A 57671-nucleotide genomic window follows, 5' to 3' on the forward strand; every position below is an offset into this window, starting at 1 on the left:
CAATACATTTGCATTGGGGACATGAAATTTTGTAAATTTGGAGGTCTTCAATTAATTCATTATAAAAAGTTTGAGATAAAGGGTTGTTTTCATTCACGAGTAAAGTTATCATAGTTTCCTGTAAAGGGTTGTGTATAGTTTAATTTATGCATAACTAGAAAAGGCGGGAGCGGACTGTGGTAGGTGCGGCTCCTGCTTTTTTTTAGCAGTATACACAACAAGAGCTATAATAATCGAAGAAGGCAAGGAATGGAACAATCTGACAAAAAATGCTTCAGATTAATCTATCCTTGCCTTCATTTATTTTGAAGAAAAAAAGAAATTTTTATTGCAGGTAAAGTTACTTTCAACAAATAGGCAGGGGCGTGAAAACGCCCTTGTTTTATGCACATAATATTGAACAGGATGGTAGATATAGGTATAATTATAAACAGTTGCTACAAAGAAAAAATTTAAGTATTTCTGAATAGATTAACTTTCAGGATAATGAAATAAGCAAATCGGGATTTTAAGAGGTAACTTGTTATGCAAAAAGGGACAATTGATGATTCAATAGGGAGAATCGTTTATTGGAAATCGGATGTATTTGACATGTCCAGATACACCCTATTTTTCCTTCATGGACTGACCGCAAATCATACTATGTTTGAACAGCAGTTTTCCTTTTTTGAGGGGCTGTACAATATCATTGCGTGGGATGCTCCTGCACACGGAGAATCACGACCATACAAGGATTTCACCTATGAAAATGCTGCGAATGGATTAAAGAAAATACTTGATGAAAATAAAATTTCGACAGTCGTGTTAATTGGACAGTCAATGGGTGGGTTCATCGCTCAAGCTTTTATTTGCAGATTTCCGCAAATGGTAAAGGCTTTTGTGTCTATAGACTCTTGTCCGTATGGTGAGTATTATTCAAAATCTGACATTTGGTGGCTTAAGCAGATTGAATGGATGTCCAAGTTGTTTCCGAAAAAACTTCTTAAGTCTTCTATGGCAAAGCAAAACGCCTTGACAGAAAATGGGCGAGAAAACATGGCAAACATGATTGAACCATATAATAAAGCAGAACTTTGCCACCTCATGGGTATTGGATACGCTGGTTTTATGAATGACAACAGAGAGTGCAAAATCTCATGTCCGGTTCTTCTGGTTGTTGGCGAAAAAGATACTACCGGAAAAGTAAGAGCATACAATAGAGAGTGGGCACGGCGTACTGGATATCCATTGGTCTGGATCTCGGGCGCAGCACATAATTCTAATGTGGATAATCCTACTGTAGTGAATAAAAGAATACTGGATTTTATTAAGAAACTGAAATAGACAAATTCGAGTTTGTCGGGCTGAAGTTGGCGTGTTATATCGGAAGATAATCTTACAACAGATAAAGATTTAATGAGCAGAAAGTAAAATCAGAGTATTATTTTTGATCGTGGTTATTAAAGTTGCCACCAGCCGCATACAGTAGCCCTGAGCTTTCTACCGTACGCAGCAGGTAAACAGCAACTCGTCCTAGAAATGCCACAAACACAGCACTTAGGACATTGAAAAAGTTCTCAAAGAGATAATCATTCTGCAGATGCAGATTCGAAACCCCCAGATTTTATCTGGGGGTTTTCTTATATTAATCAAGTAGTTCAGATATGCTACGGCCGTTCTAAATCTTCATCGTTGCCTTGTTCTTAATTATTACGGTATTCACGAGGTGAACAGTGGAACAGTTCCTTAAATGATTTAGAGAAATAACTGTTGTTATCAAATCCACATAACTCATAAATTGTTTGAACTGAGTAAGTGCTGCTTTTAAGCATATATGCCGCATTTTGCAATCTGAAATTCTTAAGATATTTAATTGGTGAAATATTGATAATTGACTTAAAGCACCTAAGAACTTCACTTTTACTAACATTTGCAGCATTAGCCAGGTCATCTAACGTTATATTTTTAGAATAGTTTGAATGGATGTAGTTTAGGATTATCTGTACGCGCTCCTCTAACAGTGGATTTACTGTGTGGGTAAGCATACTTTCTGTTAGATTCATATGATTTAGTACAGCAAAAAAATCAGATAATTCATTTCTAACTGATATCTCGTAATCCTCTGGTTCATGATTTATTATTTCCCATACAGTTTTGATAATATTGTCCAATTTGCTAAAGAATATGGAATCTGACTTCAGTATAAAATCTCTAATACTTGCGCTATGGATGATAGGATGTAAATACTTTTTATAATAAATACTTTCTGTATTGCTGCTTATAACAGAGCTGTCAAATATGACAGATTTAAAAATTGCTGCATTGACGGGGGTATGATTACGCATGGAATGCAAAACATTGGTATTTATGAAAAATAAGTCTCCTTCTGAAAGTATATATTTTCTGTTACCGCATTCTAAAAGAATAACGCCCTTTTCGACATGGCCTATCTCAATTTCAGCGTGCCAGTGCCAGTTGACAAAATCTTCGGTGATATCATCTCTATATATGGCAACTGGAAACTCTACAGTTCCATGGGTTCCAGTTTCATCTATATTGAATGGAGTTGCTTGTTTTGATAATGATATACATGATGAGAGTGCCATAATTATTCCTCTTGAAGATATAGTTATACTATTTGACCATTTTATTCCTTTTATTATATTAATAATACGATATAATTACAATAATTTCTTTCGATTAACAAAAAAGCACTAACAAAAAGAGGAGGCTGTAGATTATGTTTGATAATTTTAAATGGATCAATAAAGGTGAGATAAAAATTGAAGAGAATAAGGTTACAATAAAAGCACCGGCTTTGACAGATTTCTTCTGTGGTGGAAGTACAACAAGTGAAGAAGGAATTCTTCCTGAATCACTTTGTAATGCTCCATATTTCTACACAGATGTTAAGGGCGACTTCGTTCTTAATGTAAAGGTATCTCATGATTTTAAGGAAACTTATGATTCTGCATCTGTAATGGTTATGCAGGATATGGACAACTGGGCTAAATGCTGTTTTGAACTTACTGACTTTGGAACACACGCTGCTGTAAGTGTTGTAACTAAAGATGGTGAATCCGATGATGCTAATGGATGCGATATTGAAGGACAGAATTTTGCATATCTTAGAGTTTGTCGCGTGGGCAGAGCATTTTCTTTTCATTACTCCCTGGATGGAGTGCATTTCCACATGACAAGATATTTCTTAATGAAAGATGCTGAGTCTGTGAAAGTAGGTTTACTTGCTCAGGCACCTACAGGCCAAGGTGGAGACAGAATATACGAGAATCTTTCTATTGAAAGCAAAACGGTAAAAAATATCAGGGCCGGGGAATAAAAATGGAAGTAGAAAAGAATTATAAAAAAACACAGCTTGCATGCTATCTGGGATTTGTAACACAGGCCATCTGCGCTAATTTTGTACCGCTATTGTTTATAACATTTCATAATACATACAATATATCATTTGGAAAGCTGGCCGCTATTTCAACAGTATTCTTTGTTACACAGCTTGTAGTTGATTTTTTATGTGCAGGTATAGTAGATAAACTGGGTTACAGAGTATGCGTAATAGCTGCAGAGATTACATCAGGATTAGGACTTGCAGGACTTGCTGTATTACCTGACTTATTGTCAGTACCATTTTGGGGAATCCTTGTGTGTGTATTTATATATGCTGTTGGAAGTGGATTGACAGAAGTGCTGGTAAGTCCAATTGTAGAAGCATGTCCATTTGAAAATAAGGATACAATGATGAGTCTTCTTCATTCCTTTTATTGCTGGGGATGGGTTGGAGTTGTCTTGGGCTCCACAGCCTTCTTTACGGTTTTTGGTATAGAAAAATGGAGAATAATGGCACTTATATGGTCGGTCATTCCGCTTTATAACATTTTCAATTTTGCAACCTGTCCAATCGAACCACTGGTAGAAGATGGTAAGAGCATGACAATGCCCCAACTGTTGAAAACAAAAGCATTTTGGATTTTTATTATACTCATGATCTGCGCAGGTTCTTCAGAAATAGCGATGGGACAGTGGGCATCCGCCTATGCTGAATCAGCACTACATGTTTCCAAAACAGTTGGAGATTTGGCTGGACCCTGCGGATTTGCAGTGTGCATGGGAATCAGTAGACTTCTTTATGGAAAGTTCGGTGAAAAAGTTGATCTGACAATTTTCATGATGGCATCCGGAGTAATGTGCCTTATGTGTTATCTGGTTGCCGGACTGGCAAATATACCATGGGTTGGATTGATTGGATGTGCATTATGCGGATTTTCTGTAGGTATAATGTGGCCAGGTTCAATTAGTATATCATCACAGATACTTCCAACTGGAGGTACAGCAATGTTTGCACTTCTAGCGCTCGCAGGAGATTTAGGGGGAGCAATGGGCCCTGCTATTATTGGAAGTATATCTGAAAAAGCGGCTAATAATTTGCAGGCAGGAGTATTGGCAGGTATAGGTTTTCCTATCATTTTAGTAATTTCAGTGTTCTATATTCGAAATAAGTATCGATAGATATTCAAATTGGTGGAAGTAATATAGCAGGCAATATCGTCATATTATAAACTTTCGTTGCTAACAGCCTCGCACAGTAGCCCTGAGCTTTCTACCGTACGCAGCAGGTAAACAGCAACTTGAAAGAGAAATGCCTAAAATAAGGCACATTCACTTCATTAATCGTTCTCAAAGAGATAATCATCTGCTATTGCAGATTTCAGTTTTTTGCGTGTTGAAAGTGGACCAGGGGGACGGGGTCCCTAGCTCATTTTGCAAAGGCTTGAATATTGAAGAGTATAAAGGAAATACTTATACTATAAATTATTGATTATAGCGCAAGGCTTATATATACAAATCGAAGGTTGTCGAGATAATTGAAGTCGATTCTTATGTTGATTTTAGTACGGAGGGAAGGAAAAAGATGAAATACCAATACAAAGAAATGCCGGAATCTATGAAGGGGACATACGGAGAATTTGCAAAAAACTTCGGCTTTGATTGGAAAGAGTTTATTATGGGAATCCCGACGCCGATGTTCCTTGTCACAACATATAAATCTAACGGACAGCCCAATGCTACGATGCAGTCATGGGCAGGGTTTACGAGTGCGAATCATGGGTGCGGGTATTACGTGATTCTATGCAGCGTGAATAAGTGTGGACATCTTTACCAAAGCCTAAATGAAAAGAAGGCAGCAGTGCTGAATTTCATGTCTTCTGATTTATACAAAGCCTGCATGAAGACGATACAGAATAATCAGCTCGAGGCAGATGAGATAACTTCATCAGGGCTTACTGTGGAGAAAGCCTCATGGATAGAAGCACCGATGGTCGCTGAATGTTTCATGAACCTTGAGTGCAAGTATTTGTGGGAGAAAGAAATCGTACCGGGTGATGATCATGTTATGATTTGCCTTGAAGTTGTAGGCGGGCATATAGAGAAGGATTATATAGAGGATATGTTCGGAGACAAAGGGATTCTTTACAATGTCCATTATCCTATAAATCCGGAAAATGTGAAAGAAAAAGGCTGCGATTATGTAGCTGCACTTAGGAAAGTAAATCAATCCTACGAATATTGATCATATACAAGGCAGCGCAATGCTAAAGCAGTGACAAATTCCAATTTTGTCTGGATGAAGGCATAGCCTTTTATCTCGCAATATAAATGAGTACGACAATTACGGTTTGTAAAAAAATAGATATAAAGTTGCCACCAGTTGCGTACAGTAGCCCTGAGCTTTCTACCGTACGCAGCAGGTAAACAGCAATTTGCCTTACAAATGCCCAAAACAAGGTATTTAAGGCAGTGAAATAGTTCTCAAAGAGATAATCGTTTCTCTATACGAGATTACAAAGCATTATACAAGAGAGTCATCCGATTGGATGGCTCTTTTTTATGTTTAATAATAGAGAAACATTGATTCTATGGGATTTTCAGTGGGTTTGTAGAGGGGATAAAACTAAATGAGAGGGAGAATTTTTTATATTCTTCCAAACAGTAGGTAGATTTGAAACTAACAAAAAATAACTTAAAATTACTATAACATTTGAAAAGATTTACACATTTTTACACGCGGAAAAATGGGTGTGTAAATTTGGGCATAGTAAACACGATAAATAGCAATAAATTGTTTGCTGTAAATACATATTTGTGAAAAACAATTTATTTTTCCCTTGGCTATAGAGAGGCACGCACTCGCAACGCGCTTCTTAGCACAGTTGAAGATAAGACCGGAAAAGTTTATGATCAATACAAGAATAAGGGCATAGAAACTACGTTTGAAATGAATCCCGGAAATCATTTCAAAGATGCGGATCTGCGTCTTGCAAAGGGAATAGCCTGGATACTAAAATGATCTTAACTATTAAATAATTAACATCAAGAGAAAGACCAAAGAGAGCGGCCATGACAAATACAGAACAGACCACACAAAATATGACCTCAGGAAACAGTATGAAACAGATCATACTGTTCTTTTTGCCATTATTATGGGGAAATCTTTTCCAACAACTATATAGTCTTGTGGATAGCATTATAGTTGGCAAGGGAATCTCGGATCAGGCGCTGGCTGCTGTTGGGGCAACCGGGACACTTAACTTCCTAATACTTGGATTTGTTGTGGGGATGACCAGAGGATTTGGCATAACCTTTGCCCAGAGCTTTGGAAAAAACGATATGGCTATGCTGAATGCATACATCAGAGCAGCCAAGAAGCTCAGTATCACGTTTGGAATAGCCTTTACTGTTGTATGCGTTTCTTTGCTCAATAAGATGCTGATGTTCTTGAACACTCCTGAAGATATCTTTGACGATTCGTATAGATATTTTGCTGTGATATTATTGGGAATTGTAGTGACGGTTATGAATAACCTTGAGATTACAATTCTCCAGTCAATGGGAGATTCCAGAACGCCCCTCACTGCTATGATCTGTTCATCACTCGTGAACATCATGCTTGATATTATTTTCATAATGGCCTTTGGCACAGGAGTTGTCGGAGCAGCAGCGGCAACAGTGGTCTCTCAGTTTGTATCATACCTTTTGTGCCTTAAAAAGCTTAGAACCATCGATTTTATGAGTCTGGGAAAAGACACGTCAGAAATAGCAGATGAAAAGAATATATTGGTTGAACTGATGAAAATAGGACTTCCTGTGGCACTTATGAATTCGGTCACAGCTGCAGGGGCCATGGTATTGCAGTACTTCGTAAATCTTATGGGAAGCGCATATGTGGCAGCCTATTCAGCCTGCATGAAATTTGCATCACTCTTTGAGCAGTTCGGAATGTCCGTAGGTCTTTCCATGATGACCTTTGTGGGGCAAAATAAGGGCGCTGGCAAATATGACAGGATACGCACAGGAGTAAGACAGGGCCTGATGCTCTCTACACTTGTGAATGTGCCTATATCGCTCCTTATGATATTTGTGCCCGGAAGCCTGGCAAGGATGCTGCTGACTGACAACATGATAATCGGTTATTGTACCGATTTCATGCCAATCATGGGAATAAGCTTTTTTGCCCTGGGCTGGCTTTTTGTATACAGATATTCTGTTCAGGGGTTGGGCAATACCTTTATACCAATGCTCTCAGGCGGGCTCGAAGTCATTATGAGACTGATCTTTGGCTTTTTGGTAGGAAGGAACGGATTTAAGGGAATTGCCATTTCTGAAGTATCTGCATGGATAGGCGCTTTTCTGATGCTCATGGTGACATACTATTGTTTAATTGGTAAAAGAACTAAAGCAATAGCATAAAGTAGCAATAAAAAGACTCCCTGGATTTTTTATAAAAATGTAAGAAAGCACCATGGAATAATATTGGATTAACCGATGAGAGAAGATAGATTATGGATAAATCATGGTCAGAAAACAATAAAGAAATACAGAAATTGCTGACGAAGGAAGCAACCTTTAAAGATGCTATTCAGAAGCTTTTGGCTTTCCGTGAGGAAATGTTTGAGCAGATCACACAGATTGTGAGTGGATATCCGGATGAGGCCTTTGCCAAAATGCCGTTTGCGGGTGCAGATGGATATCACAGTAAAACCCTTGCCTATTCTATCTGGCATATTTTCAGGATTGAAGATATAGTTGCCCATGAGATGATAGCAGAGGATAATCAAATTCTTTTTACACATGACTTTCATAATCGCATTGGCGCATCTATTATTACTACGGGTAATGAACTTCAGGGAAACGAGATTGCAGAGTTTTCAGAAAAACTGAATATTAAAGAACTATATCTGTATGTAAAAGCTGTAAAGGAGTCTACGGATCAGATTCTTGGAGATCTGACATACAAGGATTTAAAGCAAAAATTCGGCGGCGATGTAAAGGAAAAACTTATCCGCAGTAAATGTGTCAGTGAGAATGAGAATGCCTTTTGGCTGATTGATTACTGGTGCGGTAAGGATATAAAAGGACTGATTCAGATGCCATTTAGCCGTCACTGGATCATGCATATCGAAGCCATGCGCCGCATCAAGAATAAACTCTGCAAGATAGCACGAAAGGGTGTTGAGCCTATTGCTTATTGTGGTTTTTCCTGTAAGCACTGTTTCCTTTCAGAGTGGTGCGGATCCTGCAGAACGAAGTACAATGTTTGCTCTTTTGCCACCTGTGCTGAGGACAGAATATGTCCGAATGTGAAATGCTGTAAGGAAAAAGATTTGGACGGATGTTATGAGTGTGATGAGCTCGAAAATTGTAATAAAGGATTCTATATCCCATCAAATGACGGAGCAAATGCAGCAAAGGCTCAGGCATTATATATAAGGAAATACGGAAAGAAAGAGTTCTTAAAGGTTCATGACAGACTACATGAGAAGTATGACTTCCAAAAGACACAGGAAGTTTTGGGACAGGATTATAAAGAAGGACTGAGAATTCTGGAGGAAACTTGAAAAAGCCTATAAATATGCTATTATTGAGACTGAAGAAGAAAAAGATTTCTATGAGATGGTAGGAGATTTTTTACTACAAAGAAGGCAAAAAGAAGTTGTTGAAAGGAATCTTTTTTGAGTAGATGAAAAAGTCAGCAGCACACAGTAGCCCTGAGCTTTCTACCGTACGCAGCAGGTAAACAGCAACTCGCCCTAGGAATGCCCAAAACAAGGCACTTAAGACAGTGAAAAAGTTCTCAAAGAGATAATCAATCTGCATTGCAGATTTCAGAAACCCACAACCATTTGGTTGTGGTTTTTTTGTTGTCTAAAATAGTGTAGAATATAAACATGACATATAGATGACATGTTTATACATGTAAGATAATCATAGAAGGTGATCAAATGAAGATAGACAGATTGATTGGCATACTATCAATTCTTTTGCAAAAAGAGATGGCAACAGCTCCTGAGCTGGCTGAGCATTTTGAGGTATCAAGAAGGACAATAAACAGAGATATTGAGACTCTTTGTCAGGCAGGAATACCAATCAAAACGACCCAGGGAGTTGGAGGCGGTATAAGCATCATGGATGGCTACAAGATGGATAGGACTCTTTTGACATCCCGTGACATGCAGATGATCCTGGCGGGACTACGAAGCCTTGATAGTGTTAGTGGAAGCGGATATTATGGGCAGCTTATGGAGAAGCTCCAGGCAGGTTCTTCGGAGTTTATCAGCGGTAGGGATTCTGTCCTTATCGACCTGTCTTCTTGGTACAAGACATCGCTGGCTCCAAAGATATCTACTATTCAGGATGCGATAGAAAACAGGCATCTTTTGACCTTCCACTATTATGCTCAGGCGGGAGAAGGAAAACGAACTATTGAGCCATATTATGTAGTGTTTAAGTGGAGCAGCTGGTATGTCTATGGATGGTGTCAAAAGCGCAAAGATTATCGTCTATTTAAATTAAACCGCATGGATAAAGTGGTTGAAACGGATAATGGATTTGTCTGCAGAAACGCTCCATTACCTGATCTGTCTACAGAAAAGATATTTCCTGGTGGAATCAAGGTAAAAGCGCTGTTTTCAAAGGATGTAAAGTGGCGCCTGGTGGAGGAATTCGGACCAAACTGTTTTACGGAAACAGAGGATGGTAGACTTATGTTTACTGCGGATTACACGGACTCAGATAATTTGATCACATGGATAATGACCTTTGGAAATAAGGCAGAAGTGCTTGAACCGGTAGAAGTCAGGCAGCAGATTTCAAAGATGGTACGGAAAATGACAGCAATTTATAAGGAGGACTAAAGACATGGCATTTGATTACAAGAAGGAGTACAAAGAATTCTACGAGATTTACCTTAGTGATGCAAGGAAAGTGATGCCAGAGAAGCTTAAGACGGTTATAAGACATCCTATTAGAAAGGAGAGCTGAAGATGGAGTATATAAGAGTATCCAAGGATAATCTTGAAGAAGAACACATCTGTTGTGCTATATCAAACAATAAAGATATACAGGTATCATCCAAGAAAGCCTGGCTTGCTGACAGATTTGATGAAGGGCTTGTTTTCTTAAAGAGTGTCGAACGCGGAAAATGCTTTATTGAATATATCCCGGCAGAGTATGCGTGGAATCCGATAAATGCACCGGAATATATGTATATCGATTGTCTGTGGGTTTCTGGTTCCTTAAAGGGACATGGATATTCAAGTGATCTTCTTAATGAGTGCATAAAGGATAGTAAGGAAAAGGGGAAGAAGGGAATTTGCATATTATCTGCTGCTAAGAAAAAGCCATTCCTTTCTGATCCAAAGTTTCTAGCATTCAAAGGCTTTCAAGTTTGTGATGAAGCCGACAATGGAATCCAGCTGTGGTATCTGTCCTTTGAAAAAAAGTGTTGAAAGACCATGCTTCAAGGAATGTGCAAAGCATCCTCGTATCGATGAAAAAGGATACGTGCTTTATTACACGAATCAGTGCCCATTTAATGCCAAGTATGTGCCTGTTTTGGAAGAGACTGCAAAGAACAATGGAATACCGTTTAGAGCGATCAGAATAGAGACCAGAGATCAGGCTCAGAATGCTCCAACACCAATTACCACATATGCACTGTTCTGTGATGGGGATTATGTAACTAATGAGCAAATGAATGATAAGAAGTTTTTAAAACTGGTCAATGCAAAAGCTAAGAGAAAGCCAGGCGATAGTTGATCAGAGGAAGGAGCAGCAAAGTCCAAATCTTAATAGGAATAATCTAAGACCTGAGAGATGAATAACTGATAGTGCAATAGGCAGGGGCGTGAAAACGCCCTTGTTTTATGCACATAATATTGAACAGGATGGTAGATATAGATATAATTACAAACAGTTGCTACAAAAAAAATTTAAGTATTTCTGAATAGATTAACTTTCAGGATAATAAACTAAGACAAATCGGCAGTTTGTTGAGCTCTTTTGCTAGAGAAGAGCTCGATAACTTCCAGTTTGTCGGGATGAACGTTGGAGCATAAAATTGGAATATATTCCAGGTTAAGGAGGATAGATTGAAGAAAGTATTAGTTTTAGGCTGCTCCGGCAGCGGGAAAAGTACATTCTCCATAAAACTTCAGAAGAAGACTAAGCTTCCTTTATATCATCTTGATAATATTTGGTGGAATGCTGACAGGACACATATTTCAAGAGACGAGTTTGATGCGAGTCTTGCTGATGTTGTGAAGCGCGACACTTGGATTATAGATGGTGATTACAGCAGAACATATGAAAACCGTATTAAAGCTTGCGATACCATCTTTTTCCTGGATTATGGAGAAAAAGTTTGCATGGATGGAATTACCGGAAGAGTAGGTCAGGAGCGTCCTGATATGCCATGGGCAGAAAGCGAGCTTGATCCAGAACTTGTAGAACTGGTTCAGAACTACGAGCATAAGAACAAACCAAAGTTGATGGAACTATTTTCCAGATATCCAGATAAGAATGTAATTACATTTTTTAATAGAGAAGAAGCAGAAAAGTGGATTACAGAAGGACAACCAGAGGTGTAAAAAGTGATAAATTTAAATTTAGTAAATGTTCTATGGACAGTCGGAAATATTGTACTGTGGATTGGGATAATAATACTGATTGTAAATTTCATTAAAAAGTTAAAGCTATAACCAAGTAGAAATTTATTAATATAGAATTATATAAAAGGGATGAGAGGTTATGATAATAGAACACATAGCTATGTATGTAAATGACTTAGACGCTGCAAAAGATTTTTTTGTAAAGTATTTAGATGGAAAGCCTAATGATGGATACCACAATTTCTGTAGGAAGCAAGGAGCGTGTAGATGAACTTACAGGGCGCCTTAAAGCTGATGGTTATGATGTTGTAAGTTGACCAAGAGTAACAGGGGACGGCTATTATGAAAGCTGCATTGTTGCAATTGAGGGAAATCAGATAGAATTAACGATTTAGCAGATTAATTAAAAGCCAACATAAGCGCGGTTTTTATTGTTGAAAATACTGTAAGAATCTTTACATATTATTTGTTTGGAGTATTTACACTTAATTCATTGAAACAAACAGTAATCCTTATTCCGTTCATGATTATTGGATTGTTTGCTGGAATGGAGAGTTCAAAAGTCTTGGATGAAAGTGTTGTAAAAAAGATTGTTATAGTTCTTTTGGTAATATCAGGGTTATTTTTAGTTGGAATGAATTTATAGTGTTAAAAGACAGCGGCAACGTTAAACTTGCCATGTTTTTTTGTAGAAGTGGCAACTTGACACTATGAAATCTATCTAAAAAAGGTAGTTGTGGCATAACGCATAAACTGTATTTAAGAATTATTAGTGTATTACGGTAAAAACTTATAGATAAGCTTGTTTTTCCGTAGTGATTTACTAGTATTGCAGGCATCTGGTGTGTATGATTTGATATATGATATTCATTTCATGAAAAGATGTGCATTATAAGACTGAGATAATACACACTATGCGTTTTTTTTGCAAGGCGTCTACGGAAAAAATGTGGAGAACTCATGATATTGCCGTAAACAAGGGTGAATTACCATTGTAAACCTCTAAAATGAATAAAGAACTTGATAGAATCCAAGTTTGTAGGGGACTTTTGTATGAATAAAGATATTCCAGAGATGCTTATTCGGGCACAGGAACTCCAAAAGGGCGGAGACTATACTTATTCCCGTAAACTGTATAAAGAATTCTTTGAATGCAATGATACGCACCCTCTACGCTTTAAGGCTTTGTTTGAAGTAGCTGATAATTATTATCATGCTAAGGATTATAAATCAGCGATGCATGGGTATGAAGATTTCTTGGAATATTGCTCAGTTCAAGAGGATGTTACAGAGCAAGAATCGGGATGGATTGATGCATATACTAAGTTGGCTAATAGTCGGTTGGAAATGATTGAGCAAGCAAAGAACAAAGGAAAATCAGTTATTATAGAATGTTCACCCGAACAATTTGTGACTAGGCATATAGCGATGTCTTTCGGATTTAAATATCAAGGTGAACAAGATGAATGCAGCATTTATAAATTGCAGGTTATAAAGTAAATTGGGTATGCAAATTAATTGGAGGGGAAATTGAACATAGTAAATGATGACTAATAAAGAAATATTTAAAGAAATAGTTGAAATTATGCGAGAAGATTCCGCAACCTGTAAAGATTACGGAACGGGTAATTCTCAGGAATATGAAAGCCAGATATCTGATGACATGGATCGAAAGGATTTTTTACATCTGGTACAGGAATATCTGGCTACTTTTGGTGTAGAAGGACATCTTTTATTTACAGATTTCAGTCTTGAAAAAATTGGTTTTTCAGTGATGAGGCAGGACGATGTACTATACGTGATAAAGGCAAATAAAGATACAGGGCTTGTCTCGGAAGATAAAATAGTTGCAATCGATGGTTTTTCAATAAAAGAATTATTTCAAAGAGAAAAAACATTTTTTATGGGGGAAACAGCGGAGCGTGAAGGGAAAATTTGGTCTGCAGTGCTAAAGTTTTACAACGTTTTAACTGTTATTCATCCAGATGATTCAAAAGAAGATATTTCTATTATTCATAATACAAAGGGGACAGAGACGGAATGTTATTCTTTTGAAGAATATGATGATACGCTTTATCTAAGATTTGCAGATTTTGCTGATTTGGACGCGATAAATCAGTTATTTAGCAAATGTAAGTACCTTCTGGAAAAATGTAAAAAACTTATTGTGGATGTCCGTGGAAATGGTGGAGGTGCAGATTCTGCATTTGTACCGCTCCTGGAGTATTGTTTTCCAGAAGGAGAATTCGTTACAGATTATTATAAGCCAGAATATCCTATTGAAATTAATTATTCTGTTAGAAATTGTAAAGATCGAATCGAGAATCTAAAAAAATATTTGGTTGGGGATATACCAGAAGAAATGACAGCAATGCTAAATACAATGATTGCCAATAACACTGAAAATATGGGCAAAGGATTTCTTGATGACGATGACGAATTTGCAAGTGGAATTATAGGGAAAAAAGGTCCTGAAAAGGTATTGATTATTACGGATGAAAGCTGTGGTTCTTCTGGGGATGCATTCGCAGAGGTTATGTCATGTTCTCCTAAAGTGACTTTAGTTGGAAGACCTACTATGGGAATTACAGATTTTTCAAATTGTAATGTGGTTTCCTTTGATGATTTTAGATTTGTTTATCCGACGTCTAGAGACAAAAGAATTGATTATGGCAAAGGGCTTGCGCATAAAGGGGTACCTGTAGATTATTATATCCCATGGTCTCCTGAGCATATAGGTAAGGATGTGGAGTTAGATTATTGCTTGAATTATTAATAATTTGAAATCAAAGTGCCTGACCACATTCAATAATCGGAATCGTGGATATGGAACAGAGGGATTAAAACTTCTATGTGATGCTGCCAAAGACAACGGGATATTATATTTCCGTTTATAGCGTTACACATGGGATGATTAAGATGCAGTTGGGAGATTTAATGAAAAGAATTTTTAAAATTATAGGATTTATTATTTGCGGAATTATCTGTGTGGCATTAATTGCATTATTAGTATCTGGTATTAGGACAAAGCTGATTCAGAATGATTATTCATCAGTCTATACAAATCCTAAGTACCAGAATCCTGTAAAAATTGAAAACATCGATGTGATTACACAGCATGTGTCGTGTGGCTATGCTGTTATTGAGATGTTCTCTACATGGGATGGAAAAAACATAACAGAAGACAGTCTGTATGATGAATATGGAACCATAGTTACTTCTACAGGAAACAAATTCTGCGAGGAGATGAATAAGCAGTTCCCTGAATATGACACAGAGATTCATAAGTATCAGAAGAATACTGAGTTCATTGACATTATGTATGATACTCTGTCTTCAGGAAAGCCAGTTCCATTTGAGTGGGCAGCTTTGTATGGGGACGAGTGGACATTGCACTACTCATTAATCATTGGAGCAGATATTCCAAATGATAAAATTACCGTGGCAAATCCTTACGGTTACTATGAGGAACTTACATTAGAGGAATTATTGGATAGAACCAGCTTTAAGGCCTATGAGAATATGCCACTTTTCATGAAAATGGGCTTTGCAATTGGCATGTTTGAAAAGAATACTCTTTTTTCAATTAAATAACTTCACGATTCATTGAAAGGTACTATATTTTTTCACTCTGCTTGTGATACGGTTAAAGCAGGACAAGGATAACCTGATTGTGAAAGGAGTTTTGCCATGAAAAGGAATATTCGATTAGTTCTGTTAGGAGAATTACTATTATTTGTTGCCGTATTTGCACTAAATATTATAGGTGGGAACTGGGGCGCCAGTGCCATATTATGGTTTATTGATCTACCATCTTTTCTTCTAATTGCGTTAGTTCTTATACCAGGTCTTTTGATAATGGGAGAGTGGAAGAACTTTACAAAGGCTTTTTCTGTGGGATTAAAGCCTTATAGCTTACTAGAATTGAAAAATATTATTGGGGCTGTGGAAGCTGCTCAGAAATTAACAGTTTTTGCAGCATTGTTTGCTATTATCATATCCGGAGTTTTACTTCTTGGAAAGCTGGATGATTTATCTACCATAGGAGCTAATCTTGCAATATGTTTTCTGTCGGGGTTGTATGCGGTGATTCTTGAATTTTTCCTTTTGCCACTGAAGCTTAATGCTGAGCACAAGATGAATGAGGAAATGGATTTTGGAGAATAATATCAATATCTCTAAAGAGCAATATCTTGCAGTAGCCCAGAAATTTGGACTAACAAAGCGTGAACTGGAATTGGGCTTTATGAAGGTATCAGGATTTTCAAATCGTAGAATTGCTTATATGTTAGGTATTTCAGAGCAGACAGTGAAAAATCATTTTACTCATATTTACGAGAAGGCATGGGTTCCAGGTAGAAAAGAATTTATAGAATTATTTATTCCCAATTAACAAAGGAGATTATATTGCCCCAGAAAGCCGTGTCAGCGGCGGAAAAAAGCATGGAAAAAATCAGGTTGTGGCCGAAATTAGTTAATGTTAAAATTATTGGAATGCAGTTCTAAATGTATTTGGAATTATATCTATGTAACAGTATTTTCACAGAAAATCTGTTTATATACATTGTGTAAAATGCTATTATGTAAAATAGAAGGTAAACATCTAGTATTTTCAATGGGAAAAGTATTGTAGGAGGGGTCTTATGAAATTTTTTGTATGTGAAGTATGCGGTAATTTTGTAGGCATGATCAAAGAGTCTGGCGCTCCAATGACATGCTGCGGGCAGAAAATGAAGGAGCTTGTACCTGGTACATCTGATGGTGCGGTTGAAAAGCATGTGCCTGTTTTTACCGTAGATGGAAACAAGGTAACAGTTACTGTTGGTTCGGTAGAGCATCCTATGGCTCCAGAGCATTACATCGAGTGGATTGCACTTGAGACAAAGAAAGGTGCTCAGAGAAAGGTTCTTAATCCTGGTGATAAGCCTTGTGCTGAGTTTGCTCTTACAGATGATGATGCAGTAGTTGCTGTATATGCATACTGTAACCTTCATGGCCTTTGGAAGGCAGAATAGTTTGAATTTTACCTCAGAGACATCAATTGGTGTTTCTGAGGTTTTTTGTTACCATCTTCACTTTAACATACTAAAGTGCTACTATTAGTCTATACTATTGGCAACATGTTTTAGGAGGCAGTTATGTACGAGAAGATTTCAAGACTATTAATGTATGGCGATTTAACTGAGAATAGTATTCTTTATAAATTAGGCAGGGCTATTGACTCAGTTGAATCTAGTGACTATAACAAGCGAGAGATTACCCGCGAGATTAATGCGATTTCAAAGGAACTCCTTATGCTTGCTACTGATTATGGCTTTGATGACAATCTTTGGCATAACTATATAGCCTTTTATATTATTACAAATGAGAATCCATTTTCTTTGGTCACAGAGAAAACTGATGTTAAGCCAGGTTCTGTGAATCATTTGGTGGAAAATGATTTTAAAATTCTAAAGGAACTATTTGATTACGATTTTTCTGCCCTGGAAAAAGAACTTGGAATTCAGAGCTTTTCTGTATTTACCAATTACAGCGCTGTACAGAAGAATCAGCAGATGTATAACCGAAATGTCAGCGAGAAGGTTAGAAATCTTTCAAAGGCTCTAGAAAATGCCAAGGATGAAAAGGAATTCTTTAACGTAATTACGGATTTCTATAAGGCCTATGGCGTGGGAATGTTCGGTCTTAACAAGGCATTTAGATTAGAAGAAATTGGAAATAATGATATAAAATTTGTTCCTATCAACAACATGGATGAAGTAGTTTTGGATGATTTGATTGGCTACGAGTATCAAAAGCAGCAGCTTATCGCAAATACGGAGAGCTTTGTTCAAGGAAAGAAGGCTAATAATGTACTGCTTTTCGGAGATAGCGGTACAGGAAAATCTACAAGTATCAAGGCTATTGTAAATCAGTATTACGACCAGGGGCTTCGAATGATTGAAATATATAAGCATCAGTTCAGATATCTTTCGAAGATTATTGCCAGCATTAAAAATAGAAATTACAAATATATCATATATATGGATGATCTTTCCTTTGAAGAGCATGAGATTGAATACAAATTCCTTAAGGCTGTTATCGAAGGCGGCGTGGAAACAAAACCTGATAATATCCTGATTTATGCCACATCTAACCGTCGTCATCTTATCAAGGAGACTTGGAACGATAGAAATGACCAGACTAATACTGATGACCGTCATCATTCTGATACGGTAGAGGAGAAACTGTCGCTTGTCCACAGATTTGGTGTAACAATCAGCTATAGTAAGCCAATGCAGAAGGAATATATCGATATTGTAGTGGGACTTGCAAAGCGTGCTGGCATTACCATGCCTGAGGAGGAGTTGATTGCCAAGGCGAAGATATGGGAGCTGGAGCAAGGTGGCTTATCCGGAAGAACAGCACAGCAGTTTATAAATCATATTGCTGGTACTCAATAGTGAAAAGTAACCTTTTTACCACAATGCTGAAATTTTTGTGAAAAAGCCTAATAGCATTTACTAATGATGTAAAATGTATTATGTATAGGTGTCGAATAATTATTTACTAATAATTTTTATTCCAAGCGGGGGCATTATGGGAAAAGAGGAGTATATCGAAACTGGTGTGGGCGTGGTGCCTACGGGGTTGCCAGGCGGATTTTTCATCTATGAAGCGGAAGGTGACGAGAAGATTCTTTTTGCAGATTCAAACGTCATTAATCTTTTTGGTTGCCAAACTTTTGATGAATTTATGGAGTTCGTAGGCGGAACCTTCAAGGGGCTTGTTCATCCAGAGGATTTATATAAGATTGAAAACCAAATTCAGGCACAGACTATATTTGGTGAAAAACGTCACGATTATGTTCGGTACAGAATTATTACAAAGCAGGGTGAGGTTAGATATATAGAGGATTTTGGTCATCTCCTTCATTGGATGAATGGAAAGAGCTTCTTCTATGTATTTATTGTAGACGTAGACCAAAACGAATACTTGAATAATGCCAGTAATTCCTATGCAGAAGCTGAGTTACTTGCTGGAGACAGAGAGACGGATAAGCTGACAGGCTTATTTAATATGTCTTTCTTCTATCATAAGGTGCAGATGCTTTTGACATCCACAGAAGTTGCCCGACAGGAAAGTGCCTTTATACATTTCGATATTCCTAATTTTAAGCTTTATAATGAGCGTCATGGTTTTAAGATGGGAGATGAACTCCTATGTGATATGGGAAGAATTATTAAGGATGTATTTTATAATGCTACAGTTGCAAGATTTTCTGATGATCACTTTGTAATATATTGTAATGATCCGAAGGATGCAGTAATAGAAAATGTAGAGGAAGTATATAAGCGTATGCTTCTTCAGGATGATGTAAATAAGAAGGTAAGAGTAAAAGCGGGTATATATTTCCTTGATGATCAGCGTGCTGAAGTTGGTCTTGCCTGCGATCATGCAAGACTTGCATGCAACAGCATCAAGAATCGACATGATTTAAATTATTGTATTTACGATGATATTTTAAGAGATAAGCTAAGACGTCAGCAGTATGTTATTGATCATATTGATGAGGCTATAGCTCTTGATTATATTAAGGTATTTTATCAGCCTATTATCAGAGTGGCCACCGGTGAGGTTTGCGGAATGGAGGCCCTGGTGCGTTGGGTTGATCCATCTGTAGGAATGCTTTCACCTCTAGATTTTATTGAGACACTTGAGCATTTCCACCTGATTCATCTTGTGGATGAATTTATGGTTAAGAAGGTTTGTCAGGATATGCGTATGCTTATGGATGAGGGACTTCCTGTAGTTCCTGTGTCTGTAAATATTTCCCGTTTGGATTTTGATGTATGTGATGTTTTGAAGCTTTTGGATGATTTCTGTGAGATATATGAAATCACAAGAGATTTGATTGAAGTTGAAATTACAGAGAGTGCCTTTAATGATAATACTGGTCTCATAAAGCACGAAGTGGCTAAGATTCGAAATGCAGGTTATGAGGTTTGGGTAGATGATTTCGGAAGTGGATATTCATCTCTAAATACTATAGCAGAGTATGAATTTGATGTTTTGAAGCTGGATTTGATTTTCCTTAGAAGCTATCATAACATGCACACAAGAAAGCTTATGAGCTACATCATAAAGGGTGCTTCAGACTTAGGAATTAAGCCTCTTTGCGAAGGTGTTGAGACGGAAGAGCATTATCAGTTCCTTAAGAGCATTAATTGTGAACGAGCTCAGGGCTATTATTTCGGAAAGCCAGCGCTTTTGGATGAAACCCTTGAGACTATAGCAGAAAAGGGAATGACCTTTGAGGGTTATGGAGAATAAATAGTATATGATTAATTCACTACTTGATTATTTGCAGAGCATGAATGAAATAGCAGTAATTCTCAGATTGGTACTTGCTACGGTGTGTGGCAGTCTGATTGGTTTGGAGAGAGTGGTTAGGCGACACAGTGCAGGAATAAGAACCTTCTCCCTTGTAAGTCTTGGCTCTGCAGTTGCCACAGCCCTAAATCTGTATTTGGCAGCCATGCCGGGATTTGACGCTGATGTAAGCCGTATACCTGCAGGAGTTGTAAGCGGTATAGGTTTCCTTGGCGCAGGTACAATCATAGTAACTGGAAGAAATCAGATAAAGGGTCTTACCACAGCAGCTTCCCTCTGGGTGGCTTCTTGTATGGGTATGGCTTTTGGAGCAGGTTATATTACCGTTGGCCTAGCATGTTTTGCCCTTGTTATGCTTGCAAATCTTGTGCTTGTGAGATTCACTCAGCAGATAGAGGAAAACAGCAGATACATCAGTATCTATATCGAGGTGGAGGAGACCAACGGAATTAAGCGACTTAGGAAGAAGTTTGCTGATCTGGGATACCAGATTACAAGTATTAATAAGACTAAGGACAAAACCTTATCTGGTAATGATACAGCTTTGATGGTGGAACTGGATTTTGGAAGCAGGCATTCCCACCAAAAGCTTTTTGATGAGTTGAATAATTTAGATTTTGTAAGTTATGTTGAGGAGGTGTAATCGCCTCCTCATTTTGTTATAATTATACTCAAGATTAAATTTGAGTTGAATAATTCGGGAGGGTTATTATGGTTAGAGATGGTAAGCTTTGGATTGCAAATACAGAAAGTGGTACACCAGTTTTTGTTTTGCCGAAGATGGCTAACAGACATGGTCTTATAGCGGGAGCTACAGGTACAGGAAAGACCGTTACCTTAAAGGTTCTTGCAGAGTCCTTCTCTGATATGGGTGTGCCTGTTTTTTTGGCTGATGTAAAGGGCGATATAGCCGGAATGCTTGAAACTGGCGTAGACAGCGAAAACATGCAGGAGAGAATCAAAAGATTTGGCTTGTCAGACCATGGTTTCTCATATCAGAAATATCCAACAACCTTATGGGATGTATATGGAAAGAATGGTATTCAGATTCGTACATCTATCTCAGAGATGGGACCACTTCTCTTGGGAAGAATATTGGATTTAAATGAAACGCAGAAAGATATCCTTACAATTGTTTTCAAAATTGCTGATGAGAATGGTTGGTTCCTTTATGACACCAAGGATTTAAAGGCTATGCTTAATGAGGTGGCAGAGAACAATAAGGAATATGCAGCTGAGTACGGAAATATTGCAAAGCAGAGTGTAGGTGCAATTCAGCGAGCAGTAGTAGCTCTTGAAATGGCAGGAGGAGACCAGTTCTTTGGACAGCCTGACCTTGATATCAGAGATTGGCTTACACCGGACGCATCTGGCAAGGGCATGATTCACATCCTTGACAGTCAGAGCCTTATCAATAATGGTACTTTATACTCTACCTTCCTTCTTTGGCTTTTATCAGAGCTCTTTGAGACTATGCCAGAGGTTGGAGATTTGGAAAAGCCTAAGATGGTATTCTTCTTCGATGAAGCGCATCTCCTTTTCAAAGATACTCCAAAGGCTCTTCTTGATAAGATTGAGCAGGTGGTTAAGCTTATTCGTTCAAAGGGAATAGGAGTTTATTTTGTTACTCAAAATCCTAGGGATATTCCTGATGGAGTGCTTGCTCAGCTTGGAAATAAGGTTCAGCATGCTCTTCATGCTTACACTCCAGCAGATCAGAAGGCTGTTAAGGCGGCAGCAGATTCTTTCAGAGAGAACCCTGCATTTAAGACAGCTGATGTTATCGAAGCTCTTGGAACAGGCGAGGCTGTTGTATCCTTCCTTCAGGAGGATGGTACACCATCTGTGGTTGAAAAGGTGTTTATTCTTCCACCACAGTCTAAGATGGGAGGCATAGATGCAGCTGTTAGAGAAGGTGCCATTAAAGCAAGCAATCTTTATTCTAAATACGCAGTAGCAGTTGATCCTGATTCTGCTTACGAGATGCTAGGAAGAAAGAATGAGCAGGAAGAGAAGGCAGCCGCTGAGGCAAAAGAGGCAGAGGCAGCTGCAAAACAGCAGGCTAAGGAAGAGGCTGCAGCGGCAAAGGCTGAGGCAAGAGAGAAGGAAAAAGAGGCTAATCGTAAGAAGCGTGCAGCAAAATCAGTAGGAACTACTGTTGCAGGAACAGTTGGCCGTGAAGTTGGTAAAAAGGTGGGCAAACAGCTGGGAGGAAAGTTTGGTCAGACTCTCGGTGGTAATACAGGAGCTCAGCTATTTAGAGGCATCCTGAATACCCTTTTGAAATAAGTATCTGCAATGTCGAAAATTTGACTCTAAACTCTATGATTGTTAAAATTATATCCGAGTGTAACGATACACTCGGGAGAATAATAATTATGGAAACGACTGTCAAATATAGAAGACGTTATAATAAGAGAAAAAGAAAAAATAGGCTTCTTATTTTCATAGGCGTAGTGGCTTTATTTTTAGCCTGCGCTGGGGTAGGAGCCTATTTTTATTATGATTATTCACATCGAGTTTACGATACCTGTGTGATTGAGCTTGGTGAGACAGTACAAGCCAGCGATTTCTTAAAGGAGGAATCCAAGGAAGCAGAATTTACTCCTGAAACAGTATTTTCTACTGATATTGCAGGTGAATACCAGGTTGGCATTTCTTCAAAACCTTTTACCTATGAGTGTACCTTACAGGTTCAGGATACAGTAGCACCGGAACTTACTGTACAGCCTCTCACCCGTACTAAAGAGGAGGCTCCTGAGGCAAAGGATTTTGTGGAGTCGGTCAGTGATTTGTCTAATGACGTAAATATATATTTTGCAGAGTCGGTAAGTTTTGATAACTACGGTGACATTCCTGTTAAAATAGCTGCAGAAGATCCATCTGGAAACAGAACCACAGAGGATACGGTTTTGCATCTTGTGGAAGAATACGACATCACTCCTCCTATAATTGAGGGGCAGCTGGATAAAATTGTATATGCAGGACAGGGTGTCAGCTTCAAGAAAGATGTAGTTGTCACTGATAATGTGGATAATAATATCGAGGTGCAGGTAGACAGCAGCCATGTTAATCTTGATGTTCCAGGAGAATATCCTATTATATATACTGCGTCAGATTCCATGGGGAATATGGATTTAGCAGAGGGAACCATCACCGTTATTGAGGTGGTATATTCCGAAGAACAGGTAAATGAACTGGCAGATGCTGTGCTGGCAGATATTATCAAGCCTGATATGTCAGATTATGATAAAGCCCACGCCATCTACGTATGGATTCAGGGCAATATTGGTTATAGTGAAAGTGAGGACAGAGGCGACTGGTTAAAGGGTGCCTATGATGGCTTAAAGAATCGCCACGGTGATTGCTACAATTACTTTGCAGTTGGAAAAGCGCTTCTCACCCGAGCAGGCATTAAGAATGAGGATATAGAAATCATTCCTACAGCTACCCGTCATCATTTTTGGAGTGTAATAGATTGTGGAGAGGGATGGAGACATTTCGATTCCACACCACGTACAGATAAAACCTTCAAGGGATTTTATGTTACAGATGAGGATTTGATGGCATACTCAAACGAGCACTATCGTTCTCATAACTACGACAGAGAGGTGTATACATACTTCAATGACTAAGAAATTAGGAATCATTGGTGGTCTCGGCCCAATGGCAACAGCATATTTCATGCGTAGAATCATTGAGCTTACAGATGCAGCCACTGATCAGGAAAACATCGAAATGATTATATATAACTGTCCATCTATTCCGGACAGAACAGGATACATACTTGGCACCAGTGAGGAAAGCCCACTTCCTAAGATTACGGAGCTTGCCCACAATCTGGAGCATGCAAATGTAGATTATATTGCCATGCCATGTATCACAGCCCATTATTTCCACGACCAGCTTGCCGACAGCGTGTTTATTCCTGTCAGCAACGGAATCAAGGAAGCCGCTCAGTATATTTATGAGAGGGGGATTACAAAGGTTGGCATTATGGCCACAGATGGTACTGCATCAATGCATTTATTTGATTCAGTATTTAAAGATTACGACATTAAATGCTTATATCCTGACGAAGCTGGACAGAAGCAGGTTATGAGCATTATTTATGATGACGTTAAGGCTGGAAAGCCTGTAGACATGGATAAATTCTTTCAGGTTAAATCTCAGTTGTTGGAGGCAGGTGCAGATATTATTATTTTAGGTTGCACAGAGCTTTCCATTGTAAAACGAGACAATGAGGTAGGACCAAAGGTCCTTGATATTGTTGATGTGCTGGCTGCAGATTGTGTGAAAAAGTGCGCTAAAGCCCGACCTGAATGCGATAATTTGATTACAGAGGTATAGAAATGCAAAATAACGTACTAGATTATTTGGAGGGAAGTCTGGCCCGTGTTCCAGACAAAATCGCATATGCGGATGATGAGGTCACCCTTTCATTTGCAGATGTAAAAAGAATTATGGATTCGGTGGGAACAGGATTATTGAATCGCGGTTGCAAGCGGGAGCCAGTAATTGTTTTCATGAAGAAGAGTCCAAATACTATCGCTACTTTCTTTGGTGTAATCAATGCTGGTTGCTACTATGTTCCAATTGATAGCGAGATGCCAGCTACACGTATTAATCTTATTCTTGATAATTGCAAGCCTAGAGTAATTATCTGTGATGATAGCACAGTTGGGATTGCTGAGGGCTTTGATTATAAGGCAGATATCGTTCTCTTTTCAGATATCGCAAATACGAATCCTGATGTTGATGCGCTTGCGATGGTACGAAAGAAGGCTATTGATACTGATCCAATCTATATCGTATTTACGTCAGGTTCTACAGGAGTCCCAAAGGGCGTTTGTGCCTGCCATCGCTCTGTAATTGATTACATCGAGCAGCTTTCAGAAACACTCGGTTTTAACGAGGATACAGTCTTTGGTAATCAGACACCATTATATTTTGATGCATGCCTAAAGGAACTTTATCCTACGTTGAAATTTGGTGCTACTACATATCTTATTCCACATTCTTATTTCATGTTTCCAATTAAGCTTGTGGAATACATTAACGAGCACAACATTAACACTGTATGCTGGGTAGTTTCAGCCCTTACTATGATTAGTGCTTTTGCAACATTCGATACGGTTGTACCTCATACACTTAAGACTATCGCTTTTGGTAGTGAGGTATTTCCTATAAAGCAGTTCAGACTTTGGAGAGCAGCAGTGCCTGAGGCAAAATTCTTCAATCTCTACGGACCAACAGAAGGCACTGGAATGTGCTGCTATTATCCAGTTGAGAGAGAGTTTGCTGATGATGAAGTAATCCCAGTTGGATTCCCATTTAAGAATACGGAGATTCTTCTTTTAAAGGAGGACAATACTCTTGCGGCAGATGGAGAGCAGGGTGAGATTTGTATCCGTGGTACATCTGTGACACTTGGCTATTACAACAATCCAGAAAAGACAAGCGAGGCCTACGTACAAAATCCGCTTAATACTGCTTATCCGGAAATCATCTATCGCACAGGAGACATTGGTCATATCAATGAATATGGCGAGCTGATTTTCCATTCACGCAAGGATTTCCAGATTAAGCATATGGGACATCGCATCGAACTTGGGGAAATCGAAGCCAATGTAAACCTTGTACCAGAGATTAAGCTTTCAGGCTGTATTTACGCTAAGGAACAGGGCAAAATAGTCCTCTATTATGTGGGGGATATCACGGAGGGCGACCTTATTAAGGCTTTAAAAACAAAGCTTCCACGTTACATGTTACCAAATAAGGTAAATCGTCTCGAAGAGATGCCTTTTACAGCTAACGGCAAGATAGACAGAGTAACACTTACAAAAATGTATGAAAATAAATAACGGAGGATTATAAAATGAATGAATTAATCGAAATCTTAAGCGACTTACATCCAGAGGTAGATTTCACTACCGCAAAGGATCTTGTAACAGGAGGAATCCTTGATTCCTTTGATATTGTGTCTCTTATTTCAGAGATTAATGAGGCGTTTGATGTTACTATTGGAGCAGCAGAGCTTACTCCAGAGAACTTTGATTCAGCTGAGACAATTTACGCATTAATCAAAGCTAAATTAGATGATGAGGATTAATAAATGTTATTTACAAGCTACGAATTCCTTGGATTTCTGTTAGTAGTATTTATAATGTATTATTTGTTGCCAGGAAGGGCCCAGTGGTCCTTCCTGCTTCTTGCAAGTTATGCATTTTATTTCATGGCAGATCCAAGATATTTGATTTTTATTGTAATCACTACTGTCAGTACATATCTTGCAGCTAAAAACATTTCCGATAAGAAGCAAGCCTTTGATGTTTGGTTCAAGGAACACAAAAATGAAATGGAAAAGGAAGAGCGCAAAGCAGTAAAAGCTAAGGAGCATGCTGCTGAGAAGAAGATTTTCCTGTGCTGCCTTCTTTTTAATCTTGGTATTTTGGCAGTTACCAAATATACTAACTTCACCATTGCAAATATCAATTCTATTATTTCTGCTTTTGGTAGTCCTAGTGGGATTTCTTTTGTAGATTTGATTATCCCTATGGGTATTTCATTCTACACCTTCCAGTCTATGGGTTACCTTATTGATGTTTATAATGGTAAGTTTGAGGCTCAGAAGAACCCATTTAAGTTTGCGTTGTTTGTATCATTCTTCCCTCAGCTTGTTCAGGGACCTATCAGCAGATATGCAGATTTAAGCCAGACACTTTTTGAGGAGCACAGATTCGACTGGAAGACAGTATCTTTTGGCTTAGAGCGTATCATGTGGGGCTTCTTCAAGAAGCTTGTTATTGCAGACAGGATTCTTGTGGCAGTACAGGCAATTATCGCATCACCTGATACCTATAATGGCTTTTATGCTTTTGCAGGTGCCATGTTCTATGCCCTTGAGCTTTACGCAGATTTCACCGGTGGTATTGATATTACAATCGGCGTGGCTGAGACAATGGGAATAAAGGTTACTGAAAACTTCAGACGACCATACTTCTCAAAGAACATTAAGGAATACTGGAACAGATGGCATATCACCATGGGTACCTGGTTTACTGATTACATTTTCTATCCAATCAGTGCCAGCCAGTTTATGATGAAGCTTTCAAAGAAGTCACGTGCTCGTCTTGGAAACAATCTAGGTAAGAGAGTACCAGTTTATCTTTCAAGCTTTATTGTATGGTTTACAACAGGTATCTGGCATGGTGCCAGCTGGAATTTTATCGTATGGGGACTTGGCAACTTCGTAGTTATCATGATTTCTCAGGAACTGGAACCATTCTATAGATGGTTCCACAGCAAGGTAAATGTAGACGGAACCTTCGGATGGAAATTATTCCAGGTTATCCGTACCGTACTTATTATGTCTTCACTTCGTATGTTCGACTGCTATAGGGATGTACCACTTACCTTTAAGATGTTTGGAAGCATCTTCACAAAATCGAGCCTGTCACAGCTTAATGCCGATGCATTTATTGGAATGGGTCTTGATGCATACGATTATGCTGTTGTGTTTATTGGCATGCTTGTACTTGTGACTGTCAGCCTTATACAGCGCAGTGGAAGTGTTCGAGAGAAGATAGCAGCTAAGGCTGAGCCAGTTCGCTTTATAGCCTGGTATGGTTTATTTATGGCTACATTAATCTTCGGAGCATACGGAATCGGATACTCCGCAAGTCAGTTTATATATAATCAATTTTAAGGTGTATTAATATGAAAAAGCTTTTAGCTATTATTTTAACTTTATTCATAGCTGTTGCAGGCCTAGCTTTCACCAACAAACTGTTAGAACCAAAATACATGTCTGGTGTTTTGGAAGGTGCGATGATAGAAGAGTACTATGATGATCCTACAGATCACAACGTAGTATTCATCGGTGACTGTGAGCTTTATGAAAATGTTTCACCAGTTTATCTCTGGGAGAACTTTGGAATTAATTCGTATATACGTGGCAGTGCCCAGCAGCTAATATGGCAGTCGTACTATCTTGCTGAGGAGACTATCAAGACTGAGCATCCAGATATCATCGTATTCAATGTTTTATCTATGAAGTACAACAAGCCACAGAAGGAAGCTTACAATCGTATGACAATCGATGGTATGAAGTGGTCTTCAAGCAAGGTTGGTTCGATTAATGCTTCGATGACAGAGGAAGAGCACTTCATAGATTATGTTTTTCCATTACTTAGATATCACAGACGTTGGAGTGATTTGAGTTCTGAAGACCTTACTTATTTGGGACACAGGGATAAGGTTACTTTCAATGGATATTACATGCGTGTAGATGTAAAGCCAGCAGAGAATGTTCCAGAAGGAAAGCCGCTTGCGGATTATCAGTTTGGTGATAACGCATATGCGTATTTAGACAAGCTCACAAAGCTTTGTAAGGATAATGACGTGCAGCTTATTTTAGTTAAGGCACCAACTCTTTATCCATACTGGTACGACCAGTGGGAAGAGCAGATTGTGGATTATGCTGCCGCCAATGATTTACCTTATATCAATTTCCTTGATTTACAAGATGAGATGGGAATTGACTGGAGTAAGGATACTTATGATGGTGGTCTTCATCTTAACCTTGCAGGTGCAGAGAAAATGTCTCAGTATTTAGGAAAGGTGTTGTCAGAGGAATTTAAGGTTCCTGACAGAAGAGGAGAGGCAGAGCTTGATTCATACTGGAAGCAGGTATCTGAACGATATAACGCTGAAATAGAGCGTCAGAATACTAATTTGAAGTTATACGGAACAGTTCACGAGCCAGAGGAGAATTAATAATGAAGTTTGTAATTCAGCGTGTAAATGAAGCATCTGTTGCAGTAGATGGAAACACTATTGGTGCTATAAAGAAGGGCTTTCTTGTCCTTATAGGAGTATCAGATTCAGATACAAAAGAAATAGCTGACAAGATGGTAAAGAAGCTTTTAGGACTTCGTATTTTCGATGATGAGAATGATAAAATCAATCTTTCACTTACAGATGTAGGTGGTGAGCTACTTCTTATATCACAGTTTACCCTTTATGCTAACTGCAAGAAGGGATATCGTCCATCCTTTACAGATGCAGGAGCACCAGATTTCGCCAATGAAATGTACGAGTACATTATCAGCCAGTGTAGAGCTGCTAGCTACCATGTAGAGACAGGAGAGTTTGGAGCAGATATGAAGGTGTCCCTCTTAAACGATGGTCCATTTACAATTGTATTAGACTCAGCAGAGATATGCTAAGGCGAAAAAAAGCTACCCGTGATGATGGGTAGCTTTTGCTTTAATGTATTGATACCAAAATATTGGCAATTGATTTAAATACACTTGGCTTCTTGGTAACCATTTTAACCAAGGCCTCTTCATAGTGTCCCTCTTTGTAGGCTCTTACAAGTTTCGATTCTCTTCTTTTAATGTTTTCCTCCTTCATAGCATTTACCTCCTCAACATTAGACTATGAAAATAAGTAGAAAACATTAATCTCCCCAAAAATAAACAAGTAATGTATTAGGTGTGTAATAAGACTATACATCAAAACTCGTGTATTAATTGTGAAGTAAGTGGGATATCACTGTGATTTTTTAGTGTTCTCAGATTTTTCTTCTGTGGAAGCCTCTTCTTGTTCTACCATATACTCTAATAGAGCATTAAATGCGCAAACTTCATTTCCACAACATGGACATTTCATATGTATGCCTCCTCTTATCATGGCAGTATTAGAAACAAAATACTGAATCACATGAGGATTATACCACAAGAATATAAATAATTGTAAACATCAATGAATGTTTTTTATGCGGAAGGCGGGTCCAAGGAACTCATCGGCACATAAAAAAATAACCAGAGCTTTATGCTCTGGTTATCTTTTTATCATGCGGAAGGCGGGACTTGAACCCGCACGCTCGCAATGAGCACAAGATCCTTAGTCTTGCTCGTCTGCCAGTTCCGACACTTCCGCTTGTCTTAGCGACAAGAAGTATAATATCAAAGAGCTAGCAGATAGTCAACACTTAATTCACATTTTTTTTATAAAATTTTTTTACAGGTTTTATTTACAATTTTTTTTTATGTGATATGATATATGAAAAATTGAGATAAATTTAATTGCGTAAAATCGAGGGATAGATATGATTTTTTCGATATTAGTTATTCTGATTACATTAGTATATTTGGTTATTTTAGAGCTTTCTAAAAATTTATTGGCCGGATGGGTGGTAGGTGTTCTTGCTGCCATTATCATGCTTTTGGAAAGACACATGTTGAAGAAGCAGAATATTGTTTCTAGAAAAGCTAAAACTATTTCATGGGTAGCTTTTATACTGGTTCTTTTTGTAAATCTAATATTTACAAAACCTCCAATTAAGAATGTTCCAGCTGTTGATGTAAAGAATCCACAGATTACTGAAGTGGTTCAGGTAAAGCAGGGATATCTTAGAGGAGTTTATAATGAGGATAAGTCAGTAAGAGTTTATGCTGGTATTCCGTATGCGAAAGCGCCAGTTGGTGATTTACGCTTTAGAGAGCCTCAGGAACCAGAGAAATGGGATAGAGTAAGAGAATGCGATGAATTTGGCCCTATGGCTATGCAGACTCGTTCCAATCCGTTCGTAGACAGTCTGTCGCATATACTTGGCTGGCATGATTATCAGGTTAAGTTTGGGGATGAATATCTGGAGGCCATGAGTGAGGATTGCCTTTATTTAAATGTATGGGCACCTGAAACAGAGGATAAGGAACTGAAGCCGGTTATTTTCTATATTCATGGTGGAAGTCTTACAACAGGTCAGTCTTCCTATTCCGAGTATAGAGGTGAAGATTTGGCGAAGCAGGGTGTAGTATTTGTAAACTTTGCATATCGCCTTGGCACACTTGGCTATTATACTGCTGATGACTTAAAGGAAGAATCACCTAATGGTACTACAGGCAATTATGGTTTATTGGATCAGATTGCAGCTTTAAAGTGGGTTTATGAGAATATTGAGCAGTTCGGTGGTGACCCAAATCAGATTACAATAGCTGGTGAATCTGCAGGATCATCCAGTGTAAATGCGTTGTGTGTATCACCACTTACAGAAGGATTATTCAGATATGCTATAGCAGAATCTAGTGGAATAACTGCAATCGAGCCTTTCCATACCTTCCGTTCTTATGATATAGCATTGGAGGAAGGTAAAAAGGTTCGCGATGCGTTCGGAGTATCCTCATCAGCTGAATTAAGAGACATTTCTCCATGGGAGCTTATCAAAAACGACAGTAATCAGTCAGCAATGACAATCGATGGATATGCTATTGTTGAACAGCCATATCTTACATATGAAAAAGGTAATAATCACGAGAAGGCTTTGCTTAATGGTTTCAACGTAAAGGAAGCTGATGCCTTCTTATTGACAACAAAAGCAACAGCTGATAATTATGTTGAACTTTTGGCTGAAGATTTAGGGGAACAGGCAGAGGAGATGGCTAAGGTAGTTCCAGCAGACAGTCCACAGCGTGACCAGCATTTTATTGTGGATGCTATGGGAGATGCTAAAGGGGCACTTAATAAGTCGTACTCTGCTATATGGTTTAGCTATTCACATTATCTTTGGAATAATTACTTGATTGAACAGGGCGTTCCAACCTACGAATACTATTTCACCAAGACAAATAACGTTCTTTCAAATTATCATGCTGGAGAGTTGCCATATGCTTATGGAAATCTTTGGAGACATCCTGGGCTCTATGATGAGGAGGACTATAAGCTTTCTGAGGTTATGCAGAAATATTGGGTGAATTTTGCCAAGACCGGGAATCCTAACGGAGAGGGACTTCCAAAATGGGAGATGCGTTCACCTACACAGGATAAGCTGATTCAGCTCGATACTGAAATAAAAATGGTAGATGACCCAAACATGGAAATTTATAAAGTGATTGATAAATATCAAAAAACATTAAAATAATTGTTAAGGCAACCTCAAAGCGGGGTTGCCTGTTTTATTTTTTCGTAACAAAAAGGTAATTTTAATTTTATGGAATAGCGTATATTCTTAGGGTATACTATAAATATGAGTAGGGAGAGATAGTATGACCTTTTCGGATTTGAATTTCATTTTTAGAGCAGTGCCTCTATTTTTATTAATATATTATGTTTTTCCAGCCAAGGTTAGACCTTGGCTTCTTATAGTTGCAAGTATTGCCTTCTATGTGGTAAATGACTGGAAGTTTGTCGCTCTTCTTGTGGGGGCTACAATTATCAATTTCGGCTTTGCAAAGTTGGTTTCTAAAAAGAAAAAAGCTGCGCTTGTTTGCATTATCATTTTTAATGCTGGTTTATTATCCTTCTTTAAGGTGGCGGGAAGGTTGAAGCTTGGAATCGCATTTCCGTTAGGGCTTAGCTTCTATATTTTCAAGATGATTTCCTATCAGGTGGATTTGTACAGAGAGCAGATTAAGACAGTCAGCTTTAGGGATATGTCCGCTTATTTCACTATGTTCCCACAGATTTTATCAGGACCTATCAGCAGATATTCATATGTGGAGGATAACAGTTTTTGGGCTGTTGTGCAAAAAGAAGAACGTCCATCTAGGGGCCAGCGTTTGCTGACTGTACTGGCATCAGTAGAAGATGGATTAAAGTATTTCGTCATCGGTCTTTTTATGAAGGTTATGATAGCGGATCATTTGGCAGTTCTTTGGTCAGATATCAAGACTATTGGATACGAGAGTATATCTACACCACTTGCATGGCTTGGTGCTTATGCTTACTCCATGAATCTTTATTTTGATTTTTGGGGATATTCCCTTATGGCTGCTGGTATAGGTGTCATGTTGGGATTTCCTTTTATTGAGAACTTTATCCAGCCATATGCTGCTAATTCGGTTTCAGATTTTTACAGACGCTGGCATGCTACGTTGGGAAGCTGGTTCAGAGATTATATTTATATCCCTCTTGGCGGAAGTAAGAAGGGCAATGGCCGTACCATTTTTAATTTGCTGGTGGTATGGTTGATAACAGGTCTGTGGCACGGCATGACTACAAACTTTGTTTTGTGGGCAATGGTTCTTTTCGTGATTATACTTGTGGAAAAGTTCATTCTTTCAAAGTGGAATATTGCCTTCAAGATTATTGGTCACATAAATGTCTGGGTGGTCATTCCATGTACATGGGTAATCTTTGCTATTCATTCAGTAAGAAGACTATGTACATATGGTCTTCGCTTATTCCCCGTTATAAATAATGGAATTGCAGTAAATAAGAACGATATCCTTTATTTATTACCATCTTACTGGCCATACTTATTGATGGGATTAGTTTTAGTTATTCCTTTTGTGCAGACATTTTATAGAAAGCACAAGGAAAATATATTAGTTACTTTGGTTTTATTTGTGATGTTTTGGATTTCAATTATTAGTCTTGCAAATTCAGCTGGTAATCCATTTATGTATCTGAGATTCTAGAGGATTTGGTTATGAAGATTAAAAGTTATTTATTGATTATCTTAATAGTGATATCTGCAGTGGGGCTTTCGGTGTGCAGCTACATTTATACACCTGAAAAGTATCAGGAATTTTCTGCAGGTGTTGATAAGGAGCCGGTTATGGCGCCCATGCTAAAGGGGGCAACAGCAGGTGTATATCCTTGGAGCCCTGAAGAAAAACAGGAGGAATCACAGCCTAAAGCTCAGACGACGGAGGAAGAGAAGCCAAAGCCAGAGGCAAAGATTGAGGTGGTAGAGCCAAAGTCCTTTACAAAGGTGGAGGATTCCTACTTTGACGATGCTGTATTTATCGGTGATTCCAGAATGGTAGGACTTTCTCAGTATTGTCCTGAGATTGATTCAAGGGCTACCTTTTTTGCAAAGAAATCACTTACTATATACAACCTTCAAAAGGATGCCTGGATTGATGTGGAGAATGGTCCAAAGGAGACTCTTTTCGAAGCACTGTCTAAGATTTCCTTCTCTAAGGTCTACATCATGGTGGGAATCAATGAGATTGGCCGTGGTACCAACGAGACATATCATGATGCATACGCAGATGTTATCAACAGGATTTTGGAGATTCAACCAGATGCACTTATCTTTATCAACAGTACTATGCATGTGACTAAAGAGAAGAGCGAGGGCGATCCTCTTTACAATAATGGAAATATAAATGTAAGAAATGCAGCTCTGTTTGATTTGATAGATTATCAGCACATTTTTTATCTAAATGTTAATGATATGCTTGATGATGGAGAAGGCAATCTTGATGATTCACTTTCCGGTGATGGAGTGCATTTAAAGGGCTCTTGCTACGAGCCATGGCATCAGTATTTATTGTTCAACGGAGTGGTTGATTAAGGTGTCAGAATTATCTGATTTAACGGAGTAAAGTTAGTCACTTTAATTTGCCAAAAACCGTTGACGCATGCCGGTTTCTCTGATATATTATGTCTTGTCGTTGAGACAAGCGAACTTCAAAAGAGTTCTTGCGGAAGTGTCGGAACTGGCAGACGAGCAAGACTAAGGATCTTGTGCTCATTGCGAGCGTGCGGGTTCAAGTCCCGCCTTCCGCATTGTTTAAAGGAGAGTAACCAAGTAATTGGTTGCTCTTTTTTGTTTTATATAAATTGTGTGGTTCAAGGTTCAAAATGCATCCCAAAGGCAATTTTATTGTAAATGGGATGTATTTTTTCTTTCAGTGTCCATAAATTAATTCTCATATTATATAAAGGTGTTTCTTAAAATATGCTATTCCCAATGTTTGAATGATACTAAATACTTAAATCTGCGATTTGTGAACTGAAAATGTTAATTTCTTACATCCCAAAATGAATTTTTAACGGTTTGGGATGTATATGCGAAAAAGATATGCCACACTAAATAAATCTTCAATTGCAAAATTACCATTCTTAAGATATTGTAGAATAATGAAAATATGGGGGAACTAGCTGTGAATAATGTATATAACGAATGTCCAATTATTGAATTTGAAGGAAAGGTTTGAGATGGATAAAATAATAGGCACGATTGTAAAAGGTCATATCGATCGTCCATTAGGCTCGACACATCCAGATTATCCAGACATGATTTATCCAATTAACTATGGCTTTGTTGATGGGATTTTTGCAGCTGATGGAGAGGAACAGGATGTATATATATTGGGCGCAGACGAGCCTTTAGAGACCTTTGAAGGAAAGGTTATTGCAGTTTATCATAGGACTAATGATAATGAGGATAAATGGATTGTTTCATTGGATGGCATAGAATATTCGGATGAAGACATTTTGTCTGCAATTGAGTTTCAGGAACAATACTTTGAAGGGGTACTTTTGAGATAATACAAGAACAGGGGGAATAATTATGGCAGCAACAATAATCTATTTATCTTAAGAAGAAGTTAATAATAAAGGATATTGCATAAACTGTTTCTAAAATGTATGATAAACACATAGATTACAAAGAAAGAGAGGTGTTCAATTATGATGATTAGAAGAATGAATATAACATCTGAATATCTGTTGAAGACCTCGGCATATTTTTAATAAGATTTTATTTTACCGTGGTTTATTAAGCCGCGGTATTTTTTTGCCAATACTTCTAGGATATTCATACAAGCCTTTAGTTATCAATTATGTAATTACATTTTATGGAGGAATCATATGATTAATCTTAGAAAAATCACAGAAGAAAATTTTATTGATGCATTTAATTTGCATCTTGCAGCAGGACAGGATAAGTATGTTTCTCATCCAATTCGTAGCCTCGCCCAAGCCTATGTATACAGAAATCAGTGTCAGCCATTTGGAATATATGATGGTAATGTTACGGTTGGTTACGTCATGGTAATCTATGATTATGATATTCCGGAGTACGATATCTGGCATATGATGATTGATGAAAAGTACCAGGGAAAAGGATATGGAAAAGCTGCTCTTGAGCAGGTTATGTCCTACATAGGTACAAAGCCTTTTGGAGATTCTAATAGAGTTACACTTACTTGCAATAAAGAGAATAAGCTGGCGCTGGCATTGTACAAAAATCTAGGTTTTGAAGAGACCGGTGTGGTAGATGATGATGAGATTGAGTTATCGCTAAATATATCAGCATAGGGAGAAAAATGTAAATTGGTTTATTTAAAGAATTTTTATTTTGCATCAGGCATAGCTGAGGACTTGTATTTAAATGATATCCGAAGAACCTGCTATGACAGCTCTTATCAGTTGAAATCAATAGATGATATCGCAGAAAACAGCCTGTCGCCAGAGATGCAGTTGGAACTGGTGAATTTCCTAGAGCAGTCCGTCCGTGCATTTAGATGCCAGTTTATTATTGCAACACATTCTCCGTTTATCTTGTCATTAAAAAATGCTCTTGTTTATGATTTGGATAAAGAACCTGCAGGCCCTAATGATTGGCACAAGCTTAAAAATGTGCAGGCCTATTACAAATTCTTTATGGATAGAAGAGATGAGTTTGAAAACTAGTTGGTAAGGTGTGCCTCTAATACTTCCACTGCATTTCTAACGCAGTCATCACATTCGCATTTTACCACACCAGTTTCAACACCCTTAAGGTCCTTGCAGATTGTAGCACCGCATTTGCTTTCAAAAGCCTTTGCTACAGCTGCAGCGTCCCTGAGGATAGGCATACCTTCATATTTCTTCATGCCAAGAACCATCTGTGCACCACAAAGGGCACCGCAGGTAGCTTCCATGCATCCCATGCCGACACCAAAGGAAGCACCCATTTTCTTTAAATCTCCCTCAGCGCAAGAAAGCTCATCCTTAAAAGAACAAAGTACTGCCTGACAGCAATTGTAGCCGTTGTGCTTAAGTTCTACTGCTAATTCTTTTCTTTCCATTTTTAGACTCCTATTTATCATTATTTTTTAATTTACAGATTCCCTGTGTCATTGTGCCCATAGGACAAAATGTACACCAGGTACGTTCTTTATATAATACCATAACAATCAATCCGATTAACGTTGAAGTTAACATGAGACTGTAGAATCCAAATCCAAACTGGGCTACCCAGTCAGGAAAAAGGCTTCCATTATAAGCCCACTGCCAAGGGACTTTAAAGGTCCAAAATAGCTTGATGGCTTTTCTTAGAGTGCCAGCACCAGAGAATACAAGATAGGTCTGGAATACCATTGTTCCAAACATTGTAAGGAAGAATGACAAAAATCCATATCTGAACCATTTTGATGATAGCCATGCAGGTGCAGCCTTACCTCTGGAACATTTCATATTTCGTCCTAAAACCCAGAACAACTGACCTCTACCGCACATGTGATTACAGAACCATTTATTTCCACCTACAATTGCAAAAATCAAAGGAAGAATGAAATCAATCATTCCAAGCCATGCAAAGAGAATATTGAAAAATCCTAAGGTAAAATAAATGATAGACCAAATCCATAGGTACTCATACCAATGTCGTTTCACTTTATTCTTAGCCATTTGTTACCTCCTGCTTAATTTCATTAATTGTTATTGCATTAGCGGGACATGCCTTGGAACAAATTCCACATCCTACACATTTTTCTAATTCCACAACTGCATAGCATCCCCTATAAATGTTGATAGCCTTTCGCGGACACTGTAGTGCACATACTCCGCAGGCCACACATCTGTCCTTGTCTGGAATTGCTTTTTTCTTAACCATATAGACTCCTATACTTGCTTTGTTTTTGAACTACGTTTATTATATGTGGTAAGAAAAATATATCAACTACGCAAAATAAATTAACCTGGTAAGAAAAAACTTACCAGCACGAGGAAAAGAATATGAGTAAAGAAAAGAAAGAACCATTATGTGAAGATATAGCAGGTGAGAGCTGTGGACTTAAGAAGGTATTAAATATTGTTGGTGGAAAATGGAAGATTATGATTCTTTGCGTCATCGATAATAATGAAGTAGTGCGCTATGGAGATCTAAGGCGTTCCGTTTTTGGAATCACAAATACTATGCTGGCTCAGTCTTTAAAGGAACTGGAGGGGGATGGTATGATTTCACGTGTGCAGTATGATGAAATGCCTGTGAGGGTAGAGTATTCTCTTACTGATAAAGCAAAATCATTAATTCCTATTCTTTTAGAACTAAAGCGTTGGGGAGAGGAAAATATTTAAGAAGTTATTGCAAATAACATATGAATATATTATCATATGTTCAAGGGTAAGGCTAGACTAACTATGACGAGCTTGGAAAGGAGGACTTATTATGCCAGAGAATTTCTTAGAGGTAAAACAGATTTATAAAGCCTACGGGGAAGGTGATAGTAGGCAGGAAGTTTTAAGGGGAACAGATTTCTCGGTGGCTAAAGGGGAGTTTTGTGTACTCTTAGGACCATCAGGTTCAGGAAAATCTACACTGCTAAATATCATCGGGGGTGTTGATAGTGCAGATTCTGGTTACATTTCTATTGATGGAGAAAAGCTTGAGGATATGAATGAGAAGGCGCTGACTAATTACAGACGTAAGCACCTCGGATATGTATTCCAGCTTTACAATCTTATTCCAAATCTTAATGTGAAGGAGAACATCGAGGTAGGTGCATATCTTTCAGACAATCCACTTGATATTGATGATTTACTTCATACGCTTGGTCTTTTCGAACATCGCTATAAACTTCCAAACCAGCTTTCTGGTGGACAGCAACAGCGTACTTCCATAGGTAGAGCAATTGTGAAAAATCCAGATATTCTTCTTTGTGATGAGCCTACAGGAGCCCTTGATTACAACACATCAAAGGAAATCCTTGGACTTATTGAAAGTGTAAATCAGCGATACGGAAATACGATAATCATGGTTACTCACAACGAAGCGATTTCTCATATGGCTGACCATACTATCAAGCTCCGTGACGGTGTTGTCCGTAAAAACATAGTGAATGAGAACAAGATTAGCGCAGCTGATTTGGATTGGTAAGGGGGTGATAAAATGAGATCACCACTTATTAGAAGAATTCCAAGAGAGCTACTTGGAGAATGGAAAAAATACTTTGCCTTATTTGGAATTATGGTAATCACCATAGGATTCGTTTGTGGTCTGTTTGTGGCTAACAATAGTATGGAGACAGCAGGCAACGAATCCTTTGAAAAATACAATATCGCAGATGGCTATTTTAACTTAAGGGATGAAGCTACAGACAAGCTTATAGACGCCATTGAGGATGAGGGAATCACCACCTATAAGCAGTATTATAAGCAGGTAAGTGAACGCATCCCAAATAAGAAAAACGCAGAGAAATCTGATATCAGAGTCTTTGTAAACAGAGACCAGGTTAATAAAATTTGCCTTATGAAAGGTGAATTTCCAAAAGCTAAGGATGAGATTGCTATAGACAGAATGCACGCTGAAAATGTTGGTGTAAAGATTGGTGATTACATCAGAGTTGATGGTAATAACATGAAGGTTACTGGTCTGGTAGCTTTTTCTGACTATAGTGCCCTTTATGAGGATAACAGCGAGATTATTTTCAATGCTATTACTTTCGATGTTGCTGTAGTCGCTCAGGAAGGTTTTGACAGCATTAAAGGCGCTACAGTTTATCAATACGCATTTACGTACAATGATAAACCAAAGGATACTGAGGATAAGAAATTAAAATCCGATGATATTGTTGAGCGACTTTATAAGCTTGCTGCTACTGGAGGAGATGAGGATAATCCTGATTTTGAGCATCTAAATGAGGTTACAGGATATCTCCCTGAATATCTCAATGAGGCTATTCATTTCTCCCTGGATGATATTGGCAAAGATAAGATAATGGGAGAAGTTTTACTTATTATCCTCATAGCAGTTATCGCCTTTATCTTTGCGATAGCAGTAAGTAATACTATCGTAAATGAAGCATCGGTAATCGGAACCTTAAGAGCCTCGGGCTACACAAAGGGAGAACTCTTACGACACTACGTGACAGTTCCTATAATAGTAACGTTGCTGGCAGCTGTTATCGGCAATGTTTTAGGATATTCCTGCTTTAAAAACGTAGTTGTAAACATGTATTACAATTCCTATAGTCTGCCTACTTATGAGACCTTGTGGAATTCTGATGCTTTTATCAAGACTACCGTATATCCGGTATTACTTGTAATAGTGATAAACTTTGTGGTTATTTCTGGAAAGCTTCAGTATTCGCCATTACAGTTCCTAAGAAGAGATTTGAGTAAATCAAAAAGAAAAAAGGCTATTCGTTTGCCACGTTGGAGCTTCTTAAATCGCTTCAGGCTTAGAATATTAATGCAGAATGTGACAGGCTATTTCACCCTGTTTATCGGAATATGGTTTGTAATGATTTCTCTTAGCTTTGCAGTAGGGCTACCTGCTACATTAAAGAATTATCAGAACCATGCCATTGATTATATGATTGCTGATCATCAGTATATTCTTAAAAAATCTGTGGATGCAGATGGAAATAAGATTACAACTGATGAGAAATCTGCTGAAGAATACAGCTCCCGCATTCTTCTTACAATAGATGGAGTGCATGTTGATGAGGAAGTGACAGCATACGGATATACGAATAACAGCAAATACTTTAATCTTCCTTATGATGTTGATAAATATGAGGTATGGGTATCTGAACCTTTTGCTGATAAGTTCTCTCTCCAGGAAGGTCAGAAGATTACCTTAAAGGAACACTACACCAGTGATACCTATGATTTCACGATTAAGGGAATCTATAATCAGCCTGGCATAGTGGCTATCTTTATGCCAAATGACAAGTTTAATGAAATCTTTGATTACGATGAAGATCATTTCACAGGCTTCATGTCTGAGAAAAAGCTGGATGATTTGGACGAGGATAATATCCTTACAGAAGTTACCGTGGATGATATTTTAAAGATGGTAAGACAGCTTGATCATTCCATGGGTGGATACATGGATTATTTCTCATATGCATGTATGGCCATAGCGGTACTTTTGATACTATTGCTTACCAAAATCATCATAGAAAAGAATACAGTCTCAATCTCCATGCTAAAGGTATTAGGTTACACTTCTGGAGAAATTAACAGTGTATTCATCCGACTTACAACAATTATGGTTGTGATATTTGCAGCCATTACAGCAAATCTTAGTACTTTTGTTATAAGTGAATTTTGGAAAATCATTATGTATGAGATGAATGGATGGTTTACATTCTATTCAGGACCAAAGGACTATCTTAAGATGGTAATTATGGTTATAGTCTCTTATTTGATAGTAGTACTGCTTGATATGCGCAGAATCAAAAGAATACCAATGACAGACGCTCTAAAGAGCGTAGAATAACGTTTATTTATCAAGACGTCCTCCTTATGAGGGCGTCCTTTTTGAATGACAAAAATCGTTTTATAACATAATTCTTGTTGACAAAAAAGAAGTTATGGGGTAGATTTTACATGAAAAGGTTAGTGAAAACTAACGCGGGGTAGACGTATCTAATATAAGGAGAAAAACAATGAAACAGCAAGATAGCAAAGGGGTAATAAAACAATTATTCGTATATGCGAAGAATCATAAGTATCTTACCATTGCCTCATGGATATTGGCAGCTATATCAGCACTTCTAGCGTTGGCGCCATTCTACTACATATGGGCAATTATCAGAGAGGTAATTGAGGTGAGACCTGATTTTTCACAGGCAGTGCACATCAAGGCATATGGTTGGACCGCAGTTGGAATGTCCCTCCTTTCCATGTTGGTATATATAGCAGCTTTGATGTGCTCTCATATTGCTGCCTTTAGAGTTCAGGTAAATATGAGAGTTGCAATGATGGAACATATTATGAAGCTTCCTATGGGATACATCGAATCGGAGGGCAGCGGAAAGATTAGAAAGATAGTGGCAGATTCAAGCGCTGCCACAGAAACCTTTTTGGCGCACTCACTTCCAGATAAAGCGGTAAGCTATGTCACTCCAGTTGGTCTAATCTTTATGCTTGTTTACTTTGATTGGAGAATTGGACTTGTCTGTCTCATACCTGCACTTTTAGCATTTTTATCTATGGGCTTTATGATGGGCGATAAGATGAAAAAAGCCATGGCAGAGTATCAGGATGCCTTAGGAGACATGACATCAGAGGCAGTAGAGTATGTAAGAGGCATTCCTGTTGTTAAGACCTTTGGACAGACAGTATTTTCTTTCAAGCGCTTCAAAGAAGCCATTGATAAATATGAGGCATGGACAGTTGGTTATACCACTGCTGTAAGAATTCCTATGACAGCTTTTGTAACCTTGGCAAATGCAGTTTTTGCAGCACTTGTTGCCTGTGCCTTTATCTTTGGTGGAGATGGTATCGCAAATACGTTTATATTTAATATTCTATTCTACATTATCATCACACCAATCCTTACAGTCACACTTATGAAAGTGGCATACTCAGGTGAAAGTGAGATGATTGTAATGGATGCCTTAAACAGAATGGATTCTATTCTTAATGTAGAACCTCTTCCTGAAACTAGCACTCCTAAAACACCTAAGGATGCAGGCATTGTTCTTGATAATGTTAATTTCTCTTACGATGACAAAAAAGGAAATGCCATTGATGGAATCAGCCTTTCAATTAATCCTGGTGAGCACATCGCATTCGTGGGGCCATCAGGTGGTGGAAAGACAACACTTGCTTCACTTATTGCAAGATTCTGGGATGTGAAAAGTGGTTCTATTAAAATCGGTGGCGTGGATGTAAAGGATATTGCTACTCCTGAATTGATGCAGAATGTATCCTATGTTTTTCAGGATAGTAAGCTTCTAAAAATGTCTATTCTGGAAAATGTCAGAATGGGAAATCCTAATGCTACAGATGAACAGGTTGTGCAGGCTCTGAAGGATGCACAGTGCATGGATATCATTGAAAAATTCCCAGAGGGAGTTAACACAATGATTGGAACAGAGGGCGTATATGTATCCGGTGGTGAAGCACAAAGACTTTCCATCGCAAGAGCATTTTTAAAGAATTCACCAATTCTTATTCTTGATGAGGCTACCGCATTTGCGGATCCAGATAACGAGGCAAAGGTACAGCAGGCTTTTGCAAATTTGTCAAAGGATAAGACAGTGATTATGATTGCTCACAGACTTTCAACTGTTGTGGATGCAGATAAGATTTGCGTTCTCTCAGGTGGAAAAATCGTGGAAAGCGGTACACATGATAGTCTTATCAAAGAAGCAGGTATTTATAACCACATGTGGTCAGAGTATAACAAGTCAATCAATTGGAAGGTAGGTAAGGGAGCATGAGAAGATTAGAAGAAAAGTTACAACACAAATATGCCCTTTCTGAAAAAGGTGCAAAGGATATGGTAACAGCATTTGTGGCTTGTACTATCGGAAACCTTGCTCAAATGTTACCTGTAGGAGTTTTGTTTTCATTTTCATCAGATTTGTTAAGCGGTAAAACCCCTGCGGAAAGACCAGTGTTTTATATCGTAGGAATTCTGATTTGTCTTGCAGCAGTATTTATATCTCAGTATTACCAGTACGGCGCAACCTTCTATTCGACATATATCGAAAGTGGTGTCAGAAGACGAAGCCTTGCAGAAAAGCTTAGAAGAATTCCACTTTCCTTCTTTGGAAAAAAGGATTTAGCAGACCTCACAAACACAATCATGATGGATTGTGCAATTATTGAAACAGCATCCTCACATTGGCTTCCAGAATTAGTGGGTGCCATGATTTCTACTGTCATTATCGTAATCAGCTTATTCTTCTTTGATTGGAGAATGGCTCTTGCAGCAGTGTGGGTAGTACCTATTTCATTCTTCATTGTTTTTTATTCTAGAACAATGATGCATAAGCTTAACAGAAAAGGAAGCAGATATAAGGTCGCATGCCTTGATGGAATTCAGGAAGCTTTGGAGACTGTTAGAGATTTAAGAGCTTACAATGCACAGGAAGCATACATGGTTGGACTTACAAAAAAGATTAAAGCTGTAGAGACTCACAACATTGTTTCCGAGTTTGCTAATGCAGCATTTGTATGTAATGCTCAGATGATATTAAAATTTGGAATTGGAACAGTAGCAGTTGTGGGTTCGTCACTTCTCATAAAGGGAGAGATTAACGTATTTACGTTTTTCATGTATTTGCTTGTAGTGTCAAGAATGTATGAACCACTTCAGATTTCATTACAGAATTTTGCAGCACTTATTGCTACAGACACACAGTGTGAAAGAATGGACGAAATCCTTTCACATCCAGAACAGACAGGTATCTCTCAGTTATCTAATAATGGATATGACATTGAGTTTAAGAACGTTAAGTTCTCCTATGAGGAGGGAGAGGCTGTTCTTCGAGATGTAAGCTTTGTTGCGAAGCAGGGCGAAGTAACAGCTCTCATAGGACCATCAGGTGGTGGCAAGACTACAGTGTCAAGACTTGCAGCAAGATTCTGGGATATAGACAGCGGAAAGATTACTGTTGGCGGAATGGATATATCAAAGATTGATCCAGAGACACTTTTATCAATGTATTCTATCGTGTTCCAGGATGTAACTCTTTTCAATAACTCAGTTTTGGAGAACATCAGAATTGGTAACAAGGATGCAACAGATGAACAGGTTATGGCAGCAGCAAAGCTTGCCCACTGTGATGAGTTCGTGGAGAAGTTACCTGATGGTTATAACACTTTGATTGGTGAGAATGGTTCAGAGTTATCAGGTGGTGAGCGTCAGCGTATTTCTATTGCAAGAGCATTCCTTAAGGATGCACCAATTATTCTTATGGATGAGGCTACAGCGTCCCTTGATGTTGACAATGAATCCCTTATTCAGGAGGCGCTTTCAGCTTTGATTCAGAACAAGACAGTTCTTGTTATTGCCCATCGTATGCGTACAGTAGATGGTGCAGACAAGATTGTTGTTCTGAAAGATGGTATCGTGGCAGAGCAGGGCTCACCTGAGCAGCTTCACGGAACCAAGGGAGTGTATGCTCATATGCTTAATAAGCAGATGGTCACTGATGGGTGGAAATTGGCATAAAAAACTTATTGTAGATTTAACTAACTTGTGTTATCCTTTTGAATTGGCGGTTAGATGTGCATAACTCTAATCAGAAATATAAAACCAAAAGGAGAGCATGTATGAAAAATAAGGGATTATGTAAGCAAGTAAAAGCAGGTGCCTTGGCAGCTGCTTTACTTGTGTCTTCATTTTCCGCAAATGTCGTCGTTTCAGCGGAAGAAATAATTTCTTACGAAGATGGCACCTACACTGGTGTCGCAACTGGCAAGAACGGAGAAGTGTCTGTTTCAGTTACAATAAAAGATGGAAAGGTGGTAGAAGCATCTGAAGTTTCACAGCAGGAAACCCCAGGGCTATGGGCTAAGGCTACAGCTTTATTTACTACAATAAACGAAAAACAGCCAACCTTTTCGGAGATTGATGAAATAGACGGAATCAGAGGAGCTACTATTAGTTCTAATGCCATAAAGGCTGCAGTAAAGGATGCTTTTTCACAGGCTGAGAAAAAGAACAATCCTGAAGAGCCGGAGGAACCAGAAAATCCAGGTACTCCAGAGGATCCGGAGAATCCAGAGAACCCAACAGACTCTGATGATACTATCAAGGGTGAAGGAACAGAAGAAAATCCTTATCTTATTAGCAATGTGAAGCAGTTAGAGCTTTTTGCCAAGAACGTTGATGAAGGAAATTCATATGCAGGTGAGTATGTAAGTCTTACAAATGATATAACTTTATCGTCTTCACAGAACTTCAATTCTATAGGAACATCTGATGGTTTTGATATTTTTGCCGGAACCTTCGATGGAAATAATTACTCAATTTATAACATGACAATTAATAGTGAAAATGTATCTGACGAAGGTCTTTTCACAGCTTTGAAGGCAGGTGCTGTGGTAAAGAATCTTAAAGTAATGAATGCATCAGTCACAGCTACACCAGATTATGGCCTGAATGCAGGCATTATTACTGGAGATTTAAAAAGAACAGCAGTTATTTCAAACTGCCAGGTAAGTGGAAAGCTTAATGTAAAGTCTGACTCAGCAGCTATTTCTGTTGGAGGAATTGCTGGTAACATGATGGTTAAGTCAGAGGTAAAGAGTTGCTATTCTGATGTAGATATCATTGCAGAACTCAATGATGGAGTGATGGCAGATATTGGTGGAATCGCAGGTCTTACCAAGATGAATTCAAAAATAATTGATTCCACTTCAGCAGGAACTATTAGCGCAAAAGGTGATACAAGTGTTAATGCAGGTGGAATCGTTGGTACTGCTATGGGAACTACAGAAAATGTTGTTTCTAAAATGACCATAGAGACAGATGGTACTACTAACACTATAGGTGATGAGTGGAAAAATAAGGATGTAGATTCATCAATCTTTGAAGCAGGAGATGGTTCAAAAGAGAATCCTTATCAGATTTCAAATGTAGAGCAGCTTGTAGCTTTTGCAGGTTCTTTAGAAGATTCTGTTTTGTATGATAATAAGTATGTGGAACTTATATCGGATATTGATATTTCTGGAATAGATAACTGGGAGCCAGTTGGTGGTAGTCAGTACGCTTTTAATGGAACTTTTGATGGTAAAGGACATACTATTAATGGATTAAAAGAAGGAACAAAATCAAATCCAAGAAGACTTAGTAAAAACGTGGAAGATTTTTCAAACGCCCTTGGATTCTTTGGAAATATTGGTGTAGATGCTGTCGTTAAGAATTTACATCTTACAAATGTTGCAATTTATGCATATCGTGAGGATGCCTCTTTTGTAGGTGGAATCGTAGGTTATATGCAGGGACTTAGTGATAGTGGTTCTTATAAGGGCGCTGTTATTGATAACTGTTCTGTTCAGGGAATCATTGAATCAACAACTGCCGAAAAGAATGCCTATGTAGGTGGTATAGCAGCCAGACAGTATAAGGGGGCAATCATTAATTGTCATACAGATGTAAGTTTGCGCTCAAAGGTAGAGTATGGTGAATCAATTGCTTCTGTTGGCGGAATCACAGGTATGACAAACAGAGGTCTTGTGGCGAACTGTTACTCTAATGGAACATACTTTGGAAGTATGGCTCGTGATATTGAAAATGAGATAGAAGGTATGTCAGCGGTAGGTGCTATTGTGGGTGTAAATGCCGGAGATTTGGTTAATTGTTACGGTAGAGGTGATACAGAATCAGAGCATTATAGTATTTACACAGGAGCAATTACAGGCTGGGTAACAGGTATTGGTAAGGCTTATCAGAGTTATTATGATATAGAAAAGACAATGAAAATTGCAGGCCGAAAAGAAGCTCAGGTTCAGCCTTACGGTACTAAAACAGTTGGTGGTGTAAATGAAGAAGGAGTGGCATACGAAGGTGGTGTAGTAGGAAGCCTTGAGAGTTTCACCGCTGAAACATATAGCAAATTGGTAGAAAAGCTTAATACAAATTTTGAGACCTTTGGAATTGATATCTCAAAATATGGTTTGAAGAATGATTGTTTTAAAAAGTGGAAATTAGAAAACAATATTGTTACCCTTTCAGATGAATTCGTAAATACGATATACCTTCAGCCAGAAGAGGAGAAGGTACCAGTTACTCCTGTTGTTATGGGAGATGGAGATTGGTACGGAAGAGATAATGCTGGAAAGGTTACTTTAAAAATTACAGTAAAAAATAATGAGCTTGTTTCAGAAAGTATAATTTCTGGAAGTAAATCTGATTCTGAAAACTATGAGAAGGCTCTTGCACGTGCTAAGGATAAGGCTATCTATGGAGATAGAACAGGTTACGGCGCAGGAGACGAAAAACAGTTTGCAGGAGGAAATGGCACAAAAGAAAATCCTTATCTGATTTCAAATGAAAAGCAGCTTCGCTATATAGCTGAGGCTATTAATGCCGATGAAACATGGGAAGGAAAATACTTTAAGCAGACAGCAGATATTAAGCTTTCTGATAAAGAATGGCTTCCAATAGGATTTGCAATTAAAGCAAAGATTAAGGGTGATCCGATATTGTATTCAGCTTATCCTTTCAGAGGAAATTACGATGGAGCTGGTTACACAATTACAGGTTTAACAATTGGAACAAGAAGCAATCCAGCAAGTCAGTACACGGCAGCAATGTTCGGATTTACAGGTGGAGATTACGAGACAAATCTTACATATGGCGATGATACTTTAAAGGTTGAATTAAAGAATATTAACCTTCGAGATATCTATATCAACAATGAAGTTTCTTATGACACATACACAGCAGGTCTTGTAGGAACTGGCCAGAATGGTGTTTTCATAGATAACTGTTCTGTGACAGGTAAGATTTCTGTAAAAGCAGATGATATTGCATCACGTGGTGCAGGTCTGGCTGCAAGCATGCTTAGAGGCGAGGTAACAAACTGCTATACAGATGTAAGCATCAGAGCAATTACCGAAGAAGGTGATGTTTATGCTGGTGGAATGTTCTCAGTAACAAATCGTATAAACGTATTAAATTGTTATGCTCTTGGTGATGTATATGGTAATGCAAATACAAACAACAAGGTTCACATCGGTGGATTTACAGGAATGGCAGGAGCATTCCAGTACAACTGCTACGCTATGGGAAATGTAACTTCAAATCGCCCAACAGTAGATATTGGTATTATGGACGGCAGAATTGCCAACATAGCCTATGATAGAAATTGCTATTTCAATCAGGATGCAAAAATTATCGAAAATGGTAGCGAGATTAAAGCTGTTTACACTGGCGCAGATGGTACGGGAAGCAGTAAAGATGTTACTTTTGGAAAGACAAAAGAAGAAATTGGTTCAAAAGACTTTGCAGCCTTGCTTAATGAGAATGTAAAGAATGTAGTCAGCGAACTTGAGACTGCTGATAACGAGCTTGGTGGTATTATGAGCATTTACTACAATAGAGGTTCAGCAGGACTTAAGAGTTGGATTATAAAAGACGGTATTGCGGTACTAACAGCTAAAGAAGTTAAAACAGATGATAACAAGAAGGCTGAGACTGGAAACAGCTCAACAAAAAATAGCTCAACTGAAAAATCATCAGAAAGCTCTTCAGGTACATCAAATAAAGCTTCATCAGCAAGCTCTACAACTAAAATCTCAGAGCTGGGAAATAACAATACAGCTATTATTCCTGAAACACAGGTGCCTATGGCAGAAGAAAAGATTACAGCAAAATCTAATGCTAAAGCAAAAAATAATGGAGATTCTGAGAACGCAGGAAAAACAGAAAATCTCCTTGAAAATGAAGATGAGGAATCCGTGGAGGCTGCTGTTTCAAAAGAATCTGAATTAGAAGAGGAAGTAGAAGATGCAGTTGCTGAGATTTCTCCAGAGGAAGTACCAACTGCAGCAGAAGCAGAATCTAATACTGGAATAATCATTTTTATCATTGTTTTAGTACTTGTAGTGTCAGGTATTGGTGCAATTATTTTAAGAAGAAAAAACTTTAAATAAATTTATAAATATGCTTGACAAGTTAGCACGTGCTAACTATACTTAGTAATGGTTAGTGGTTGTTAGCGACTGCTAACCATTATTTAGGGTATACGGTTAGGTAACACTAATCGAAATTAGATAAAAGCGAGGAAATGTATGATGCCATTGATTTATGCAGAACCAGGGGAAACTCAGATAATTAAAAAAATCGGTGGAAGCCCTGAGGTGAAAAAACATTTGGAACACCTAGGCTTTAATGTAGGCGGTGAGGTTAGCGTAGTGAGTACACTTGGCGAGAATCTTATCGTAAAGGTTAAAGAGAGCAGAGTGGCAGTCAGCGATGAACTGGCTAGAAAAATTATGATCTAGTAAGAGGAGGAATAATCATTGAAAACATTGAGAGATGTAAAAATCGGAGAGACAGCTACTGTTGTAAAGCTACATGGTGAAGGCGCTGTTAAGCGTAGACTAATGGACATGGGTATTACTAAGAATACTTCAGTATTCGTACGCAAGGTAGCACCACTTGGTGACCCAATCGAGGTTACAGTAAGAAATTATGAATTATCACTTCGCAAGGCTGATGCGGAAATGATAGAAGTGGAGGAGAATTAATTATGAGCATAACAATTGCACTTGCAGGTAATCCAAACAGTGGTAAGACCACATTGTTCAATGCACTTACAGGTTCAAATCAGTTCGTTGGTAACTGGCCTGGTGTTACAGTTGAGAAAAAGGAAGGTAAGCTTAAGGGACATGATGACGTAGTTATCACTGATCTTCCTGGTATCTACTCGCTTTCACCTTACACTTTGGAAGAAGTTGTTGCCAGAAATTATCTTATCAACGAGCGTCCAGATGCTATCTTAAATATCATCGATGGAACAAACCTTGAGAGAAATCTTTATCTTACAACACAGCTTACAGAGCTTGGAATTCCTGTAGTTGTAGCTGTTAACATGATGGATATCGTTAGAAAAAATGGCGATCAGATTCATATTGATGAATTATCTCGTCAGTTAGGCTGCAAGGTTGTTGATATTTCAGCACTTAAGGGCGACAAGACAGCAGAGGCTGCAGAAGAGGCTATCAAGGCAGCTAAGAATGGCAAGACAGTTCCTCTTCATACCTTCTCAGGTCCAGTTGAGCATGCAATCGCTCATATCGAGGAAGCAGTTGTTCACAATCTTCCAGACGAGCAGCAGAGATGGTATGCTATCAAGGTATTCGAGCGTGATGATAAGGTTTTAGAGCAGTTAAATATTGCTGCTGATAAGCTTGAACATATTGAAAAAGATATCAAGGCTGCAGAAGCTGAGATGGATGATGATTCAGAGAGTATTATCACAAATGAACGTTATGTTTACATCGCTCAGGTAATTAAGTCTTGCTACAAGAAAAAGAACGAAGGCTCTCTTTCAGTATCAGATAAGATTGATAAGGTAGTAACTAACAGATGGCTTGGTCTTCCAATCTTCGCAATCGTAATGTTCCTTGTATATTGGATTGCTATGGTAGGCGTAGGTGCACCTGCTACTGATTTTACAAACGATTGCATCTTTGGTGATGGTTTCCATCTCTTTGGTATGGATGGCGGATATGGTGATATCTCTGAAAGATATGCTGATGCTTCAGCTATCGTTGATGGATATGACGTTTTTGTAGAGGAAAATGGAAGTGCTCCTGTTGATGAGTTCACATACGAAGTAGAGGATGAGGAGACACTTGAAATTTCAGAAGAGACAGCAAGTATTTCTGATTATGAAGCTGCTGTAAAGACTCTTGAAGAAATCGGCGATGAGCCAGATCCATCAGAGTACGGTACATGGGTACCAGGTATTCCTGCTCTTGTTGAGTCAGCACTTGATGCAGCAGGTACTGCTGATTGGCTTAAGGGACTTATCCTTGATGGTATTGTAGCTGGTGTAGGTGCAGTTCTTGGTTTCGTTCCACAGATGCTTGTACTCTTCCTTATGCTTGCATTCCTTGAGGCATGTGGTTACATGGCAAGAATCGCTTTCGTTCTCGATAGAGTATTTAGAAAGTTTGGTCTTTCAGGTAAGTCATTTATCCCTATGCTTGTTGGTGTAGGTTGTGGTGTTCCTGGTGTTATGGCCAGCCGTACAATCGAAAACGAGCGTGATAGAAGAATGACAATCATGACAACTACATTCATTCCATGTGGTGCCAAGGTTCCATTTATCGCTATGATTGCCGGAGCTATCTTTGGTGGCTCAGCTTGGGTTTCAACATCAGCATACTTTATTGGTATGGCAGCAATCGTTATTTCAGGCGTAATGCTTAAGAAGACAAAGATGTTCGCAGGCGATCCAGCACCATTCGTTATGGAGCTCCCTGCATATCATATGCCTACACTTGGTAACGTACTTCGTTCAATGTGGGAGCGTGGCTGGTCATTTATCAAAAAGGCTGGTACAATCATTTTACTTTCAACAATCGTTGTTTGGTTTACAAGCTACTTCGGATTCGCAGAGGACGGATTCAGAATGCTTGCAGAGGATGAGCTTGAGTTCTCTATCCTTGCTAAGATTGGTAATGCTATCGCTTGGATCTTCATTCCACTTGGATGGGGTAACTGGCAGGCAGCTGTTGCATCAATCACAGGTCTTGTAGCTAAGGAGAACATCGTAGGTACAATGGGTATCCTTTATGGTGGCGGAGAGTTGACTGCATGGCAGGCGCTTTCACAGGCATTTACAGGCATTACAGGATTCTCATTCCTCGTATTCAATCTTCTTTGTGCACCATGCTTCGCTGCAATCGGTGCTATCAAGCGTGAGATGAACAATGCAACATGGACATGGTTTGCAATCGCATACCAGTGTGGATTCGCTTATGTAGTAGCATTAATGATTACACAGTTTGGAAATGCATTAACAGGTAATGTAAATATTATTGGTCTTATCGTATCAATTGTATTATTAGCAGGTATTATCTACATGCTTTTCTTCAAGAAGTACAAAGAGGCATCAAAGCTTGAGATTGCTTAGATATAATTAAGAAGGTAATAGATATGATTTCATGGATTACAGAAAATATTGGAACAATAGTTGTTTTAGCAGTGCTTATCTTAATCGTTGCTGGCATTATTCGTTCAATGATTAAGACAAAGAAGCAGGGTGGATCTTCCTGCGGCTGTGGATGTTCAGGATGCAGTGGATGCTCATCTTGTGATTCCACATCATCAAAATAACAGTAGATAAATGTGATTGAGGGACAAAATGAACAAGGCATCAGAGGATTATATCAAAAACATATATATACTTAAGCAAGATAAAGCCCATCTTCATTCTGTTGATTTGGCTAAAGAGCTGGGACTTTCCAGAGCCAGTGTTTCCAGAGCCATGTCGAACCTTCGTAAAGACAATATCATCGTCATGAAGGAAGACGGAGAGATTGAGTTCACTATCAAGGGTCAGAAAATCGCAGAAGTGATTATTGATAAGTATGTGACTCTCACCGGATTCCTTCAGGATGTTGCTGGGGTGGACGAGGAAACTGCCAAAGAGGATGCTTGCAAAATCGAGCACTATATTAGTGACGATACCTACGCAGGGATTAAGCAGTTCATCATCGCTCATTCTGAGTTGTAAATTTATAAATGAAAATAAGCTATTTGAGATATACCGGTCTTGAATAGCTTTTTTTAAAGATGTAGAGTTAGCGATGACTAACTAAGACTGAATTAACCAAAAAAGGGAGGACTTGAAATGAAAGCAGATTACAAAAATTGGATGCCTAAGGGAAAATATGGAGATATGAAAGCAAACCTTGGATTACGGTGATTGCAGAGAAATGAGGTTGATGTCATGAGCGCAAAATATGAAATACTTAAGTTTTTGGTGAAGGCTTTAAATTTGAAAAAGCTTTACTTTGGTGGTAATGATGAGGATTTTATTGATAGTAAAAGAAAATTAAATGCCAGAATTACTGTTCCTGATTTACAGGATGATGAATTTAACATAAGTCAAATTCAGGTTATGGGATGTACAGTTCTGAAATTGATTCATAAGAAAAAAGTAAATAGAGCCAATATGTTTATCATAGGTGGTGGTATGGTTATAGCGCCTAGAGCCGGTTCGATTAAAAAAGCACTTAGATTTGCAAAGGAAACTGGTTTAGATTTGTACATACCTTATTATCCTTTATGTTTAGATTATCCAATTTCAAAAGCCTATGAAATGATACATGAAACATACAAGGAGATGCTTAAAGATTATGATGAAAAGAATATAAGCATACTTGGTTCTTCTTCAGGCGGAAACTTAGCTTTAGGCTTGGTGTCATATATTAATGATGGCCATAAAGATGTTCCAATGCCAGCACATATCATTGCTCTTTCGCCAGGCACTTGTGTAAATTCAGAAGAAGAATGGAAGCGTATGCTTGAACTTGAAAAAAAGGATGTCATGGTTCCGGCAGACTATATGAAACGAGCTGTGGATATAATGAGACATGGTGATAATTCAGTTCCTGATTACATGATTTGGTTACAAAAAGGTGACTTTACAAATTGCCCACCAGTTACTTTTATTTATGGTTCTGATGAAACCTTATATGCTTGTGCACCATCTTTTGAGCATGTAATGAAACGATATGGTGTTAGCTACAATATGATTGTAGGAAAAGGAATGTTCCATTGTTATCCAGTGTTCCCAATAGTAAAAGAAGCAAAAGAGGGTTGGAAGCAGATGGTTCAATTGGCAAGAGAGGCTTAGATATTATGCAATTTGAAGAAATAGGAAACATGTCAGGAAAGACGCTTATGCTACTTCCTGGAACGTGCTGCGATTGGCAGACAAATTTTGGAACAGTCATATCGGAGCTTGCTGAAAAATATCATCTTATATGTGTAAACTATGATGGTTTTGATGGAAGTGATGATATATTTCCTGACATGATAACTGTAACAGAGAAAATTGAGAATTATATAAGGGAGAATCACTATGGCAGACTTGATGGTGCTATAGGTTCTTCTCTTGGTTCTAGTTTTGTTGGACAGCTTGTACAGAGAAGAAATATTCATATAGACCATGCAATTTTTGGAAGTCCTGACCTTGACCAAAGTGGAAAGGTAGCTGCCAAACTTCAATCTTTGCTTGTGGTCCCGTTACTTACCAGCTTTACAAAGAGCGAAAAGAAACGAAATAAGACAAAGGAAAAACTGAAGAGTTTCTTTCTAATGAATGATGAGACTGCTGAGAAGTTCATAAATTGTTTTTCTAAGTTCAGTCCTGAGTCTATTAAGAATGAGTACTACACAGATTTATTGACTTATCTTGAAGATGATATTGAGGTAGAACATACACGGGCTCATTTTATATATGCCAATAAAATGGGTGAGAAGTATTTAAAGCGCTACAAAAAATATTTTCATAACCCTGATATTAGAGAGTTTGATATGCAACATGAGCAGTGGCTTTTCGGAGAAAAAGAATATTCTGAGCCTGTGCTTAGGGCAATAGATGAATTTATGAATATGGCAGTTTAAGGGCGGCCAGAATTTTAGAAGCCATTTCTATTAGAATATTGATGGCATCATTTATTTACTAGAAGAGGTGATGGTTTTATGAGAACGGCAGAAGAATATAAGGACTTAACAATTAAAGAGTTTACCAAGGCAGCAGATATATATGAGACAGATCAGGCTGGAATCTATGAGATGTGTAAGGATGATTATCCATACATAGCAGCAGAGTTGGAAAAAGAAGATTATCAGGATTTGCTGGACTGTGGATGCGGAACGGGTCCAATGATTTCTCTCCTACATGAAAAGGACGCCACAAAGCATTACACAGGTTTGGACATCACTCCTAAGATGATTGAGGTGGCTAAGGCTAAGAATCTTAGGGGTGTAGATTGGGTTGTGGGAGACTGTGAAAACCTGCCCTTTGAGGAAAATTCATTTGATGTAATTATTTGCTCAAACAGTTTTCATCATTATCCAAATCCACAGAAATTTTTTAACAGTGTGAAGCGTGTATTAAGACCAAATGGAAGGCTAATTCTGCAGGATTATACAGCTCCAAGTATCGTTCTTTGGTTTATGAATCATACGGAAATGCCACTTGCAAACTTAATCGGACATGGAGATGTTAAGGCATATTCATTAGATGAGATTAGAAAGTTTTGTTCTGTCGCAGATCTTAAGATAGATAACCTAGAGGCATGCGAGAAATTTAGAATGCATTTGGTAGCAAGAAAATAGTAGAGGTCGTAAAAATGTGGTAGTATGTAGTTAGGAAAACCTAACTAAAAGAGGAAGGAGGATTTCAGTATGGATACAAGTGGAATTCTTATTTCGATTGTGATTGTTGGGGGGTTAATATTTTTGATACATACGGTAAAGAGAAAGATTCATTAATTGGGAGGAAGCTATGAAAAGATTGTCATCAAGACAGAAGATATTAATGGGTTGTGTCGCCATGGTATTAGCTATAATCGGAGATTATTTGCTGGGATTTGGTGTGTTTGATGCATCGACATCTTCTGATGCATATATGGGCTATGAATGGCACGTTGTTCCAGACTGGAGATTTGCTGTTTCATCGATTCTTGGTTTTTCATGTGTACCATTCTTCGCAATTGCGGTAATCGAGCTTCTTAGAGTCATGGAAGAAGAATATGGCCTAGGATATTCGAAATTATATAAGCTCTTCAAAATTGCAAATTGGGCAGGAGTTTTCTATTTTGCATTTATCCATATTGGAATATGTATGCTACCAGTAGTTTTCAATGCTGGCATGGATGCTACAGGAGATATTCCAACTTCTGTTGGAATGGTGGTTAGAGTTTTAAAAAGTATAGCAGTTCCAATGGCGGCAGGATTTATTATTTGCGATGGGTTTGTAACTATAGCCTGGATTGGAATGATCATAAAAGGATTGATTCCAGTAAAGAAAATACTATTGATTTGTAATCCTATCGTAATTGCGTTATTAGGAAACCTTGCAAATTATATTGCAGGTGGCTTGGATTCAGGATTTGAATCCTTTGGATGGTTGTTGATGTATCTGGTATGTGCAATGAGTTTAACTAAAGAGTAAGTAAAAAAGTGTGATGTGGCAGCGGTAGTGGAGTTTGATAAAACGACCGTAAGTTATTGAAAACTTCCTGAGGTTATACTATACTAACTTGGTTGGTACATATTACTCAAAATGAGTAATAAATATACTGTACCCAGGAAGAGGATATATATGAAAAGAAAGGTATTAAAATTACTTCGCTCAGGTGTTGCGGTTATGGGTGTGGTAGCTATGCTTAGCACGATGCAATCATATACTTTGACTGTTGCAGCAGCTGAACAGGGAGTCATCAAGAACCACGAAAGTATCACTCTTGAAATTGGAGATACCGTCATTCTCCAAGGTGAGCGTGCTTATGGTTACAGTGATTATGAAATCTCATGGACTTCAGACAATGATGGAATTATTAGTATTGAGTCTACTGATGATGGTAATTCATGGGATAAATATACCACTGCTAAGATAAAGACTGTTTCATCAGGAACTGCCACAGTTAATCTTAAGGCAGATTATCACGGAATGTGGTCATACGATGAAAGCTTTACAATCAATGTAAAAGGATCTTCAACAGAAGAACCATCAATAGATGAGCCTGTTGTAGTTGAAGATAATAAGAATCTTTTTATCAGACTTGTGGGTAGCTTTGAACACAAGATGGTAGGAGAGGAAGATGTAGATGCAGTATCAAGTGCTACTACAGGATCTTATGTATCAACAGGTGCAAATGCAGTGAAGCTTGAGGCTGCACTAGTTGATAAGGATGTAGATAGAGATTCAGTACCTGAGGAAAGCTGGCATCCGCTTAGCTATTTTGAAAATGCCGAAGATGCAGTAAAAATCAATCCAGACCATACCAAAACAAAGGTGCTTGTTGAGCCAGAATGTCCTGGTGTAGAAGTAGGGTACAATGTTTGGGATGGAACAGTTGCAATTACTGGAAAACCAGAGCAGGCTGGTGACTATAAGATTTCAGTTCAGT

Annotated in this window: 52 protein-coding genes, 2 tRNA genes and 3 pseudogenes (1 of these 57 running past the window's edge); 51 read left to right on the forward strand and 6 right to left on the reverse strand. The window is 38.3% G+C overall.

What is annotated here, in order from left to right; translation table 11 throughout:
• Positions 1 to 525: 525 nt before the first annotated feature.
• Positions 526 to 1323: an alpha/beta fold hydrolase gene (locus BLP54_RS10105; RefSeq protein ID WP_035636589.1), complete on the forward strand. Its 798-nt coding sequence runs from the start codon at positions 526 to 528 to the stop codon at positions 1321 to 1323.
• Between the two features lie 359 nt (positions 1324 to 1682).
• On the opposite strand, the gene BLP54_RS10110 is transcribed toward BLP54_RS10105, so the two are convergent.
• On the reverse strand, positions 1683 to 2585 hold the full coding sequence (locus BLP54_RS10110) for an AraC family transcriptional regulator (RefSeq protein ID WP_026504513.1): 903 nt from the start codon (positions 2583 to 2585) through the stop codon (positions 1683 to 1685).
• Positions 2586 to 2719: 134 nt separating this feature from the next.
• Between BLP54_RS10110 and BLP54_RS10115 the strand changes: the two genes are divergently transcribed.
• From BLP54_RS10115 to dtd, 27 genes and pseudogenes are all read left to right on the forward strand, one after another.
• The gene (locus BLP54_RS10115) at positions 2720 to 3319 is read left to right on the forward strand and encodes a DUF1349 domain-containing protein (protein WP_022780009.1); all 600 of its coding nucleotides are present in this window, start codon (positions 2720 to 2722) and stop codon (positions 3317 to 3319) included.
• A 2-nt stretch (positions 3320 to 3321) separates the two neighbouring features.
• Positions 3322 to 4503 carry an MFS transporter gene (locus BLP54_RS10120; RefSeq protein WP_026504514.1) on the forward strand — a complete coding sequence of 394 codons (1182 nt, stop codon included), beginning with the start codon at positions 3322 to 3324 and terminating at the stop codon, positions 4501 to 4503.
• 403 nt (positions 4504 to 4906) lie between these two features.
• On the forward strand, positions 4907 to 5566 hold the full coding sequence (locus BLP54_RS10125; RefSeq protein ID WP_051212503.1) for a flavin reductase family protein: 660 nt from the start codon (positions 4907 to 4909) through the stop codon (positions 5564 to 5566).
• A gap of 827 nt (positions 5567 to 6393) precedes the next feature.
• Complete coding sequence (locus BLP54_RS10135) at positions 6394 to 7743, forward strand: MATE family efflux transporter (protein ID WP_090169328.1); 1350 nt, start codon at positions 6394 to 6396, stop codon at positions 7741 to 7743.
• A gap of 92 nt (positions 7744 to 7835) precedes the next feature.
• On the forward strand, positions 7836 to 8891 hold the full coding sequence (locus tag BLP54_RS16290; RefSeq protein WP_090169330.1) for a DUF3795 domain-containing protein: 1056 nt from the start codon (positions 7836 to 7838) through the stop codon (positions 8889 to 8891).
• 384 nt (positions 8892 to 9275) lie between these two features.
• Positions 9276 to 10187: a helix-turn-helix transcriptional regulator gene (locus BLP54_RS10145; protein WP_090169332.1), complete on the forward strand. Its 912-nt coding sequence runs from the start codon at positions 9276 to 9278 to the stop codon at positions 10185 to 10187.
• 40 nt (positions 10188 to 10227) lie between these two features.
• Positions 10228 to 10314: pseudogene (locus tag BLP54_RS16250) on the forward strand (GyrI-like domain-containing protein); the annotation flags it as partial.
• A 2-nt stretch (positions 10315 to 10316) separates the two neighbouring features.
• Positions 10317 to 11091, forward strand: a pseudogene (locus tag BLP54_RS16355) (GNAT family N-acetyltransferase).
• Between the two features lie 332 nt (positions 11092 to 11423).
• Positions 11424 to 11921 (forward strand): P-loop NTPase family protein, encoded by a 498-nt coding sequence (locus tag BLP54_RS10155; protein ID WP_090169334.1) that lies wholly within the window; start codon positions 11424 to 11426, stop codon positions 11919 to 11921.
• A gap of 160 nt (positions 11922 to 12081) precedes the next feature.
• A pseudogene (locus BLP54_RS16360) lies at positions 12082 to 12337 on the forward strand (VOC family protein).
• 658 nt (positions 12338 to 12995) lie between these two features.
• Complete coding sequence (locus BLP54_RS10165) at positions 12996 to 13442, forward strand: tetratricopeptide repeat protein (RefSeq protein WP_090169335.1); 447 nt, start codon at positions 12996 to 12998, stop codon at positions 13440 to 13442.
• A 43-nt stretch (positions 13443 to 13485) separates the two neighbouring features.
• A complete protein-coding gene (locus BLP54_RS10170; RefSeq protein WP_090169338.1) occupies positions 13486 to 14718 on the forward strand; it encodes a S41 family peptidase in 1233 nt (410 codons plus the stop codon).
• 161 nt (positions 14719 to 14879) lie between these two features.
• The gene (locus BLP54_RS10175; protein ID WP_090169340.1) at positions 14880 to 15536 is read left to right on the forward strand and encodes a hypothetical protein; all 657 of its coding nucleotides are present in this window, start codon (positions 14880 to 14882) and stop codon (positions 15534 to 15536) included.
• A gap of 96 nt (positions 15537 to 15632) precedes the next feature.
• Positions 15633 to 16109: a hypothetical protein gene (locus BLP54_RS10180; RefSeq protein ID WP_028247714.1), complete on the forward strand. Its 477-nt coding sequence runs from the start codon at positions 15633 to 15635 to the stop codon at positions 16107 to 16109.
• Positions 16099 to 16335, forward strand: a complete 237-nt coding sequence (locus BLP54_RS10185) for a helix-turn-helix transcriptional regulator (RefSeq protein ID WP_036952582.1) — start codon at positions 16099 to 16101, stop codon at positions 16333 to 16335. The genes BLP54_RS10180 and BLP54_RS10185 overlap by 11 nt, the downstream gene beginning before the upstream one ends.
• 250 nt (positions 16336 to 16585) lie before the next feature.
• A complete protein-coding gene (locus BLP54_RS10190; RefSeq protein ID WP_090169341.1) occupies positions 16586 to 16957 on the forward strand; it encodes a desulfoferrodoxin family protein in 372 nt (123 codons plus the stop codon).
• Between the two features lie 123 nt (positions 16958 to 17080).
• Positions 17081 to 18385, forward strand: a complete 1305-nt coding sequence (locus BLP54_RS10195; RefSeq protein WP_090169343.1) for an ATP-binding protein — start codon at positions 17081 to 17083, stop codon at positions 18383 to 18385.
• A gap of 136 nt (positions 18386 to 18521) precedes the next feature.
• Positions 18522 to 20255, forward strand: coding sequence for a GGDEF and EAL domain-containing protein (locus BLP54_RS10200; protein WP_090169345.1), 1734 nt, complete (start codon positions 18522 to 18524; stop codon positions 20253 to 20255).
• A gap of 7 nt (positions 20256 to 20262) precedes the next feature.
• Positions 20263 to 20958: an MgtC/SapB family protein gene (locus BLP54_RS10205; RefSeq protein WP_090169347.1), complete on the forward strand. Its 696-nt coding sequence runs from the start codon at positions 20263 to 20265 to the stop codon at positions 20956 to 20958.
• Between the two features lie 68 nt (positions 20959 to 21026).
• Positions 21027 to 22604, forward strand: a complete 1578-nt coding sequence (locus BLP54_RS10210; RefSeq protein WP_090169349.1) for a helicase HerA-like domain-containing protein — start codon at positions 21027 to 21029, stop codon at positions 22602 to 22604.
• An 89-nt stretch (positions 22605 to 22693) separates the two neighbouring features.
• Positions 22694 to 23950, forward strand: coding sequence for a transglutaminase-like domain-containing protein (locus BLP54_RS10215; protein WP_176754525.1), 1257 nt, complete (start codon positions 22694 to 22696; stop codon positions 23948 to 23950).
• Positions 23943 to 24665 carry a cysteate racemase gene (locus BLP54_RS10220; protein WP_090169352.1) on the forward strand — a complete coding sequence of 241 codons (723 nt, stop codon included), beginning with the start codon at positions 23943 to 23945 and terminating at the stop codon, positions 24663 to 24665. Before BLP54_RS10215 ends, BLP54_RS10220 begins: the two co-directional genes overlap by 8 nt.
• A 2-nt stretch (positions 24666 to 24667) precedes the next feature.
• A complete protein-coding gene (locus BLP54_RS10225) occupies positions 24668 to 26179 on the forward strand; it encodes an amino acid adenylation domain-containing protein (protein WP_176754526.1) in 1512 nt (503 codons plus the stop codon).
• A 14-nt stretch (positions 26180 to 26193) separates the two neighbouring features.
• Positions 26194 to 26427: an acyl carrier protein gene (locus BLP54_RS10230; protein WP_090169355.1), complete on the forward strand. Its 234-nt coding sequence runs from the start codon at positions 26194 to 26196 to the stop codon at positions 26425 to 26427.
• 3 nt (positions 26428 to 26430) lie between these two features.
• The gene (locus BLP54_RS10235; RefSeq protein WP_090169357.1) at positions 26431 to 28023 is read left to right on the forward strand and encodes an MBOAT family O-acyltransferase; all 1593 of its coding nucleotides are present in this window, start codon (positions 26431 to 26433) and stop codon (positions 28021 to 28023) included.
• Between the two features lie 11 nt (positions 28024 to 28034).
• Positions 28035 to 29093, forward strand: coding sequence for an SGNH/GDSL hydrolase family protein (locus BLP54_RS10240; protein ID WP_242870682.1), 1059 nt, complete (start codon positions 28035 to 28037; stop codon positions 29091 to 29093).
• Between the two features lie 2 nt (positions 29094 to 29095).
• Positions 29096 to 29545, forward strand: a complete 450-nt coding sequence (dtd, locus tag BLP54_RS10245) for a D-aminoacyl-tRNA deacylase (RefSeq protein WP_090169359.1) — start codon at positions 29096 to 29098, stop codon at positions 29543 to 29545.
• 40 nt (positions 29546 to 29585) lie between these two features.
• Here dtd and BLP54_RS15850 read toward each other — a convergent pair whose 3' ends face one another.
• A complete protein-coding gene (locus BLP54_RS15850; protein ID WP_176754527.1) occupies positions 29586 to 29732 on the reverse strand; it encodes a hypothetical protein in 147 nt (48 codons plus the stop codon).
• A gap of 443 nt (positions 29733 to 30175) precedes the next feature.
• A tRNA-Leu gene (locus BLP54_RS10250) sits at positions 30176 to 30260 on the reverse strand.
• A gap of 169 nt (positions 30261 to 30429) precedes the next feature.
• Here BLP54_RS10250 and BLP54_RS10255 point away from each other — a divergent pair.
• The 7 genes from BLP54_RS10255 to BLP54_RS10285 all read left to right on the forward strand — a co-directional run bounded on the left by BLP54_RS10255 (position 30430) and on the right by BLP54_RS10285 (position 36749).
• The gene (locus BLP54_RS10255) at positions 30430 to 32241 is read left to right on the forward strand and encodes a carboxylesterase/lipase family protein (protein WP_090169362.1); all 1812 of its coding nucleotides are present in this window, start codon (positions 30430 to 30432) and stop codon (positions 32239 to 32241) included.
• 124 nt (positions 32242 to 32365) lie between these two features.
• Entirely contained in the window at positions 32366 to 33739 is a 1374-nt protein-coding gene (locus BLP54_RS10260; protein ID WP_090169366.1) for an MBOAT family O-acyltransferase, read from the forward strand.
• A gap of 11 nt (positions 33740 to 33750) precedes the next feature.
• Positions 33751 to 34623 carry a GDSL-type esterase/lipase family protein gene (locus BLP54_RS10265; RefSeq protein WP_090169369.1) on the forward strand — a complete coding sequence of 291 codons (873 nt, stop codon included), beginning with the start codon at positions 33751 to 33753 and terminating at the stop codon, positions 34621 to 34623.
• A gap of 130 nt (positions 34624 to 34753) precedes the next feature.
• Positions 34754 to 34838, forward strand: a tRNA-Leu gene (locus BLP54_RS10270).
• 432 nt (positions 34839 to 35270) lie between these two features.
• Positions 35271 to 35603, forward strand: coding sequence for an inorganic diphosphatase (locus tag BLP54_RS10275; protein WP_090169371.1), 333 nt, complete (start codon positions 35271 to 35273; stop codon positions 35601 to 35603).
• Between the two features lie 321 nt (positions 35604 to 35924).
• Positions 35925 to 36374 carry a GNAT family N-acetyltransferase gene (locus tag BLP54_RS10280; RefSeq protein WP_090169374.1) on the forward strand — a complete coding sequence of 150 codons (450 nt, stop codon included), beginning with the start codon at positions 35925 to 35927 and terminating at the stop codon, positions 36372 to 36374.
• A gap of 15 nt (positions 36375 to 36389) precedes the next feature.
• A complete protein-coding gene (locus BLP54_RS10285; protein WP_090169376.1) occupies positions 36390 to 36749 on the forward strand; it encodes a hypothetical protein in 360 nt (119 codons plus the stop codon).
• Here BLP54_RS10285 and BLP54_RS10290 read toward each other — a convergent pair.
• From BLP54_RS10290 to BLP54_RS10300, 3 genes are read right to left on the reverse strand one after another with little or no spacing between them, the layout of a single operon-like run.
• Complete coding sequence (locus BLP54_RS10290; protein ID WP_090169378.1) at positions 36746 to 37126, reverse strand: C-GCAxxG-C-C family protein; 381 nt, start codon at positions 37124 to 37126, stop codon at positions 36746 to 36748. The genes BLP54_RS10285 and BLP54_RS10290 overlap by 4 nt on opposite strands.
• 10 nt (positions 37127 to 37136) lie before the next feature.
• Positions 37137 to 37727: a 4Fe-4S binding protein gene (locus BLP54_RS10295; protein WP_090169380.1), complete on the reverse strand. Its 591-nt coding sequence runs from the start codon at positions 37725 to 37727 to the stop codon at positions 37137 to 37139.
• Entirely contained in the window at positions 37720 to 37932 is a 213-nt protein-coding gene (locus BLP54_RS10300) for a 4Fe-4S binding protein (protein WP_090169382.1), read from the reverse strand. The genes BLP54_RS10295 and BLP54_RS10300 overlap by 8 nt, the downstream gene beginning before the upstream one ends.
• Before the next feature lie 122 nt (positions 37933 to 38054).
• Here BLP54_RS10300 and BLP54_RS10305 point away from each other — a divergent pair, with 122 nt between their 5' ends.
• The 16 genes from BLP54_RS10305 to BLP54_RS10380 form a co-directional block, all read left to right on the forward strand.
• Positions 38055 to 38396 carry a winged helix-turn-helix transcriptional regulator gene (locus BLP54_RS10305; protein WP_090169384.1) on the forward strand — a complete coding sequence of 114 codons (342 nt, stop codon included), beginning with the start codon at positions 38055 to 38057 and terminating at the stop codon, positions 38394 to 38396.
• Between the two features lie 91 nt (positions 38397 to 38487).
• On the forward strand, positions 38488 to 39195 hold the full coding sequence (locus BLP54_RS10310) for an ABC transporter ATP-binding protein (protein WP_090169386.1): 708 nt from the start codon (positions 38488 to 38490) through the stop codon (positions 39193 to 39195).
• 12 nt (positions 39196 to 39207) lie between these two features.
• A complete protein-coding gene (locus BLP54_RS10315) occupies positions 39208 to 41544 on the forward strand; it encodes an ABC transporter permease (protein ID WP_090169388.1) in 2337 nt (778 codons plus the stop codon).
• Between the two features lie 169 nt (positions 41545 to 41713).
• Complete coding sequence (locus BLP54_RS10320; RefSeq protein ID WP_090169390.1) at positions 41714 to 43495, forward strand: ABC transporter ATP-binding protein; 1782 nt, start codon at positions 41714 to 41716, stop codon at positions 43493 to 43495.
• Positions 43492 to 45234, forward strand: a complete 1743-nt coding sequence (locus BLP54_RS10325; RefSeq protein ID WP_242870683.1) for an ABC transporter ATP-binding protein — start codon at positions 43492 to 43494, stop codon at positions 45232 to 45234. The genes BLP54_RS10320 and BLP54_RS10325 overlap by 4 nt, the downstream gene beginning before the upstream one ends.
• Positions 45235 to 45335: 101 nt before the next feature.
• The gene (locus BLP54_RS10330) at positions 45336 to 49664 is read left to right on the forward strand and encodes an FMN-binding protein (protein WP_090169392.1); all 4329 of its coding nucleotides are present in this window, start codon (positions 45336 to 45338) and stop codon (positions 49662 to 49664) included.
• Between the two features lie 138 nt (positions 49665 to 49802).
• On the forward strand, positions 49803 to 50015 hold the full coding sequence (locus BLP54_RS10335; protein WP_090169394.1) for a FeoA family protein: 213 nt from the start codon (positions 49803 to 49805) through the stop codon (positions 50013 to 50015).
• Between the two features lie 18 nt (positions 50016 to 50033).
• A complete protein-coding gene (locus BLP54_RS10340; protein ID WP_072917523.1) occupies positions 50034 to 50261 on the forward strand; it encodes a FeoA family protein in 228 nt (75 codons plus the stop codon).
• Positions 50262 to 50263: 2 nt separating this feature from the next.
• Entirely contained in the window at positions 50264 to 52657 is a 2394-nt protein-coding gene (feoB, locus tag BLP54_RS10345) for a ferrous iron transporter B (protein ID WP_090169396.1), read from the forward strand.
• Positions 52658 to 52680: 23 nt separating this feature from the next.
• On the forward strand, positions 52681 to 52860 hold the full coding sequence (locus tag BLP54_RS10350; protein ID WP_176754528.1) for a FeoB-associated Cys-rich membrane protein: 180 nt from the start codon (positions 52681 to 52683) through the stop codon (positions 52858 to 52860).
• A 28-nt stretch (positions 52861 to 52888) separates the two neighbouring features.
• Positions 52889 to 53260: a metal-dependent transcriptional regulator gene (locus BLP54_RS10355; RefSeq protein ID WP_090169397.1), complete on the forward strand. Its 372-nt coding sequence runs from the start codon at positions 52889 to 52891 to the stop codon at positions 53258 to 53260.
• Between the two features lie 216 nt (positions 53261 to 53476).
• Positions 53477 to 54385: an alpha/beta hydrolase gene (locus BLP54_RS10360; RefSeq protein WP_090169398.1), complete on the forward strand. Its 909-nt coding sequence runs from the start codon at positions 53477 to 53479 to the stop codon at positions 54383 to 54385.
• A 5-nt stretch (positions 54386 to 54390) separates the two neighbouring features.
• Positions 54391 to 55158: an alpha/beta fold hydrolase gene (locus BLP54_RS10365; RefSeq protein WP_242870684.1), complete on the forward strand. Its 768-nt coding sequence runs from the start codon at positions 54391 to 54393 to the stop codon at positions 55156 to 55158.
• A gap of 78 nt (positions 55159 to 55236) precedes the next feature.
• Positions 55237 to 55875 carry a class I SAM-dependent methyltransferase gene (locus tag BLP54_RS10370; RefSeq protein ID WP_090169399.1) on the forward strand — a complete coding sequence of 213 codons (639 nt, stop codon included), beginning with the start codon at positions 55237 to 55239 and terminating at the stop codon, positions 55873 to 55875.
• 169 nt (positions 55876 to 56044) lie between these two features.
• Positions 56045 to 56713, forward strand: a complete 669-nt coding sequence (locus BLP54_RS10375; protein WP_090169400.1) for a DUF6796 family protein — start codon at positions 56045 to 56047, stop codon at positions 56711 to 56713.
• Positions 56714 to 56863: 150 nt separating this feature from the next.
• Positions 56864 to 57671 carry the 5' portion of a hypothetical protein gene (locus tag BLP54_RS10380; RefSeq protein WP_090169401.1) on the forward strand. Its footprint extends 1250 nt past the window's final position, so the window shows 808 of its 2058 coding nt (coding positions 1-808); the start codon lies at positions 56864 to 56866; the stop codon falls past the right edge of the window.

This window comes from Pseudobutyrivibrio sp. 49 (genome assembly GCF_900100545.1).
Classification (GTDB): domain Bacteria; phylum Bacillota; class Clostridia; order Lachnospirales; family Lachnospiraceae; genus Pseudobutyrivibrio.

What these genes read in the sequence shown, in the direction of transcription:
- BLP54_RS10105 (WP_035636589.1), top strand. Translation starts at nt 526, where the DNA reads ATGCAAAAAGGGACAATTGATGATTCAATAGGGAGAATCGTTTATTGG.
- BLP54_RS10110 (WP_026504513.1), bottom strand. Translation starts at nt 2,585, where the DNA reads ATGGCACTCTCATCATGTATATCATTATCAAAACAAGCAACTCCATTC.
- BLP54_RS10115 (WP_022780009.1), top strand. Translation starts at nt 2,720, where the DNA reads ATGTTTGATAATTTTAAATGGATCAATAAAGGTGAGATAAAAATTGAA.
- BLP54_RS10120 (WP_026504514.1), top strand. Translation starts at nt 3,322, where the DNA reads ATGGAAGTAGAAAAGAATTATAAAAAAACACAGCTTGCATGCTATCTG.
- BLP54_RS10125 (WP_051212503.1), top strand. Translation starts at nt 4,907, where the DNA reads ATGAAATACCAATACAAAGAAATGCCGGAATCTATGAAGGGGACATAC.
- BLP54_RS10135 (WP_090169328.1), top strand. Translation starts at nt 6,394, where the DNA reads ATGACAAATACAGAACAGACCACACAAAATATGACCTCAGGAAACAGT.
- BLP54_RS16290 (WP_090169330.1), top strand. Translation starts at nt 7,836, where the DNA reads ATGGATAAATCATGGTCAGAAAACAATAAAGAAATACAGAAATTGCTG.
- BLP54_RS10145 (WP_090169332.1), top strand. Translation starts at nt 9,276, where the DNA reads ATGAAGATAGACAGATTGATTGGCATACTATCAATTCTTTTGCAAAAA.
- BLP54_RS10165 (WP_090169335.1), top strand. Translation starts at nt 12,996, where the DNA reads ATGAATAAAGATATTCCAGAGATGCTTATTCGGGCACAGGAACTCCAA.
- BLP54_RS10170 (WP_090169338.1), top strand. Translation starts at nt 13,486, where the DNA reads ATGATGACTAATAAAGAAATATTTAAAGAAATAGTTGAAATTATGCGA.
- BLP54_RS10175 (WP_090169340.1), top strand. Translation starts at nt 14,880, where the DNA reads ATGAAAAGAATTTTTAAAATTATAGGATTTATTATTTGCGGAATTATC.
- BLP54_RS10180 (WP_028247714.1), top strand. Translation starts at nt 15,633, where the DNA reads ATGAAAAGGAATATTCGATTAGTTCTGTTAGGAGAATTACTATTATTT.
- BLP54_RS10190 (WP_090169341.1), top strand. Translation starts at nt 16,586, where the DNA reads ATGAAATTTTTTGTATGTGAAGTATGCGGTAATTTTGTAGGCATGATC.
- BLP54_RS10195 (WP_090169343.1), top strand. Translation starts at nt 17,081, where the DNA reads ATGTACGAGAAGATTTCAAGACTATTAATGTATGGCGATTTAACTGAG.
- BLP54_RS10200 (WP_090169345.1), top strand. Translation starts at nt 18,522, where the DNA reads ATGGGAAAAGAGGAGTATATCGAAACTGGTGTGGGCGTGGTGCCTACG.
- BLP54_RS10205 (WP_090169347.1), top strand. Translation starts at nt 20,263, where the DNA reads ATGATTAATTCACTACTTGATTATTTGCAGAGCATGAATGAAATAGCA.
- BLP54_RS10210 (WP_090169349.1), top strand. Translation starts at nt 21,027, where the DNA reads ATGGTTAGAGATGGTAAGCTTTGGATTGCAAATACAGAAAGTGGTACA.
- BLP54_RS10215 (WP_176754525.1), top strand. Translation starts at nt 22,694, where the DNA reads ATGGAAACGACTGTCAAATATAGAAGACGTTATAATAAGAGAAAAAGA.
- BLP54_RS10220 (WP_090169352.1), top strand. Translation starts at nt 23,943, where the DNA reads ATGACTAAGAAATTAGGAATCATTGGTGGTCTCGGCCCAATGGCAACA.
- BLP54_RS10225 (WP_176754526.1), top strand. Translation starts at nt 24,668, where the DNA reads ATGCAAAATAACGTACTAGATTATTTGGAGGGAAGTCTGGCCCGTGTT.
- BLP54_RS10230 (WP_090169355.1), top strand. Translation starts at nt 26,194, where the DNA reads ATGAATGAATTAATCGAAATCTTAAGCGACTTACATCCAGAGGTAGAT.
- BLP54_RS10235 (WP_090169357.1), top strand. Translation starts at nt 26,431, where the DNA reads ATGTTATTTACAAGCTACGAATTCCTTGGATTTCTGTTAGTAGTATTT.
- BLP54_RS10240 (WP_242870682.1), top strand. Translation starts at nt 28,035, where the DNA reads ATGAAAAAGCTTTTAGCTATTATTTTAACTTTATTCATAGCTGTTGCA.
- dtd (WP_090169359.1), top strand. Translation starts at nt 29,096, where the DNA reads ATGAAGTTTGTAATTCAGCGTGTAAATGAAGCATCTGTTGCAGTAGAT.
- BLP54_RS15850 (WP_176754527.1), bottom strand. Translation starts at nt 29,732, where the DNA reads ATGAAGGAGGAAAACATTAAAAGAAGAGAATCGAAACTTGTAAGAGCC.
- BLP54_RS10255 (WP_090169362.1), top strand. Translation starts at nt 30,430, where the DNA reads ATGATTTTTTCGATATTAGTTATTCTGATTACATTAGTATATTTGGTT.
- BLP54_RS10260 (WP_090169366.1), top strand. Translation starts at nt 32,366, where the DNA reads ATGACCTTTTCGGATTTGAATTTCATTTTTAGAGCAGTGCCTCTATTT.
- BLP54_RS10265 (WP_090169369.1), top strand. Translation starts at nt 33,751, where the DNA reads ATGAAGATTAAAAGTTATTTATTGATTATCTTAATAGTGATATCTGCA.
- BLP54_RS10275 (WP_090169371.1), top strand. Translation starts at nt 35,271, where the DNA reads ATGGATAAAATAATAGGCACGATTGTAAAAGGTCATATCGATCGTCCA.
- BLP54_RS10280 (WP_090169374.1), top strand. Translation starts at nt 35,925, where the DNA reads ATGATTAATCTTAGAAAAATCACAGAAGAAAATTTTATTGATGCATTT.
- BLP54_RS10290 (WP_090169378.1), bottom strand. Translation starts at nt 37,126, where the DNA reads ATGGAAAGAAAAGAATTAGCAGTAGAACTTAAGCACAACGGCTACAAT.
- BLP54_RS10295 (WP_090169380.1), bottom strand. Translation starts at nt 37,727, where the DNA reads ATGGCTAAGAATAAAGTGAAACGACATTGGTATGAGTACCTATGGATT.
- BLP54_RS10300 (WP_090169382.1), bottom strand. Translation starts at nt 37,932, where the DNA reads ATGGTTAAGAAAAAAGCAATTCCAGACAAGGACAGATGTGTGGCCTGC.
- BLP54_RS10305 (WP_090169384.1), top strand. Translation starts at nt 38,055, where the DNA reads ATGAGTAAAGAAAAGAAAGAACCATTATGTGAAGATATAGCAGGTGAG.
- BLP54_RS10310 (WP_090169386.1), top strand. Translation starts at nt 38,488, where the DNA reads ATGCCAGAGAATTTCTTAGAGGTAAAACAGATTTATAAAGCCTACGGG.
- BLP54_RS10315 (WP_090169388.1), top strand. Translation starts at nt 39,208, where the DNA reads ATGAGATCACCACTTATTAGAAGAATTCCAAGAGAGCTACTTGGAGAA.
- BLP54_RS10320 (WP_090169390.1), top strand. Translation starts at nt 41,714, where the DNA reads ATGAAACAGCAAGATAGCAAAGGGGTAATAAAACAATTATTCGTATAT.
- BLP54_RS10325 (WP_242870683.1), top strand. Translation starts at nt 43,492, where the DNA reads ATGAGAAGATTAGAAGAAAAGTTACAACACAAATATGCCCTTTCTGAA.
- BLP54_RS10330 (WP_090169392.1), top strand. Translation starts at nt 45,336, where the DNA reads ATGAAAAATAAGGGATTATGTAAGCAAGTAAAAGCAGGTGCCTTGGCA.
- BLP54_RS10335 (WP_090169394.1), top strand. Translation starts at nt 49,803, where the DNA reads ATGATGCCATTGATTTATGCAGAACCAGGGGAAACTCAGATAATTAAA.
- feoB (WP_090169396.1), top strand. Translation starts at nt 50,264, where the DNA reads ATGAGCATAACAATTGCACTTGCAGGTAATCCAAACAGTGGTAAGACC.
- BLP54_RS10350 (WP_176754528.1), top strand. Translation starts at nt 52,681, where the DNA reads ATGATTTCATGGATTACAGAAAATATTGGAACAATAGTTGTTTTAGCA.
- BLP54_RS10355 (WP_090169397.1), top strand. Translation starts at nt 52,889, where the DNA reads ATGAACAAGGCATCAGAGGATTATATCAAAAACATATATATACTTAAG.
- BLP54_RS10360 (WP_090169398.1), top strand. Translation starts at nt 53,477, where the DNA reads ATGAGCGCAAAATATGAAATACTTAAGTTTTTGGTGAAGGCTTTAAAT.
- BLP54_RS10365 (WP_242870684.1), top strand. Translation starts at nt 54,391, where the DNA reads ATGCAATTTGAAGAAATAGGAAACATGTCAGGAAAGACGCTTATGCTA.
- BLP54_RS10370 (WP_090169399.1), top strand. Translation starts at nt 55,237, where the DNA reads ATGAGAACGGCAGAAGAATATAAGGACTTAACAATTAAAGAGTTTACC.
- BLP54_RS10375 (WP_090169400.1), top strand. Translation starts at nt 56,045, where the DNA reads ATGAAAAGATTGTCATCAAGACAGAAGATATTAATGGGTTGTGTCGCC.